At 50.3% G+C, this 57671-nt stretch carries 55 protein-coding genes and 1 tRNA gene (1 of these 56 running past the window's edge); 13 read left to right on the top strand and 43 right to left on the bottom strand.

What is annotated here, in order from left to right; genetic code table 11:
• The 14 genes from B5D23_RS06915 to B5D23_RS06850 all read right to left on the bottom strand — a co-directional run.
• Positions 1-294, bottom strand: the 5' end (the start) of a protein-coding gene (locus tag B5D23_RS06915) for an outer membrane protein assembly factor BamD (RefSeq protein ID WP_078684932.1). 435 nt of this gene lie to the left of the window's left edge; 294 of the gene's 729 nt are visible here — the first part of the coding sequence; the start codon lies at positions 292-294; its stop codon lies off the left edge, out of view.
• A 200-nt stretch (positions 295-494) separates the two neighbouring features.
• Entirely contained in the window at positions 495-815 is a 321-nt protein-coding gene (trxA, locus tag B5D23_RS06910) for a thioredoxin (protein ID WP_078684690.1), read from the bottom strand.
• Between the two features lie 192 nt (positions 816-1007).
• Positions 1008-2096 carry a tRNA (adenosine(37)-N6)-threonylcarbamoyltransferase complex transferase subunit TsaD gene (tsaD, locus tag B5D23_RS06905; RefSeq protein WP_233814821.1) on the bottom strand — a complete coding sequence of 363 codons (1089 nt, stop codon included), beginning with the start codon at positions 2094-2096 and terminating at the stop codon, positions 1008-1010.
• A gap of 2 nt (positions 2097-2098) precedes the next feature.
• A complete protein-coding gene (fbp, locus tag B5D23_RS06900; protein WP_078684689.1) occupies positions 2099-3124 on the bottom strand; it encodes a class 1 fructose-bisphosphatase in 1026 nt (341 codons plus the stop codon).
• 216 nt (positions 3125-3340) lie between these two features.
• Positions 3341-4030 carry a hypothetical protein gene (locus B5D23_RS06895; RefSeq protein WP_144012577.1) on the bottom strand — a complete coding sequence of 230 codons (690 nt, stop codon included), beginning with the start codon at positions 4028-4030 and terminating at the stop codon, positions 3341-3343.
• Between the two features lie 252 nt (positions 4031-4282).
• Complete coding sequence (locus tag B5D23_RS06890) at positions 4283-5215, bottom strand: tetratricopeptide repeat protein (RefSeq protein ID WP_078684687.1); 933 nt, start codon at positions 5213-5215, stop codon at positions 4283-4285.
• Complete coding sequence (locus B5D23_RS06885; RefSeq protein ID WP_144012576.1) at positions 5199-5528, bottom strand: FtsB family cell division protein; 330 nt, start codon at positions 5526-5528, stop codon at positions 5199-5201. Before B5D23_RS06885 ends, B5D23_RS06890 begins: the two co-directional genes overlap by 17 nt.
• Positions 5529-5539: 11 nt before the next feature.
• Entirely contained in the window at positions 5540-5815 is a 276-nt protein-coding gene (locus B5D23_RS06880; RefSeq protein WP_200803639.1) for a hypothetical protein, read from the bottom strand.
• A 178-nt stretch (positions 5816-5993) separates the two neighbouring features.
• Positions 5994-7169: a type IV pilus twitching motility protein PilT gene (locus B5D23_RS06875; RefSeq protein WP_078684686.1), complete on the bottom strand. Its 1176-nt coding sequence runs from the start codon at positions 7167-7169 to the stop codon at positions 5994-5996.
• The gene (locus B5D23_RS06870) at positions 7169-8236 is read right to left on the bottom strand and encodes a type IV pilus twitching motility protein PilT (protein WP_078684685.1); all 1068 of its coding nucleotides are present in this window, start codon (positions 8234-8236) and stop codon (positions 7169-7171) included. The genes B5D23_RS06875 and B5D23_RS06870 overlap by 1 nt, the downstream gene beginning before the upstream one ends.
• Positions 8237-8274: 38 nt before the next feature.
• Entirely contained in the window at positions 8275-8841 is a 567-nt protein-coding gene (pgsA, locus tag B5D23_RS06865; protein ID WP_078684684.1) for a CDP-diacylglycerol--glycerol-3-phosphate 3-phosphatidyltransferase, read from the bottom strand.
• A 336-nt stretch (positions 8842-9177) separates the two neighbouring features.
• The gene (locus B5D23_RS06860; protein WP_078684683.1) at positions 9178-10074 is read right to left on the bottom strand and encodes an Mrp/NBP35 family ATP-binding protein; all 897 of its coding nucleotides are present in this window, start codon (positions 10072-10074) and stop codon (positions 9178-9180) included.
• A gap of 152 nt (positions 10075-10226) precedes the next feature.
• Positions 10227-11192 (bottom strand): DUF368 domain-containing protein, encoded by a 966-nt coding sequence (locus tag B5D23_RS06855; protein WP_078684682.1) that lies wholly within the window; start codon positions 11190-11192, stop codon positions 10227-10229.
• A 29-nt stretch (positions 11193-11221) separates the two neighbouring features.
• On the bottom strand, positions 11222-11863 hold the full coding sequence (locus tag B5D23_RS06850; RefSeq protein ID WP_078684681.1) for a protein-L-isoaspartate(D-aspartate) O-methyltransferase: 642 nt from the start codon (positions 11861-11863) through the stop codon (positions 11222-11224).
• Positions 11864-12052: 189 nt separating this feature from the next.
• Between B5D23_RS06850 and B5D23_RS06845 the strand changes: the two genes are divergently transcribed.
• A complete protein-coding gene (locus B5D23_RS06845) occupies positions 12053-12493 on the top strand; it encodes a CBS domain-containing protein (RefSeq protein WP_078684680.1) in 441 nt (146 codons plus the stop codon).
• A gap of 75 nt (positions 12494-12568) precedes the next feature.
• Here the strand turns inward: B5D23_RS06845 and B5D23_RS06840 are convergent, their stop codons facing one another.
• From B5D23_RS06840 to B5D23_RS06825, 4 genes are all read right to left on the bottom strand, one after another.
• On the bottom strand, positions 12569-12835 hold the full coding sequence (locus B5D23_RS06840) for a HypC/HybG/HupF family hydrogenase formation chaperone (protein ID WP_078684679.1): 267 nt from the start codon (positions 12833-12835) through the stop codon (positions 12569-12571).
• Positions 12813-13358: a HyaD/HybD family hydrogenase maturation endopeptidase gene (locus B5D23_RS06835; protein WP_078684678.1), complete on the bottom strand. Its 546-nt coding sequence runs from the start codon at positions 13356-13358 to the stop codon at positions 12813-12815. The genes B5D23_RS06840 and B5D23_RS06835 overlap by 23 nt, the downstream gene beginning before the upstream one ends.
• A gap of 92 nt (positions 13359-13450) precedes the next feature.
• Positions 13451-15169 (bottom strand): nickel-dependent hydrogenase large subunit, encoded by a 1719-nt coding sequence (locus B5D23_RS06830; protein ID WP_078684677.1) that lies wholly within the window; start codon positions 15167-15169, stop codon positions 13451-13453.
• Positions 15170-15236: 67 nt separating this feature from the next.
• Positions 15237-16190, bottom strand: a complete 954-nt coding sequence (locus B5D23_RS06825; RefSeq protein ID WP_078684676.1) for a hydrogenase small subunit — start codon at positions 16188-16190, stop codon at positions 15237-15239.
• 550 nt (positions 16191-16740) lie between these two features.
• On the opposite strand from B5D23_RS06825, the gene B5D23_RS06820 reads away from it, so the two are divergent.
• A complete protein-coding gene (locus B5D23_RS06820) occupies positions 16741-18069 on the top strand; it encodes a M23 family metallopeptidase (RefSeq protein WP_200803638.1) in 1329 nt (442 codons plus the stop codon).
• Positions 18070-18258: 189 nt separating this feature from the next.
• A complete protein-coding gene (locus B5D23_RS15035; protein WP_159445944.1) occupies positions 18259-18426 on the top strand; it encodes a hypothetical protein in 168 nt (55 codons plus the stop codon).
• 108 nt (positions 18427-18534) lie between these two features.
• Here B5D23_RS15035 and ung read toward each other — a convergent pair whose 3' ends face one another.
• From ung to B5D23_RS06795, 4 genes are all read right to left on the bottom strand, one after another.
• Positions 18535-19200, bottom strand: coding sequence for a uracil-DNA glycosylase (gene ung, locus B5D23_RS06810; RefSeq protein WP_078684674.1), 666 nt, complete (start codon positions 19198-19200; stop codon positions 18535-18537).
• A gap of 87 nt (positions 19201-19287) precedes the next feature.
• Positions 19288-22884, bottom strand: coding sequence for a PEP/pyruvate-binding domain-containing protein (locus B5D23_RS06805; protein WP_078684673.1), 3597 nt, complete (start codon positions 22882-22884; stop codon positions 19288-19290).
• A gap of 217 nt (positions 22885-23101) precedes the next feature.
• Complete coding sequence (locus B5D23_RS06800; protein ID WP_078684672.1) at positions 23102-26806, bottom strand: pyruvate carboxylase; 3705 nt, start codon at positions 26804-26806, stop codon at positions 23102-23104.
• A 62-nt stretch (positions 26807-26868) separates the two neighbouring features.
• Positions 26869-27756, bottom strand: coding sequence for a biotin--[acetyl-CoA-carboxylase] ligase (locus tag B5D23_RS06795; RefSeq protein ID WP_078684671.1), 888 nt, complete (start codon positions 27754-27756; stop codon positions 26869-26871).
• Between the two features lie 79 nt (positions 27757-27835).
• Between B5D23_RS06795 and B5D23_RS06790 the strand changes: the two genes are divergently transcribed.
• A complete protein-coding gene (locus B5D23_RS06790) occupies positions 27836-29047 on the top strand; it encodes a tRNA nucleotidyltransferase/poly(A) polymerase-related protein (protein ID WP_078684670.1) in 1212 nt (403 codons plus the stop codon).
• A gap of 428 nt (positions 29048-29475) precedes the next feature.
• Here B5D23_RS06790 and B5D23_RS06785 read toward each other — a convergent pair whose 3' ends face one another.
• Positions 29476-31140 (bottom strand): glycosyltransferase family 4 protein, encoded by a 1665-nt coding sequence (locus B5D23_RS06785; RefSeq protein ID WP_159445943.1) that lies wholly within the window; start codon positions 31138-31140, stop codon positions 29476-29478.
• Positions 31141-31339: 199 nt separating this feature from the next.
• On the opposite strand from B5D23_RS06785, the gene B5D23_RS06780 reads away from it, so the two are divergent.
• From B5D23_RS06780 to B5D23_RS06765, 4 genes are all read left to right on the top strand, one after another.
• Positions 31340-32842: a sensor domain-containing diguanylate cyclase gene (locus B5D23_RS06780; protein ID WP_159445942.1), complete on the top strand. Its 1503-nt coding sequence runs from the start codon at positions 31340-31342 to the stop codon at positions 32840-32842.
• A gap of 189 nt (positions 32843-33031) precedes the next feature.
• Positions 33032-33718 (top strand): queuosine precursor transporter, encoded by a 687-nt coding sequence (locus tag B5D23_RS06775; RefSeq protein WP_078684927.1) that lies wholly within the window; start codon positions 33032-33034, stop codon positions 33716-33718.
• Positions 33719-33803: 85 nt separating this feature from the next.
• On the top strand, positions 33804-34697 hold the full coding sequence (locus B5D23_RS06770) for an NAD(P)/FAD-dependent oxidoreductase (RefSeq protein ID WP_078684926.1): 894 nt from the start codon (positions 33804-33806) through the stop codon (positions 34695-34697).
• An 89-nt stretch (positions 34698-34786) separates the two neighbouring features.
• Positions 34787-34862 (top strand) — tRNA-Ile (locus B5D23_RS06765).
• A 149-nt stretch (positions 34863-35011) separates the two neighbouring features.
• Here B5D23_RS06765 and B5D23_RS06760 read toward each other — a convergent pair.
• Positions 35012-35572: a hypothetical protein gene (locus B5D23_RS06760; RefSeq protein WP_078684667.1), complete on the bottom strand. Its 561-nt coding sequence runs from the start codon at positions 35570-35572 to the stop codon at positions 35012-35014.
• 112 nt (positions 35573-35684) lie between these two features.
• On the opposite strand from B5D23_RS06760, the gene B5D23_RS06755 reads away from it, so the two are divergent.
• Positions 35685-38681, top strand: a complete 2997-nt coding sequence (locus B5D23_RS06755; protein WP_078684666.1) for an Eco57I restriction-modification methylase domain-containing protein — start codon at positions 35685-35687, stop codon at positions 38679-38681.
• Here B5D23_RS06755 and B5D23_RS06750 read toward each other — a convergent pair.
• Both B5D23_RS06750 and B5D23_RS15135 read right to left on the bottom strand, forming a co-directional pair.
• The gene (locus tag B5D23_RS06750; protein ID WP_078684665.1) at positions 38678-40303 is read right to left on the bottom strand and encodes an N-6 DNA methylase; all 1626 of its coding nucleotides are present in this window, start codon (positions 40301-40303) and stop codon (positions 38678-38680) included. The genes B5D23_RS06755 and B5D23_RS06750 overlap by 4 nt on opposite strands.
• Positions 40300-40467 (bottom strand): hypothetical protein, encoded by a 168-nt coding sequence (locus B5D23_RS15135; RefSeq protein WP_200803637.1) that lies wholly within the window; start codon positions 40465-40467, stop codon positions 40300-40302. Before B5D23_RS15135 ends, B5D23_RS06750 begins: the two co-directional genes overlap by 4 nt.
• Positions 40468-40600: 133 nt before the next feature.
• Between B5D23_RS15135 and B5D23_RS06745 the strand changes: the two genes are divergently transcribed.
• Complete coding sequence (locus B5D23_RS06745) at positions 40601-40840, top strand: type II toxin-antitoxin system Phd/YefM family antitoxin (protein WP_078684664.1); 240 nt, start codon at positions 40601-40603, stop codon at positions 40838-40840.
• On the opposite strand, the gene B5D23_RS06740 is transcribed toward B5D23_RS06745, so the two are convergent.
• Positions 40804-41679, bottom strand: coding sequence for a GIY-YIG nuclease family protein (locus B5D23_RS06740; protein WP_234985070.1), 876 nt, complete (start codon positions 41677-41679; stop codon positions 40804-40806). The genes B5D23_RS06745 and B5D23_RS06740 overlap by 37 nt on opposite strands.
• A 192-nt stretch (positions 41680-41871) precedes the next feature.
• Between B5D23_RS06740 and B5D23_RS06735 the strand changes: the two genes are divergently transcribed.
• The 3 genes from B5D23_RS06735 (at position 41872) to B5D23_RS06725 (ending at position 46448) form a co-directional block, all read left to right on the top strand.
• Positions 41872-44424: an ATP-binding protein gene (locus B5D23_RS06735; protein ID WP_078684663.1), complete on the top strand. Its 2553-nt coding sequence runs from the start codon at positions 41872-41874 to the stop codon at positions 44422-44424.
• 94 nt (positions 44425-44518) lie between these two features.
• Complete coding sequence (locus B5D23_RS06730; RefSeq protein WP_078684662.1) at positions 44519-45094, top strand: hypothetical protein; 576 nt, start codon at positions 44519-44521, stop codon at positions 45092-45094.
• A complete protein-coding gene (locus B5D23_RS06725) occupies positions 45075-46448 on the top strand; it encodes a hypothetical protein (RefSeq protein WP_078684661.1) in 1374 nt (457 codons plus the stop codon). Before B5D23_RS06730 ends, B5D23_RS06725 begins: the two co-directional genes overlap by 20 nt.
• Positions 46449-46453: 5 nt before the next feature.
• On the opposite strand, the gene B5D23_RS06720 is transcribed toward B5D23_RS06725, so the two are convergent.
• The 16 genes from B5D23_RS06720 to B5D23_RS06645 all read right to left on the bottom strand — a co-directional run bounded on the left by B5D23_RS06720 (position 46454) and on the right by B5D23_RS06645 (position 57531).
• Positions 46454-47440 (bottom strand): contractile injection system protein, VgrG/Pvc8 family, encoded by a 987-nt coding sequence (locus tag B5D23_RS06720; RefSeq protein WP_078684660.1) that lies wholly within the window; start codon positions 47438-47440, stop codon positions 46454-46456.
• A complete protein-coding gene (locus B5D23_RS06715; RefSeq protein ID WP_078684659.1) occupies positions 47431-47634 on the bottom strand; it encodes a tail protein X in 204 nt (67 codons plus the stop codon). The genes B5D23_RS06720 and B5D23_RS06715 overlap by 10 nt, the downstream gene beginning before the upstream one ends.
• Complete coding sequence (locus B5D23_RS06710) at positions 47634-48008, bottom strand: phage tail protein (RefSeq protein WP_200803636.1); 375 nt, start codon at positions 48006-48008, stop codon at positions 47634-47636. The genes B5D23_RS06715 and B5D23_RS06710 overlap by 1 nt, the downstream gene beginning before the upstream one ends.
• On the bottom strand, positions 48005-49918 hold the full coding sequence (locus B5D23_RS06705; RefSeq protein ID WP_078684658.1) for a phage tail tape measure protein: 1914 nt from the start codon (positions 49916-49918) through the stop codon (positions 48005-48007). The genes B5D23_RS06710 and B5D23_RS06705 overlap by 4 nt, the downstream gene beginning before the upstream one ends.
• 118 nt (positions 49919-50036) lie before the next feature.
• Positions 50037-50279 carry a phage tail assembly protein gene (locus B5D23_RS06700; RefSeq protein WP_078684657.1) on the bottom strand — a complete coding sequence of 81 codons (243 nt, stop codon included), beginning with the start codon at positions 50277-50279 and terminating at the stop codon, positions 50037-50039.
• 2 nt (positions 50280-50281) lie between these two features.
• Positions 50282-50788, bottom strand: a complete 507-nt coding sequence (locus B5D23_RS06695; RefSeq protein ID WP_078684656.1) for a phage major tail tube protein — start codon at positions 50786-50788, stop codon at positions 50282-50284.
• The gene (locus B5D23_RS06690; RefSeq protein WP_078684655.1) at positions 50788-51999 is read right to left on the bottom strand and encodes a phage tail sheath C-terminal domain-containing protein; all 1212 of its coding nucleotides are present in this window, start codon (positions 51997-51999) and stop codon (positions 50788-50790) included. Before B5D23_RS06690 ends, B5D23_RS06695 begins: the two co-directional genes overlap by 1 nt.
• Positions 52000-52004: 5 nt before the next feature.
• Complete coding sequence (locus tag B5D23_RS06685; protein WP_078684654.1) at positions 52005-52400, bottom strand: tail fiber assembly protein; 396 nt, start codon at positions 52398-52400, stop codon at positions 52005-52007.
• The gene (locus tag B5D23_RS06680) at positions 52400-53650 is read right to left on the bottom strand and encodes a phage tail protein (RefSeq protein WP_078684653.1); all 1251 of its coding nucleotides are present in this window, start codon (positions 53648-53650) and stop codon (positions 52400-52402) included. The genes B5D23_RS06685 and B5D23_RS06680 overlap by 1 nt, the downstream gene beginning before the upstream one ends.
• A 7-nt stretch (positions 53651-53657) precedes the next feature.
• Complete coding sequence (locus B5D23_RS06675; protein WP_078684652.1) at positions 53658-54278, bottom strand: phage tail protein I; 621 nt, start codon at positions 54276-54278, stop codon at positions 53658-53660.
• Complete coding sequence (locus B5D23_RS06670) at positions 54271-55158, bottom strand: baseplate assembly protein (RefSeq protein WP_078684651.1); 888 nt, start codon at positions 55156-55158, stop codon at positions 54271-54273. The genes B5D23_RS06675 and B5D23_RS06670 overlap by 8 nt, the downstream gene beginning before the upstream one ends.
• Positions 55155-55490 carry a GPW/gp25 family protein gene (locus B5D23_RS06665; RefSeq protein ID WP_078684650.1) on the bottom strand — a complete coding sequence of 112 codons (336 nt, stop codon included), beginning with the start codon at positions 55488-55490 and terminating at the stop codon, positions 55155-55157. Before B5D23_RS06665 ends, B5D23_RS06670 begins: the two co-directional genes overlap by 4 nt.
• Positions 55487-56149, bottom strand: coding sequence for a phage baseplate assembly protein V (locus tag B5D23_RS06660; RefSeq protein WP_078684649.1), 663 nt, complete (start codon positions 56147-56149; stop codon positions 55487-55489). Before B5D23_RS06660 ends, B5D23_RS06665 begins: the two co-directional genes overlap by 4 nt.
• The gene (locus tag B5D23_RS06655) at positions 56124-56651 is read right to left on the bottom strand and encodes a hypothetical protein (RefSeq protein WP_078684648.1); all 528 of its coding nucleotides are present in this window, start codon (positions 56649-56651) and stop codon (positions 56124-56126) included. Before B5D23_RS06655 ends, B5D23_RS06660 begins: the two co-directional genes overlap by 26 nt.
• Positions 56648-57172 (bottom strand): hypothetical protein, encoded by a 525-nt coding sequence (locus B5D23_RS06650; protein WP_078684647.1) that lies wholly within the window; start codon positions 57170-57172, stop codon positions 56648-56650. Before B5D23_RS06650 ends, B5D23_RS06655 begins: the two co-directional genes overlap by 4 nt.
• Positions 57169-57531: a head-tail joining protein gene (locus B5D23_RS06645; RefSeq protein WP_078684646.1), complete on the bottom strand. Its 363-nt coding sequence runs from the start codon at positions 57529-57531 to the stop codon at positions 57169-57171. The genes B5D23_RS06650 and B5D23_RS06645 overlap by 4 nt, the downstream gene beginning before the upstream one ends.
• Between the last annotated feature and the right edge of the window lie 140 nt (positions 57532-57671).

Raw genomic sequence — 57671 nt, 5'->3', positions numbered from 1 at the left:
AAATTCCATGTATGCGTCTGCTGCCTGCTCATACTTCTCATCCATAAAGAAGGCATCGCCAAGAGCCAGCTCAGCAGATGGAGTGTATGGGCTAAACGGATAGCGATCCTTGAGCTTCGTAAAGAACCCAACGGCATCACTGTAATTCTTATCCGTCATAGACTCTTTGCCAGACTCAAACAGCTCCTGCGCCGTATCCTCCGGAGGAGTAATCATATACGAGTCGAGGAAACCGCAGCCAGTCAGCATCACAATCAAAGATACAGCCGCCACGATGCGAAATGCTTTTTTCATAACCCTGTTCCGAATTTTCGGTGAATCTTCTGGGATGCGCGCAGCATCCAGCTGGAAAAACGGGAGTTTGCCATGCCGGGCACGTGCCGACATCCTTGGGAAGATCTACCGGAGCTTAGGCTCCGGGGTCAAGTCCTGCGTCAAGAAGGAAGGAAAAAAAGGCAGACAAGAATCTGTCTGCCCTCAAAAAATTGTCTCTCTTAGCCAAGCTTAGAGGTGATCATTTCTTTGATGCTGCTCTTGGAAACAGCGCCAGTGACCTGCTCCAAAACTTCGCCGTCCTTGAAAAGAATCAGGGTCGGAATAGCACGGATACCGTACTTGCTCGGAGTTGCCTGATTTTCGTCAACGTTCATCTTCAGAACCTTCAGCTGACCAGAAAACTCTTCTGCGAGTTCGTCAACAACAGGACCCATTGCGCGGCAAGGACCGCACCAAGGTGCCCAAAAGTCGATCAAAACAGGCAGATCAGAGCGCAGTACTTCGGTTTCAAAGCTTCCGTCAGAAACTTGTGCAGACATTATGGTTCTCCTTAGCGTTACAAGGTGAATTTCTTTTCATTCAACATACACAGCGCAGGCCAGAATCAAAGCGTGGGCTGAGCACATGAAAAAATGCCGTCCTCCTCTCTTCACGAGAGTATGAGCATCAACAGTAAGTATGGGGTGAAATCCTGTCAAGAATTCCCGTTTCCATACCGGGCAAAGCCCGTCTTAATCCTGAATGTAATCCCACGGAATTGCACGACCTCTTGGGATCGCCTCAAGGTTGAGATCATGGCGCAAACCAGCCTCAGCAAGGCGCTCTCCAAGCACGGCGATCATTGCGCCGTTGTCAGTGCAGAGGTTCAGTGGTGGTAAAACACAATGAAGTTTGTGTGCTTTTGCAACTTCGATCATGGTCTGACGGATAACGCTGTTTGCGGCAACGCCACCAGCCACGACCAGAGAACGAATTCCCTCGTCTTTGACCTGCATCAGCGCACGATCAACCTTAATCCGAAGTGCATCCGCCACAGCCCAGTTAAATGACGCGCAGGCATGGGCAAACTCATCGAGAATCCCCGCTTCCTTCAAAAGATCCTGCACATTTTCGCCCGGGCCAGGCATTTTGGGCAGCCGCAAATGCGGATGAGCATCCACAAAGTTCACAACGGCAGTTTTGAGTCCGCTAAAGCTAAAATCAAGATTGTCGTTGTTCACATAGGGCCGGGGGAACATCTTTTTATCTGGTTCAGACAACTGTCCCAGAATATCAATATACTTTCCACCGGGGTATGGGAAATTGAAACTTTTTGCTGCCTTGTCAAAGGCTTCGCCAGCGGCATCATCCAGCGTCCGGCCAAGCACCTGAAAATCAAGAGGGGTCCGAATGCAGTAGGTTTGCGTATGCCCGCCAGAAACCAGCAGGCCAAGAGCCGGATACTGAATGTCTTCGGCAAGCGCCGGGGCTGTCAGATGTGCCCACAGGTGGTTCACACCAACCAGCCGCGCACCAGTCGCAAGGGCAAGGCCTTTGGCAAAAGACATCCCCACCAGCAAACTTCCCAACAAGCCCGGACCGCGGGCAATCGCAATGTTTTGCACATCTGCGAGCGCTACGCCAGCCTCATTCAGCAACTCGTCCAAAAGCGGAGACAGCACCCGCAGGTGCTCACGAGAAGCCAGCTCCGGAACAACCCCACCAAAAAGCGCATGCGCATCAATCTGGGTGGCAATGCGTTCTGCAATCAGCTTCCCGCCATCCACCAGCGCCAGCGCTGTTTCATCGCAGGATGTTTCAATTCCAAGGGTCAGGCTCACTGCTACTTCTGACCCTCTTCATGATGTTCGTAAATGTCTTTCACAATCTGCACATCTTCTGGAGATCCAATGAAAAGCGGCACACGCTGGTGCAGCTCTGTTGGGAAATAATCCAGAATACGGTTCGTGCCGTCCGTTGCCATACCACCAGCCTGCTCAACGAGCATAGCCATAGGTGCAGCTTCGCAAAGCAGACGGAGCTTGCCCTGACGCTTGCCGTTCTCAAAAACGCGCGGCGGGTACATGAAAATGCCACCGTACAGCAGGTTTCTGTGGAAATCAGCAACGAGAGAACCAATGTAACGGGAGGAATACGGCTTGCCTTCGGCGTTCTGATGGCTCTTGAAGTAGGAAAGCACGTCCTTGGTCGCGGTATCCCACGAGTTCCAGTATGCCTCGTTCACAGAGTAAATTTTGCCCTTCTTGGGAATCTGCATGTTCTCATGAGAGAGCAGGAATTCACCAACGCTGGGGTCCAGAGTAAAGCCGTGAACACCATCACCAGTGGTATAAACCATCATCGTGGAAGAACCATAGATGAAGTAGCCACTGCACACCTGATTTTCGCACTTCTGAAGCACGTCAGAAAGGCAAGGGGCATCGCCACGCTTTTCTTTGGGACGACGGTAGATGGAGAAAATGGTGCCAATGGAAACATTGACATCAATGTTGGAAGAGCCGTCAAGCGGATCAAAAATCAGGATGTAATCACCCTGCGGGAATTCACCCTCAACCGGAATAATATCGCCATTTTCTTCTGATGCCATGGCGCACAGCACGCCAGCACGACGCATACGGTGAATCAGAACGTTGTTCGCAAATTCATCAAGCTTGCGGACTTTTTCGCCCTGAACGTTGGTTTCACCGGTGAAGCCCAAGACATCAACAAGACCAGCCTTGGTAACTTCTCTGGAAATAATTTTTGCAGAAAGGATCAGTTCTGTCAGCAGGCTTGTAAACTGGCCTGTTGCCATTGGGGACTGTTTCTGACGCAAAAGCAGATGCTCGGTGACTGTAATCTGGCTCATGAAATCTCTCCTGCTGGAGTCATAAAAAGAATAAAATTATAAAAAGATGATCTCTGGCGATTATACTTTTTTTCTAGCGTAGAGCAAAACGTCGAGAGAAAACAGGGGTATTGCAAAAAGTGAAGGCCGGACAGCCTGACTGCGTCCGACCTCTACTCTTTTGTTTTACATATCGGGGCGTTCTGCAACATTTTGCAGAACAGACACGTCCAGAAACTACTCTCCAGACGCCGCTTCTACAGCGTAAAGAATATGCGCACCGGCAATACGACGAACGAGCCACAGGACTTCCTGTCCCTCAATATCCATCGTTCCAGACACATCTTCTTTCAAAATATTTTCCCAGTCCTGCGCGAGAAGCTGCTGCGTCAGGCCCTTGTTCGCTCCAGCCCACAGCACCTGTGCAGGCGTAAAGACCATAAGATTCTGGGGTTCTGGACAAAAATCAAGGAGCTTGCGCAGGTCAAAATGGATAGCAAGCAGGCCAACCGGATCGTTTCCTCGGAAAAGAGGCGTCGCAACATAGACTTCCGGTCCAAGCGGAGTTTCATCCACATAGGCCCGCAGGGTGCGGGAACGGTATTCTTCCGGCTCTTCAGCCAGAAGCGGCTTAATGTTGATAGGCTTCATGCCAGCGTCAGGACGCTGCATAACAAGATTGCCCTCAAGGTCGCAAGCCAGCACACCGCTAATCCAGGGATAAGTGGAAAAAAGACCTTCAATCCATTTTTCTGAAGGCACTGTGTCCTGCCGATTCAGATGGATGGTGAGTTTTTCCAGGTTCTTGTCTACCGGGCTAAACAGCACCGAAAGTTTTTCTTCATCAGTGGAATAATCTTGTTTTTCAAGGTCAATCGTCGGATCGACATTAATATATTCCTTGTACACGCGCTTGGAAGTTTTCAAGGAATCCTTCCACGTTGAGCAACCCTGCATACAAAGAGTGGCTGCAAGAACGGCACAGACGAGCGCTGATCTTTTTTTCAAAACAAACCCCTTATAAAAATAAGTCGTGAGGCCGAGGCCCCCGTTGTCGTCAGCAAGGTGTGACAGAAGACAGGCATTAGGGCAAGTCCGAACTTTTCCTGTCATTTACACAACAAGGCCCTGCTCCCCAGAACAGCGGCCTTGCCTTCGCTTGCAAAACGGTAAGAGAAACTACTTTTCGGCCCGAGCCTCAAGCCTGTCTGCAAGAGCCTCAAGAGTACTCACAAGCTGCTGCTTGCCGGGCATCTCTGCCCCCTCTGGAACATCTTCTATTTCGGGAACCACAGGCATATCCGGCTCTGGTTCTGTCTCTTTTTTTGGGGGAGTCTTTCCGTGCTTTGTTTCGATGGCCTCAATCTGCACTGCCAGCTCATCAGCCTCAGCAGAGCCTTGTGGTGCGGCTTCATACAGTTCACGGAAAATTTCCAGTGCACCCCGGTAGTCATCCTGCTGCAAAAGCAGCTCGGCCATGGTGCGGGTACGCGTTGTCAACGGGGCTTCTTCAACAAAAGCGCCGTCATCGCCACGCTCTTCGACGGGAGCTGATTCTGCTGGCGCAAAGGACGGAACAGTCTCCGAGCTTTGAGACTCAAGCTCTGCCATGGCAGCAGCCGCATCCTGAATCAGGTCCGCAGCACCGACTTTCTTGGGCGTTACGGTTTCTGGCTCTTTGTAAGACGGAGCAACTTGTGCCTGAGGTGCCCCAAGCAGAGAAGAAAGCCCCTGCTCCAGCACCCGCTGCCACGACATATCAACGCCAGACAGTCTTGCGGCAATATACTGAAGCGCCAGGGCTACATCCTGCTGCTCTGAGGCACAGCCCTGCGCCCAAACCGTCCAAAAAGACGGGTAACGGGACAAAATATTTGTAACAGCACAGACTTCCTGCTGTGCTTCGTCATGAAGCCCAAGCTGTGCCAGCACGTCCACCAGCAGCATTCGGGCTTCGAAAGTATTGGGATTTTTTTCTAAACCACTGCGCAGGGTTTTTGCAGCTTCTTCAAGCTGACCGTTTTGTTTATACAGCTCTGCCAGCGGCAAAAAGACTCGAGATGCGGGGTCCAGTTCAAGGACTTCCTGAAACCATTTAATCTTGGCCTGCATGTGGTGCAGCTCCTGTATGCTGATCTGCTACGTCTTCACTGGGGCCGGAAAAAACATACACAATCTCATCGTGCCCCAGATAGTTCATTCGCTTGCGGATTATGTCCATGAGATAATCACGGTTCGACTTGAGAAGGCGAATTTCGTGCGACAGGTCCTCTGCCTGCACTTTTGTCTGATCCAATTCCTGCTGCATTCGAGCAGAATCTTTTCGCAACTCAAGATAGCCAAAGACGCCCTGATCGCTCATCACAAGGCGAAACATCAAAAAAAGATTCAAGAGAACGAGAAAAATAAGGAAAATCCGCTTCACAACGCTCCATTCTACTGCACAAGTTTCGGACGGTCCTGCGAGGTCGAAGCGAGCTGCAGCGGAGCGCGCAGCTCTTCCAGAAAATTCGATGTGGCGCGCTCTATGCGCCGGACATCTTCTTCCTCAACATGAACCTGATCTATGCGTTTCATAAACGCCTTGAGCTGGCTGAATTCGTCAAGCAACACGTGCCCAAGCTGCAGGCGTTCTAGGTCCTGCTCCAGCTCAACGATTGTTTCCAGACAGTTTAAGAGTCTGGTCTGGAGGACTGCATTCTTGGAATCCATGATTTTCCATCTGGTTGAAGTCCGCGTCTCATTCATGCCCACCCTAGCGTCTTTCATAGCCCCGAATTGCCCCCGGAGGCAACTCTGTCACGTAGGCATCGCCCGGTTCATATAGGAATTCCACACGTTATGAAAGAAAAAAACGACTTCTGCTCAGAACTCGTGGACGTTCTCTCGCCTAAAACGCGCTCCACTCATAATCATCGTCGAGTGTAAGCCCCTTGAGGGAAGATGTCGATTTGCCGCTTTTGGCTCTCCAACGGTCCAACTCTTGCCGAACGGCAGTGACATCCGTAGCGTTTTCAAAAACGCTCTCTTCTGTCAACAGCCCTTTTGCGTGCAAAAACAGGACACTCTGATCCATCGAGCACATTCCCTGAGATCCAGACTCCGTCAAAATTTTACGAAAAACACCGTCGCGTAACTCTCCCTGCAAGATTGCCTCGCGGATTCGCAAGCTCGACCGCAAGACTTCGACAGCAGGAACAAGGCCGCCACCTTTTTTTGCGCACAAACGCTGCGAAACAACCGCAGCCAAACTTTGGGCAAGTCGCTGCCGCACAAAAGATTCTTCACCCGAGGGGAACATACCAAGTATGCGGTTCAGTGTCTGCCCGGCATCTGTCGTATGCAGGGTTGCAAAAACAAGCAGCCCAGCCTCAGCCGCCTGGAGGGTGATCCCAAGACTTTCCCGGTCCCGAATCTCACCCACCATAAGAACCTGAGGCGACTGCCGCAGAGCTGAACGCAGCCCCTCGGCAAAACCTGAAAAATCACGTCCAAGCTCCCGCTGACTCATCACCGCCCGCTTCTGTGGATAAATGTACTCCACAGGGTCCTCAAGCGTAATAATGTGCACAGCGCGCTCTGAATTAATCTTCTCCAGCAGCACGGCAAGACTGGTTGATTTCCCGTTTCCGGCAGCTCCAGTCACAAGAACCAGCCCTCGACGAAGTGCCGCAAGGCGCGTCACAATATCCGGAAGCAGCAGGTCTTTTGCACTTGGAACCTGTGCTGGCAAACGCCGAAGGACAACACAGGGGTATCCCATCTGTCGAAAGATATTGGCCCGAAAACGAATCTCTCCACAAGAAAACGAAAAATCACAGGCTCCGTGCGTCGTATACGCCTGCAACGCAGTTCCCCGCCCTTTCATCAGCCCCATGGCAAAGGCTTCGCAGCTCTTGGGCGTCAGCGGGGACATGCCTTCAGTAATCATGCCTTCACATGCCGCATCTTCAAACACCTTGTCCTGCATCACCTGCACTGGCCGCCCCACTGTCAGCACAATGTCAGACGCTGTGGGATGAGCCTCTACCACACGCGACAAAAACGCTTCACATGATTCAGCCATCAGGAACTCCTCTCCGCAAGCTGAGCGCGAAACCGGGAAGAATTCTCTGCAAAAACAATGGCATCTTCTGCTCGAATCACCCCACGCTCCACAAGGTCCAGCATCGCATCATCAAGAGTCTGCATACCCAAACTCCTGCCTGTCTCAATCACGGACTGAAGCTGAAAAGTTTTGTTTTCCCGGATAAGATTCCGCACAGCAGGAACCCCAAGCAAAATTTCTAGTGCAGCAACCCGGCCCGAGCCATCCTTACGCTTGAACAGCGTCTGCGAAACAATGGCTCGCAGGGTCTCTGCAAGGCTTGAACGAATCTGTGCCTGCTGCTCCCCTGGAAAGACTTCAATAATCCGGTCGACAGTCTTTGCTGCGGATTGGGTATGCAGGGTGGAAAGCACAAGGTGCCCTGTTTCAGCAGCTTCAAGAGCGAGTTGAATTGTCTCCTTGTCGCGCATTTCTCCGACCAGAATCACATCAGGATCTTCTCGGAGCGCGCCACGAAGCGCAGCCTGAAAATTCAGGGTATCCCGGCCAAGCTCGCGCTGATTAATGAGCGACTGCTTGGGGCTATGCACAAATTCAATGGGATCTTCGATAGTCAGGATATGACGTGAAAGGGTCTCATTGCAGTGGTCCACCATCGCCGCAAGGGTCGACGACTTTCCGCTTCCAGTCGGGCCTGTGACCAGTACCAGTCCCTTTGGGAGCACACTGAGATTTTTCAAAAGAGAGGGAAGCCCCAGCTCATCAATGTTTTTCACTGAGATTGGGACTTCCCGAAACACTGCAGCAATGCCTCTGGCCTGCTGAAAAAAATTCACACGGTACCGGGCAAGTCCCGGCGCCTCATACGCAAAGTCAAGATCACCATTTTCTTCAAACAGTTTGACTTTTTCTTCTGGGGCCAGCTCAAACAGCATGGTCCTCAGCTCTTCGTGCTCAAGGACCTTGAACTTGACCCGCTGCAATTCACCATGCAGGCGAATAACGGGCTGACTTCCACTGGAGAGATGCAGGTCAGATGCCCCCATCTCGTGCATCATGCCAAGAAATGCGTCAATCTGAGCCATAATACCTTCCTTTGGATACCCGCTTTCACCTGCGCGAGCTATGCAGCATCAGCTCCCTGATGTTCTGACCAGTGGGAATAAAATTTACGCAAATAATTCCCGCCGGAGAACAGCGTCATAGCCAGAGCCAGGTACAGGAAAATCATACCGAGCTGGCGTGGGTCAAAGCCAAACCACGGAAAATGGAGAAGCAAAGGACAGAGAGCAAAAATCTGGATAACCGTCTTGAGCTTACCAAAACGGTCCGCAGCAAGCACCAGCCCCATATCAGAAGCAATAGCGCGAAGTCCTGTCACGGTGGTTTCACGGGCAATAATCAGAATGGTCACCCAAGCCGGGGCCCATCCCAACTCTACCAGCATAATCAGCACGGAACCAACAAGAATCTTGTCTGCAAGCGGGTCCAGAAACTTGCCGAAATTGGTCACCATTCCCATTCTGCGAGCCACCAGCCCATCAAAAAGGTCTGTCAGCGAAGCAATAATAAACAGTAGCATCGCAATAAGGCAGGTCACTTTTGTGGGAAAATACAGAAGCAGGATAATAACCGGAACAGCAAGAATACGTCCCAGAGTCAGTTTGTTGGCAAGATTGAGCTTTTTCATCAGGATCAGCCGCCCTTCTTCGATTCTTAAGGTTGGGCCTGTCGTCATGGCACAGCATGATTCATGACGGGCCAACCGCCCACGGTGGCGGTTCTGTTGCACACACTATCCAGGCAGCCGCGCTGCCTGTCTGTTTCCGAAAAGCTCGGTCCAATCAGAAACAGCACAGTTAATATTCCATAAAAAGAACGGGGAGAAAAGGAAGACCTTCTCTCCCCGTCATCTTCATGTCGAAGCCACTCACAGCATTCTGCTGCGCTGAAAAAGGTGACGCATTCCTCGGGAGCGGTCAACTCCGTAAAATGCCCGCTTCCAGCACAAGCCTTTTGCAAACCCTTAGGTGTGAATGGTCGAAATAGCCTCAAGGCTATTTTCAGCGGCTTCGCTGATCTCTTTGGCGATGCGCAGCAGTGCATCCTTGGCAGGAGAATCCTCGTCAAGGTAAACCACAGGCTTGCCCATATCACTGGAGACAACCGTTGTCGGGTCCAGCGGGATGGCACCAAGGAAAGGCAGGGCGTACTTCTCTGCCAAAAGTTCACCACCGCCCTTCTTGAACAGCGGGATTTCCTTATGGCAATGAGGACAAATAAGGCCACTCATATTTTCCACTACACCCAGCACATTGGCATGAGCATACTGGAGGAAATTTACAGCCTTACGTACGTCAGCAAGTGACAGCTCCTGAGGAGTCGTCACGACAACACACAGCGCATCCGGAATAGTCTTCAGGACGGTCATGTGCTCGTCACCGGTTCCCGGAGGCGAATCAATCAGCAGGAAATCAAGCTCGCCCCACGTCACGTCAGAAATGAACTGACGGATGGCATTGGTCTTCATGGGACCACGCCAGAGCACAGCCTGATCGGTGTCTTTCAGGAGGGAATCCATAGACACCACGTAAAGGTTTTCATTGTATTTCTTGGGCTGAATCAGGCCACCGCGAGAATCGCCGTCCAGCTGACCCTTGAGGCCAAGGAGACGCGGGACGCTCGGTCCATGAATATCAACATCAAGGATGCCGACCTTGTAGCCAAGTTTAGCCAATGCAGCAGCGGTATTTACGCAGACAGAGCTTTTGCCCACGCCACCCTTGCCGCTCATGATAAAGAGCTTGTACTTGATTTTCTCCAATGTGCTGGAGATCATCTGATCCTGAATGATCTGCTTGGCGTTGGGTTTTTTCTCCCCACCACCACCAGACGAGCAGGAACTACATCCAGATTCACTCATTCGTCTCGCCTCTTTCAGTGTTAGACGTCATTCTTCAAGCTGGTCTTCCAGCTCCCAGTAGCGCAAAAAGTGCACTGGACGATATGGACAATAAGTCTTTCCAGCCGGTTGACCAGACCGGGAGGAGAAATTTTTCACAAAAAATCAGTGTGTCAGGCGTTTTTTTGCCCTTTTCTGGAAACATAGTCCAGCAGAAGGACAAGGGCAAACCCGAGTGCCATAAGCCCCACGGCGTACATGACCTGCGTATCAAACTGATCCGGCAGGACATTTGTGTCCCGCAACACCCGCAGCTTGCCATTCACCATTTTGCTTTCCAGCACTTCTTTCCACGGCCAGACTTTTCGCGACGCACCAATCATAAAGCCCGTCAGACATGCAATGGTCTGCGAATGGTAGCGCGACAAAAAAACATGCAGCAATCGCGAAAACGCAGCAATACCGACCACACAGCCACAAGCAAATGTTGCCAGGACAAGCAGGTTGCCCCCATCAAAGGGATTACGCAAGGCACCGGTTATATACTCGTATTTCCCCAGTATCAAAAGGAGAAATGCACCGCTAATTCCTGGCAAGATCATCGCACATATGGCGATCATTCCACACAGGACAATAAACCACCAGCTTTCTGGAGTAGAGACCGGCAGCATCCCAACAAGGAACCAACTTGCAATCGCCCCCAGAACAAGGCTGCTCAGGGCCGCAGCATTCCACTTCTCTACCCCACGGCTCACAAGCAGGACAGAGCCAGCAATCAGCCCCAAGAATAGGGACCACGTGAGCACAGGTGCATTCTTCATAAGGGAGTTCATCAAGCCTGCCATGCTCACAAGCGCACAGCCAAGGCCTATAAACAGCGGAATCAAAAAACGAAAATGAATTTCCTGAACGCTTGCGTGAAGACGTCCATGCAAAAACGCAGAAATAGCCTTTGCATTCACAGAACGAATCGCTTCGATCAATTGCTCATAGATGCCCGTAATAAAGGCAACGGTTCCGCCAGAAACGCCCGGAACGATGTCCGCCGCGCCCATGCAGAAGCCTTTTGCAGCAAGCAAAAGAGCCTCAGAACGGGTTCGGGGTCCAGGACCAGATAACACTGATTGTAAAAATGACATGATGCTCCCAGTCTGTGCTCGGTTACACATTACCAGCCATGAGAGCCAACGAGGTCAACAAAGGCAACATTCCCATAGTTTTCCTCAGAAAGCGTGCCATTCTGACGCTGCACCATAATCAGCTCCTGCGTGCGTTTTGCACCGCCAACAGGAATCAGCAAAACACCGGGGTCTCCAAGCTGCGCCAAAAGAGGTGCAGGGATTTCCGGCCCTCCTGCCGTGACAATAATTCTGTCAAATGGTGCGCGCTCCGGCCAGCCCAAAGTGCCGTCATCAAGCTTGAGGTGAATGCGTGCATAGCCCATATCCTGCAGACGTCGACGTGCGATCTCATGCAGTTCTGGTATGCGCTCTACAGTATAGACCTCTGCCCCAAGCTCTGCGAGGACCGCAGCCTGATAGCCAGACCCTGTTCCGATCTCCAGAACCCGCATCCCCGGGCGGACATCGAGCAGGTCCGTCATCAGTGCAACCGTGTACGGCTGCGAAAGCGTCTGCTTATACCCAATCGGCACAGGATGATCCTGATATGCCTGAGCCTGAAGCGCCTCATCAACAAAGAGGTGACGCTTGATCTTGAGCATCGCGTTAAGCACTGCTGTATTTCTAATTCCTCGCGCTGCAATCTGGGTGCGGACCATTCGCTCCCTATTTCGCCGCAAATCAACCATTACCGTGCCTTCCTTCTTTGCCCAAGCTCCTCATATAACGGGCCATCCCGTAAAAAAACTCTTGGCGACATGGGATGAAAAACAAATTTCTGGAATCAAGTCAACAGACTCGCGGCTCTTTAGCTCGTGGCTTGACAGCATTTCACTCTCAGCCGACTATTCTATAACATGTAACAAAGGAGAGTGGATATGCTCGCTGTAAAAGATCTGATGACAAAAGATGTCTTTACGCTCCGGGAACTGGATACACTTCGGACAGCCCGCTCCATGATGTCTCTGGCCCGTATTCGCCATATTCCTATTGTCTCCGAGAATATGGACTTTAAGGGACTCGTCACACACCGCGACATTCTGGATGCAACACTTTCGCGCTTTGCGGATGTGGACAAAGAAACACAGGATGAGCTGGACCTCGGAATTCCCATCCGTGAACTTATGCGCACGGATGTGCATGTTGTATCCCCTGAGGCTCCCCTGCATGATGCCATCGAAACTCTGCTGACGCACAAATACGGATGCCTGCCAGTTCTGGACAAGGGTAAACTCGTCGGCATCATTACCGAAGCAGACTTTCTTAAACTCACCCTGCGGCTTATGGACACATTAAGCGCACAGGGCATTGAAATTTAGTTCCATCTCAGATTTATTCGCCCAAAACAAAAAGGCCCTCCTCGCAATGAGAAGGGCCTTTCTTTGTATACAGGACTACAGGTCAAACGCGGTGTTTCCAACCGGGCGAACCCCGGCCAGCTCACTCATTTCGTTCAACAGGTCAAGGGTCTTGCGGGCTTCTTCCTGCTCGACCGTACTAATGGCAAAACCAGCGTGCACTAGCACGTAATCGCCAATCGCAGGTTTATCCTTGAGCAGCAAAAGCGAACACTTCACAAAGGTCTGCGAATCTCCAACCTGAACATTTGCCAGATCGTCGTCCAAAAGTTCTGTCACCTTACACGGTGTGGCCAGACACATACTCTTTTTCCCCCTCAGTTGAAGCTGGGACAGGCGTCCAGCTTCCGCCAGCAGCCTGAATCTCTTTCAGCGTCATATCGATCATTTCAGGAATCTTGTCCAGCAGAACCTGGCTGATCTCCAGTGACGGGTCCGTCTGATACACCTTCGGTTCGATGCCAACAATCACCGCCGAAGGACGTTTTCCAGTAATGAGTTCCACGCAACACAGGGTTTCGAGCAGGTCCATGTCGTGGAACGAGTTCTTGAATGCAAGAGAAAGTTTCAGGTCATCGCCATGAAGACGGTACAGCGTCCCAGGCTCGTGACCGTTAATCACGGCATCCACAACGATGACATAGTCAGATTCTGAAATAGGGTCTGTCAAAACCAAACCACGGGTTCCCCCGTCTATCAGCTCGACATTGTCGGAAAAGACAAACTGCTCTTCCAGCTTTTCCAGAACACGTACACCAATTCCCTCGTCCCGGAGTAAAATATTACCGCATCCCAGAACAAGGATTTTCTTTACTGTATCTGTCACGCAAACTCCAGTCCGTTGAAAAAACAAAGAACCCGGCCCAATACGATGGGCCGGGTTTATTTATAATCGATTCAGCAATTATGTCTACAGATTTAGCAAACCTTAAACTTGTAGACTTCGTTGCTCTTCGGATCGATGACATGCACGCCACAGGCAATACAGGGGTCATAGGAGTGGACTGTACGCAGGATTTCAACAGGGCGCTTAGGATCAGCAACAGGAGTGCCGATAAGGGCTTCTTCTGTGGGTCCAAGCGTACCGTCATCACGGCGCGGTCCGAGATTCCAGGTGGAAGGAACAACCAGCTGGAAGTTCTTGATCTTGCCACCTTCGATTTCGATCCAGTGAGACAGCGTACCGCGAGGAGCGTTAACAAAGCCCACGCCGTATGCCTTGTCGGGCATTTCAAACGGAGCAATGATTTCGGCCTTGCCGCTGGCAACGTTCTTCTCAACAGTGGTGATCCACTTGAGCATTTCGTCGCCAACAACCTTGGTTTCGATGCAGCGAGCTGCGGTACGGCCAAGGGTGGAGAACAGTGCTTCGGGGCCAACACCAAGATGGCTCAGCAGCTGATTCACGAGTTTCACTGTCGGCTCATGGTTCTTGCCATAGGCAACGAGAACCTGTGCGAGCGGGCCAACTTCTGTAGACTTGCCGTCGTACTCAGGAGCTTTCATCCAGCTGTACTTACGGGTGTCTTCAGAAGTCATGTGGTCCATGTCAGTGTACATGGGCTTGGTTTCGCCCTTCCAAGGATGCTTGGGATCGCCGTCTTCGTACCAGCCGTACTTGACGCCCTCTTCGATGTACTTGCCATCAAATTCTTCAACCTTGGAGATGTCGCGATTGTAAATCACGCCAGAAGGCATAAAGCGGGTGCTCGGATCGCCTTCGTTGGTCGGGAATTCACCACAGGACATAAAGTGCGTGGTGCGGCCAATGGCGCCCCAGTCCAGATAGTACGGAGCAACAGCCTTGATATCCGGCCAGTAGGTATCGTTCACGAAGGTCATGGTCTCCTGATACAGGGCCTTGAACTTCTTGAGATTTTCCTTCTTGAGGATATCGTAGCAGGTGATGCCGCCTTCATAGAGGCTCTGGGTGTGCGGGTTCTTGCCACCGATCATAGCCATCATACGAGCGGGCAGAAGCTGGAGCTTCAGGGCCTGCAGGTAGTGATGCGTCGCAAGCAGGTTCAGCTCGGGCGGAAGCTTGTATGCCGGATGTGGCTCCAGGAAGTACGCATTGGAGAAGATACCGAGCTGGCCGGAACCAACAAACTTCTTCAGACGAGCCTGGGTTTCTTCCAGTTCCTTCACCGTGTGCTTGCGATGGCCAAGGCCAGCACCGTTTGCGAGGTCAGCAGACTTTTTGGGGTCAGCAGACAGAGCGCTTACGACGTCAACCCAGTCAAGGGCATGGAGGTGATAGAAATGCACGATATGGTCATGCATAAACTGAGCGCCGAGCAGCATGTTACGCAGCATAACGCCAGTTTCAGGGATTTTTTTGTCAACGCCAATGGCATTTTCGACACAGCGTGTCGAAGCCAGCGCGTGGGTATGTGTACAGACACCACAGGAGCGCTGAGTAAAGTGCTTGGCATCGCGAGGGTCACGGCCCTGAAGGATGAGTTCGAGACCGCGGAAAAGCTGAGAGCTAGACCATGCGTTCTTGACGCGGCCGTTCTCGACTTCAACCTCAATGCGGAGGTGTCCTTCAATTCTGTTAATAGGATCGATAACGACCTTACCTGAGTAATCTCCAACAGGAGTTACAGGGGCCGCCTTTGGTTTACAACTTGCCATAGTTCCTCCTCATGATCACAAGAGTCTTAAATTTAACCGGAAAGCGCTAACCAGTGGCACGCAGCCACTAGCCTTCTTCATAGAAGGGGCTCATTTCATCCCAGAAGTCTGGCTCAGAGCATCCGATGCAGGGATGGCCAGCCTGAATGGGGAAGCTCACCTGGTTAAACAGAACCTTCGGGCAGTTGTTGTATGTGTCGGGGCCTTTGCAACCCAGTTCATACAGGCAATACCCCTTCTTTGCCTCTTCGGAATCAAAGGAAGGCGCAAAAAGACCTTCTTCAAAGTATTTCAGACGCGGGCAGTTTTCATGCACGGTTTCACCGTAGAACAGGGTCGGACGACCGTATTCATCAAGTTCCGGCATACCCTTGGTCAGGTAGTACACGACCGTACCGATGAAGCTCATCGGGTTCGGCGGACAGCCAGGAACGTTGATCATTGGAGCGCCACCAAGCGCTTCACTACAGCCCTTTGCACCAGTCGGGTTTGGTGCAGCTTTCTGAACACCACCATAAGCAGAGCAGCTACCAATGCAGATAGTAGCCTTTGCCTTGGGGTATACGTCTTCAAGAATGGACAGCATGGTTTTGCCGCCAACCTTGCCGTAAATGCCGCCGTCCTTGGTCGGAACAGCACCCTCGAGAACCAGCACAAACTGCCCTTCTTTTTCCTTCACAGTCTTGTGCAAGACTTCTTCAATGGCCTCACCGGCACACTGCATAAGGGTCTCATGGTAGTCGAGCGACAGAACGTCAAAGATGACCGTTGCGATGTCCGGTTCAGTGCTGCGGAGCACAGACTCGGAGCAACCGGTGCACTCTGCGAAATGCAACCAGACCACGGTGGGTCTTTCTTTCGCCGTCAGAGCTTCGGCCACCTTCGTGGGAGTGAAGGTCGCATCGGCTGCCATTGCAGCAGATACAGCGGCGCAGAATTTCATGAAGTCACGGCGTGAGATGCCCTTTTCTTTCAAGGCTGCCATCACGTCATGCTTACCGCTACCAATCGAAAACTTCATAGCACACCTCCATAGTTGCATGACCAGAGAGAACATTGCGCCGGACAAGACACACTGTTTCGCCGTTCAAGCAGGTTATTCACCGACACTGCGTGAGTGGAGTAATATTGCTGATGAAAGACCACAAATACAGCTTTGCGTCAATGGAAATAGCCAATATTTTCGAGTAACTCTCTGTCTCTTGGTAAATTTTATAAGATCTTTTAAATTGTATGCGCCTCTGTATCACCTTTTAAAAAATCTTATGCATCATACTCACAGCTTTACTCTAATCCCGTATATGCTCGTATCACAGTTATGCAGTATGTTTTTCGCCATCTCATCACCTTTCGCAGAGGCTTGACTGTTTAACCATTCAACCCCATAGTCCTCTCAACTCTGCGCAGTGTGCGCAAAGCCACATTCCCCTGCCCTCGCCCCGCGTTGCGCAGCCAAGAAATCTTGTGACATGACTTGGCACCAGACGACTAACCAGTTATCCTGCTAAGAGTATCTTCATCGACAATCCCAGATGAAATTCTGGTAAACCCCTCAAACGAGTTTTGGTGGTATGAAAAAATTTCTTATTTACACGCTCATTCTTATTGTCCTTGCCGCTGCGGCCTTTGGCTTCGTAGCCTATTTTAAGGACACAGATGCCCCCAAGCTGGCCCTCACCCCAGACAAAGGATACATCGGCACCGAAGCACCCTTTGTTCTCGAAGTGCAGGACCCCATTACCGGCATCAAAGAAATTTCCGTCGTCGCAAGCCAGGGCGACAAGAGCATCTCTCTCCTCTCCGTCACAAGCTTTGCCGACCCGCTGCACTCCAGCCTCGAGTTCGACCTCAGCAAGTCCGGCTTCAAAAACGGTTCGCTGACTATCTCTGTGACAGCCACCGACCGTTCCATTTACAACATGGGCAAGGGGAATACCTCCATCAAGCAGTGGAAGTTTGACCTCGACACAGAAAAACCCCGCATCCTCGTTCTCTCCCGCCAGCACAACATCGCCCGCGGTGGAACAACAGCCATTACATACACAGTTAACGAGCCTGTCTCCAAAAGTGGCATTCAGGTCAAAGGCCACTTTTTCCCCGGCTATCAGCAGCCAAGTGGTGCCTATCTGTGTTTCTTTGCTTACCCGCAGGACCTCACGGAAGAGGAGTTCCAGCCAGCTCTCATCGCGACCGACAAGGCCGGTAACTCCAGCCGTGGATCTTTTTATTACCACACGATTAACAAAAAATTCCGCCACGATGTCATCAATCTGCCAGACCGTTTTCTCAATGCGAAAATGCCGCAGTTTGAAGATGACTTCCCGGATGCCAAGACCCAGCTTGAGCGTTACCTGCTCGTCAACCGCGAGCTTCGCGTTAAGAACCGCGCCCGCATGCGTGTACTCGGACAGCAGACGTTACACACTCCGCAGTGGGCTGGACGCTTTCTCCGGCTCCCCAACGCTGCAAACCGTGCCCGTTTTGGCGACCGTCGCATTTACCGCTATCACGACAAGGACGTCGACCATCAGACCCATCTCGGCATTGACCTTGCCTCCATCAGGAATGCCAAGGTCCCCGCTGCCAACTCAGGCAAGATTGTCTTTACTGGCTTCTTTGGCATTTATGGCGACACTGTCATTATTGACCATGGTTGTGGCTTAATGACGCTCTATGCCCATCTGAGCCAGATTGGCGTCAACACTGGCGACACTGTGAACCGTGGCGACATCATCGCCCGCACAGGTGCGACTGGCCTCGCTGGTGGCGACCATCTTCACTTTGGCGTCTTTGTCGGTGGCATTCCCGTCGACCCCATTGAGTGGTGGGACGCCCGATGGATCAAGAACAACATTCAGACAAAACTCGACCTCGCCAAGTCGGGAAAGGCTGCTGATTAGCAGCGCTTGGGTGGGTGGGGTACGAGACTCCGTCTCGTGCTCTGCAAGGGGCGCTGCCCCTTGACTCCGCCCAAGGACGAGGCCCTTGGGAATCCCGATTTCGCCCGAAATAAAAGGGGCCGGATGAGTGAAAGCCTTTGGCTTTCCCCTTCATCCGGCCCCTTTTTTTCGGCCAAATTAACTGGGTGTGTGTTCTTTTTCTTTGCGCTCCAGTCCTTTCTTTCTGAACGCAAGCGTTCAGAAAGAAAATGGTGGCAACTCGCAGAAAAGAAAGACGCTCTCGACGTTATTTTCATCAAGTTTGAATTCCATTCACGCGAAGCGTGGATGGAATTCAAACTCGCTGAGGATACGTAAGGGAATCATTCCCTTACGCGGGGGTTTGGGGGCTGGCCCCCAATTTCCCCCACCCTCCCATCCAGCACTCACGTGCTGGGGCAGCCCCCCAATTTTCTCTCACCAATCCTACCACTCGATAGCAGTTTTACTGTGCGAAATGAGATAGTCATTAGCGAGGGCGAAATGATTGCAGCCAAAGAAGCCACGATACGCAGAGAGTGGAGAGGGATGCGCAGCCTCAAGAACGCAGTGAGCGCGGCGGTCAATGTTCTCTCCGCGCTTGCGGGCGTCGCCACCCCAAAGGAGAAAGACAAGATGCTCCCTCTGGAGAGCCAAAGCCTGCACAATCGCAGCAGTCAGCTCAAGCCAGCCAAGACGGGAATGCGAGGCGGCCTTGCCTTCTTCAACGGTTAGAGAGGCATTCAGAAGCAATACCCCCTGCTCCACCCAGCGGGATAAATCAGTTGAATGCTCCCGATTCTGATGAGGATACAGTGTTGCATCTATTTCCTTAAAGATATTGCGAAGCGACGGCGGAAGCTTGGTTCCTTCTGGCACAGAAAAGCTCAGGCCATGCGCCTGACCGGGGCGATGATACGGGTCCTGCCCAAGAAGGACGACTTTAACATCCTGAAAAGCAAGCTTCTCAAGCGCGGCGAACTCCATTCCTCTTGGGGGAAAAATGCTCTTGGTACGCCGCATCGCAGTGACCTTGTCGATCAACTCAAGATGATAGCCCTCTGCCATAAGTGGAACGTGCTGAACCCATGATTCTAAATGTGTCGTGCTCATAACTCTACTGTACGTAAAAAAGCCTCCTGAACCCAATGGGAACAGGAGGCTTTGTTTATTTTCTATGCTGCAAGAAGAGCATGCGCGCTAGGCAATGCCAAGGGCTTTGCGCTGCTTTGCAAGAGCTTCTTCCTGTTCCTTGAAGGAAGCGAAACCAGCCTGATGCAGAGCATCAGAAACAGTGTCTTCCCAGTTCCAGCTTGCGTAGATCACAGGCTTGTGGAAGGTGGCGCGGAAGTGCTCCATCTCCTGGCGGTAGAACTGTTCTTTCTCTTCGTCGAGGTTTTCGCGCAGCTGCTGTGCAAAGCGAGCCAGCTCACCCTCGTACCATTCAAGGAAGTCCTCAGGAGTTTTGTACTTCTTGAGGATGTGACCGTAATTCTCGGTCTTGAGCAACTCAATAAGGCGCTCAAGGTGACGAGCTTTCACCCACTTGCCGAGACCGGAAAGCGGAATGTTCAGGGCCTCAACGGCAGCCATGTCGTGCTTGGTCTGCTCGTAGGTGTCCGGAACAACGGAAGCGGCGGTGATACCAGCAATTGCGACGAGGCCACGGAGGATTTCGCTGTTGGAAACGCCCTGACCGCAGAAGCCGACTTTCTTGGCAAACTTCTGACCGGTGAAGATGGTCGCGAGGATTGCCCAGACAACTGCCGGATCTTCTTCGTCGTAGATGTGCTGGAGTCGAGCGTTGTCTCGGTCAGTAGCCAGCACAAGCTGAGTCATGTCGTTGGAGCCGATGGAGAAGCCATCGAATTCCTGAATGAACTGCTTGGCGAGAATGGCGTTGGCCGGAATCTCGGACATGAGGATGATCTTAAGACCATTCTCACCGCTCTTCAGCTTGTGAACCTGCTCAAGGTAACGCTTCATGCTGCGAGCTTCTTCCAGTGTGCGCACGAAGGGCAGCATCAGCTGGAGGTTCTTGCCGCCAAAGACGCCACGAGCAAGCTTGAATGCCTCGATTTCCCAGTCATGGATGTTTCTGGAAACACCACGATAACCGATCATCGGATTGGATTCATATGTTTCGAAGAGGCTGCCACCGATAAGGTTGCGGTACTCGTTCGACTTGTAGTCAGTGGTACGGTAGACAATGTCCTTTCCGTAGAATGCCATGGCAAAGAGAGCCAGGTTCTGGGACAGAGTCTGCGTGTAGTGCTCGCGACCATTGCGATAACCGCGAGACTTGATGATTTCTGCAATGCGTTCGGGCAGAGTGCGGATTTCTTCGATCTCTTTGGAGAGACCAACCTGACGGGAAACCTCGTCACGCATCTCGCTGATGCGGTTCAGCACGTCTGCAATGTACTCATCGCCTTCGACCAGAGCGACGTGTGCGTCGATCTTGGCCTGAAGCTCAGCACGGCGCTTCTGGATGTGCGGCTCGTTACCGGTGAGCATTTCCATTGCTTCGGCCCAGCCCATGATAACAGCCACGTGATCAGAAAGATGACGGGATGTTTTGAGCACGTCGAGACGATGGGTAGCCAGCTCAAGATGGTGATCAAGCTGCTTGTCCAGCTCACGCATGTGACGGTGAATAGCCAGAACCTCATCAGTGCCACCGGGAGTGCTTTCACGATCAGTCAGAGTCTTGAGCTGATCTGCGATGCCAGTCACGTGACCGACATACTCGCGGAGCTTGAGGTCGAGGGTACGAACGCCAGTAGCAAGCTGTTCCTGAACGCGCTTGGTCAGCTCCTGGTCCAGCTCTTCGAGCTTCTTGGAGACGAGCTTGTGCAACAGACCGGTGTCGTATGCTTCCAGAGCCATCGGGTGGATAGCGATATTGCCGAGCATGAACTCAGCACGAAGCAGCCCGACTTCGAAGCCCGGCACATTGCGCAGACGGGACAGGAACAAAGACTGACCAACGTCAGCGAGGATAAGACCAACCTTGGTCTTGGTCTTGGGCAGCTTTGCAGTATCAATGACACCACCAACCTCAATAAGAGGCAGCTTACCGCGGTAGACCTTGCCACGGGAACCGTCAACAGTCACTTCCTGACCATCAAGGTTGCGGAGGATCTCAGCACGCTGAATGCCGATAACAGCAGGAATGCCAAGCTCGCGAGAGGTAATAGCAGCGTGAGAGGTGTCACCACCCACGTCAGCGAGAATACCAGAAGCGATACGCATGCCAGGAACCATGTCCGGGTCAGTACGCTCTGCAGCGAGGATGTCACCCTTGTTGATCTTGTTGAGTTCCAGAGCGGAACGCAGGAAGCGAACAACACCCTGGCCAGCACCGCGGGAAGCACCGTTGCCTTCAACGATAACTTCAGCACGGGTCAGAGCCTTGGGGTCGACTTCGAGACGGCGCATAAAGATGGTCGTCGGGTGGGTAGCAAATTCTTCGTTCCAGCGGGTCTCAGGACGAGCCTGAACAAACCACAGACGATCAGAAGCATCGATACAGAACTCTGTATCCATGATCATGCCGCCATAGGCCTTGCTGATGGCGCGAACGCCACGAGCAACTTCTTCTGCCTGAGCGAGAGACAGTGACCACTGGAAGGTGTTGAACTCATCAACCTTGACGAGCTTGGTACCACCCTCGGGGGCGTAGACAATTTTCTTGTCCTTGCAGCCCATGAAGCGGATGACAACTTCTGCGCTGTCGTCACGCTTAAAGACATAAAACTTGTCGGGAGTTACCATGCCGCCAACAACAGCCTCACCAAGGCCGTAGCTTGCGTCGATGGAAACGAGATCCTTGTTATCAGTACCACGGCAGCCTGTAGCAGTATCAGCGGAGAAAGCCGTACCAGAAATTTCTGGACGGATCATGCGCATGATACAGACAGACAGAGAGGTGTTCTCAATAGCCCACTCCTCTTTGGCAGTCGCTGCAATGGCGTCGTTGCCAGTGCGCTCAGCTTCGGAGATGGCGTCGAGAATTGCCTCACGGCGATACGTCATGCTTCGGAGGTTGTAAGCGGATGCACAATCCCAATGGTAGGCTTCGGCGCAGTTCACCTCACCCACGATATTCAGATATGTGTCCTGAAGGCCTGCAAAGGCTTTTTTGCGGCTGTCTTCGCCTGCGGCAGAAGAACGAACTGCAACAGGGACATCCTCAAGGCCGGCTTCGCCACAAATGGCGTTGTAGGCAGAACGAACTTCGTTCTCAACTACAGCCGGTAGCGGTACGGAAAGGATAGCGGTCTGCACGAGGACAGAACGCTTGCGGAGCTGGTCAATACCTTCGGGGGAAGTTGCAAAACCATCAACGACGTTGTTGACGAAAGAGCGAAGTCTAACGCCCTTTTCCTGGTCCTGAATTCCACGAATTTTCAAAGCGACACGGCGAACAAATTTCTGAAGATATTCAGTGTCCTTGTTCACTTCTTCGCTATTCCAGTCGATGCGCTTATACTCCTCGTCAACAGTCGTTCTCACCAGAGCTGCGTCGACTTTGGTCTCGTCGAGGAGCTTGTGGAACGCGATGGAGGAGATAGCCCTAAACTGGGGGGCTCTAATACCTTCGACCTGACTGATAAGAGCGGTATTGTAGTTCTTGCCACCTACAATAATTTCCGCCTCTTCACCGATGGTAACGATATCCGCACCACACAGCACGATTTTCTTTTTGAGTTCGTCCACTTTTGATGCTTTTTGTTTAGCGGGTTTGGCGTTCGTTTTCTCAGCGTCAGCTACCTTCTGCTGTCCTTTGGCCATTCTCTCCTCCTATGAGAGCGGATCGGAAAACTTACATTGCTTTAGTCAACACGGTATCCGTGCTGGATGCAGCTCTAGGAAAATATCTTGGTCTTGGTCAAGACAATTTTCCCTCCAAGAGAGTCATATGCGCGATTATATTACGCTCCTGCAGCGAGCCTCGTCAACATAAGGTCCCGAGGAAAAGGCCGGGCCAATGACTTGGCCCGGATTGATATTACTGGAGTTTTTGTCCACAGGCAGGACAAAAAACAAAGTCATCCTTAAGGATAATGTGTCGACATGTTGGGCAGGTATGCGGAATTGGCCCAAGTTCGACCAAAAGCTCCCCTCCGCGTACGGGAACCATTTTTCGGTCGTGCTGGAAGTCAGCAAACTTGAGTACGCGCTTGACGACACCCTTCATGGGCGACAGCACCGCTTTTTCCTGCTTCATGATCGAGATATTGAACAGTTCCTCGCCCTGCTCCACAATGTCGCCGGGCTTCACATACATAATCCAGAGGTCACCATTGGACGGGGCGCCAATCTGCATTGCGTTGTCAGGATCTGCTTTTTCAAAATCATCACGGACTGTGCCCTTGGCCTCAGCAACCTTGATCTCGGTGCTAAAGAACTCAGAATCAAGAGAGTACCGAACAATAGATACACCCTGATCGTCAGGCTCAGACATGTGCAGAATTGTCATGCAATGCGGCTTCCTGTTCGTATCTTCGAACATCAGCTCACGGCCAACTTCGAGGCCTTCGAACCACACATCCAGCGGCACCCTGTTGCAATCACCAAAGGTCTCAGCAAACTCAATGGTCTTGAGGGCATCACCGGGATGGTTCAGATACATAACAAATTCTTCTTCGGACGGCTCGCGGCGCAGGCGGCTTGCCAGCTCCTGACGCTCAGCATCAAGATCAATCTCTGCCAGAGTTTCAAGCGGAGAATTCTCACTGCGATTTTCAAGAGCACACACATAGTCAGAACCAAACGCACTCTCGTAAACCCAGTTCGGCGGGAACCCAAGAGGCATTCTGCCAAACTTACCCATCAGCAAGTCACGGAATGCGTCATTGGAATCTCGGTACAGGGCAAGACGAGCCGTTTTCATAGCTTCCGGCATCTCGTTTTCTGGTGTGTTTACCACAAATTCCAGAACATCGAGCAGCTCCTGAACTTCTCGTTCACCACCACGCTTGTACGCTCCTGTCACAGCGAGGAATGCAGTATTCCACGTAATCTGAGAACCGGGAGTCACATCGTGGTAACGGACAATCTTTCTGGTTCCTGCAAGGAACTTCAGCATGTAGGGCAACAGGTGAATATAGCCCTGCTTCATGGCGCCTTCCTGGGACGAGGACGTTGCACCACCCGGCATACCGTGCTCGACCACATCATAATCCACACCCTGGAAATATGGTGCGGTATAGCGGTCATAATACGGCATGATCTGCTTCAGCATAAAGTTGCAGGAACGAATCATATCCTTATTCAAATTGGTCTTCAGGCCCAGCTCATCCTCAAGGTACGCTGCGGTGGAGAGAACTTCACCCTGCCCATACCAGCGAACACTCGCACCAAGCGCCGTATCAACGATATGCGCCCCTGCTTCTGCTGCGGCTCCCACAGCCGGAACAAACAAGCCATCTGTGTAGTGACGGTGGTAATGAAGCACCAGATCGGGATGTGCCTTACGGATAGCACCCACCAGTTTCCGCATAAAGCGGGGCGGACACACACCTGCCATATCTTTCAGACCAAGAATAATCATCTTCTCTGCCTGCTTACTGCTCACTCCTGCAACCTGTCGGACCAGTCCAAGAATCTCTTCGACCGCACCGAGGTAGTGCTCAACAGTGAAGCCCTTTGCATAAGAAAGGGATAAAGCAGGTTCAAAAATGTTGGACTCAGAAGAAAGAGCAACCTCTGCAAAAGGTCGCATGTTTTCAACATGATTCAGGAAATCAAAACAGCGGATAACGTCATAGTGCTGGTTAATGAGTTCGCCAGTACGACGCATGAGATTACGCGGCTGCGGCTTGTATCCAAGCACATTGGTCGAGCGGATAAGAATCTGCTTGAGTGACTTGGGAGCAAACTGATTCCACCGTTCTGCTTCTGTGAACGGATACGTCATGTTTGCCAGCATAGCGACATGGAAATGCGCCCCACCGCCATTCTCCAGCGAAAAGAACCCACAGTTATCCAAGTATGGTCCAATCAACTCGTCTTCTGCAAGGCGAAAACGGTTGCCAGTATTGGACTGGGTCTGGTCGCGAGTCGTGGTATCCGTGAAATGGACGTAGTCGCTATCACGCAGGAAATCCAAGACAGCCTTACGATCGCCACGCGGATACGGCGATTCGAATTCTGCAACATCACTGGACGGACGAACAGGAGTAAATCCGCCAATGCGCTTGTCTTTCTTGCCTCGGTATTCTCCGAGCTGCACATATGGGTTAAAGCCCTTGGCAGAAATTTCTGCAATCAGGCGGGACAGGCGATGAGCCTCACCTTCCTGATAGCGATAATTCATCAGCTCAGGATTCTTTGCGATAAAGTTGGTGTCATACACACCATCTCGGAACTGGCGATTTTTGATAATCTCAAAATGGAACGGCAAGGTCGTCTTCACGCCACCAATGCGGTACTCGCGAAGGGCACGCTCCATAACACGAAGCGTCTTTTTCCATGACTTGCCATATGCAACCAGCAAACTGGCTGCGGAGTCGTACTGTGAAGGAAATTCGTAGCCTGCGCACACACAGGAGTCGATTCGTACACCAGGGCCACCAGGAGACACGTATCGAGTAATCAGCCCGGAGTTTGGTGCAAAATTATTCTGGGGATCTTCGCAGTTAACGCGAACCTGCATAGCATGGTTCAGCGGACGAGTTGACTCCTCGGAAAAACGAAGGCGAGCGCCAAAAGCAATAGCAATCTGCTCCTCAACCAAATCGACACCGTAGCGGCATTCAGTAATGCCATGCTCTACCTGAAGTCGGGTATTGGCTTCGATGAGGTACGGTGTACCCTGCGCATCGACAAGGAACTCAACCGTTGCGAGAGAATGGTAGTCTGCGCCCAAAACGAGACGGCGGGCGTACTCCTTCAGGCGGGATCGCAGCTCTTCGGTCATTCCCGGCCATGGAGACGGCGTGATTTCAATCAGCTTCTGGTGGTTACGCTGAACGGTACAGTCGCGCTCATCAAAAGCAAAGGCATTGCCGTATTTATCGGAAAGGACCTGAATTTCGATGTGGCGAACGCTCGTCAGCAGGCGCTCAACATAGAGGCGAGGATTGCCAAAGGAGGCCTGAGCCATTGCAGAAGCCTTGGAAAAAGCATCTTCAAGCTGTTCTTTCTTGTAGACTTCATAGATGCCACGGCCACCGCCGCCACCCTCTGCCTTAAGCATAATCGGGTAGCCAATTTCTTTGGCGACTTCGCGGGCTTCGGGAATGCTCACTGCCGCATCAGAACCAGGAACGACAGGTACGCCAAGCTTTTTGGCAAGCTCTCGCACCTGAACCTTATTGCCCAGAATGCGCATCGGCTCAGAATTCGGGCCAAGAAATTCAATTCCAGCCTTGCGACACTTTTCAGGGAAGGTGTCATCCTCTGCGGCAAAGCCCCAGCCGGGATGAATGGCAATGATGCCTTTTGCTTTCGCTTTTCGGATGATGGTATCAATATCGAGATACGCGCGCGGATTATCCCCAAGCAGGAGAAGTTCCTGAACACCCGACGAGGCGGGAGAGGTCTTGTCCTGCTCTGTTGCTGTCATGACGGGGATTGCGCCGTACATCTCTCGGATAGAACGGGCAATTCGACGGGCTGGGATACCACGGTTTGCGACAAGAATACGCTTGCCTCGGACTTTTTCCAGAACCTCTGCGAAGGAGGTTTCTCGCGTGTTCTTCCCTGACAAGGCTTTTACTCCCTATGCGTAACGTTTGCTCCGCAGAACGCGGTAGCTTTGAGACTTGGCGGTTAGGCCGGAGATATGCTTCCAGTATAGAGGACATGCCTCTTTCCGGAGCGAAGAAGAATAAGTCCCCCATCCTCGGCAAGCCCAAGCACTGTGGCTCGATACTCGCCGTTCGAATCGTGGACGAGAACTTCCTGTTCCATATATGCCATATTTTGCGAGGCATACTCCAGAAAATTGCGAACTTCTGGGGAGCAGAACGTGGACTTGTACCAGCATTCAGCACGATTCACAAGTTGCAACCAAACGCTAAGAGGGCCCGGCACACCGTCATATTTTTGCAATGACAAGGCTTTTGGGGACCAGCTTTCACGAATTTCTGCATCTTCTGGAGCCGAAACAAGGTTAATGCCAATTCCAGCATACACCTTTTCCCCTCGCTCCTCGATGAGAATGCCACCAATCTTCTTACCATACACAAGAAGATCGTTCGGCCACTTTACCTGCACCGGAATTCCATACTCTTTGAAGGTCTCTGCACACAAAACTCCAAGTACCAAAGGCAATACTGCATCCCATTCTGGAGCAAAACGAGGCAGATACCATGCTGCATAAATATTCCCAACCGGAGAAACCCAGTGTCGGCGGAGTTGCCCCCGGCCAGAACGTTGGCTCACAGCAAGAACAGCCCCCCACTCCGGGAGCCTTCCCTGTTCCGCAAAGGATTTCACAAGGTCTAAACTGGAATTGCATTGTGCAGACACAATGACAGGAGCACCCTCCTGCGCTTTTGCATACCACACTCCGTGTGAATCGCTCTTCCACGGAGCAAATTTTTCACAATCAGTTTTCCATACAGGATGTATAGCAGAGAGTTCTTCTAAGGTAAGCTTCTCAATATCTTTTTCCTGCTCACCTTCATACAGAAAGATTTCCGGGCAGTTGCTCATAAAAGATACCTACTGCCTTCATACCCCAACGGTCAACACTGAACTGGCATCATTTTTTAAAAAATGCTAAAGAAAATCTATGAAAATCTGTCTCGTTGGTGGAGCAGTCCGTGACATACTCATGGGCCACAATGCTTATGACTTAGATTATCTCGTTCTCGGAGCTGGACCAGAAGAGTTCCTCCGAGCCTATCCAGACGCCGTACAAGTAGGGAAAAATTTCCCTGTTTTCATCCTGAATCATTCAGAATATGCCTTCCCCCGGCGCCCGATCTCACACTGCTGCTCCGTAAACCCCTCTGCTCAAATTCAGGCCGAACTTATGGCTGATCTCGAATCTCGCGATCTGACCATTAATGCGCTCGCCATCCCTCTTCCAAACTATCCACGTTTACCAACTTCGAGCACAGCCTTCACCATGGCCACAGGTCACCCCCGTGGTATCGAAGATCTCCGGCTCGGAATTCTGCGTCCCTGCTCGGCGCACTGCTTCCTCGAAGACCCGCTTCGAGTCTTTCGCGCCGCCCGCTTTGCTGCGCAATTCCCTAATTTCCACGTTCACGAGGAACTCCGCGCTGCTATAGCAGAAGTCTGTGCCAAGGATCTTATTAAGGACATTCAGCCCGAACGCATCGGCCTTGAAATTCGCAAGGTCTTTCGGACTGACGTTCCCAGCCGCTTTTTCGATCTGATTATTAGCGCGAACTGCATGAGTCCATGGTTTCAGGAATTTGAGGAAAGTGCCTGCGCCAGTGCGAGTACCCCGTCCGTCTATGGCGCGGCCTACGCCCTCACCGCTCTTCGGGAATATTTGCGGAATGCACCCCTCGACCCAAAAGAAGAGGAGCTTCTCGGCTGGATGGCCTTTGTTCACGCCATTGGCAAAACAGAAAAAGACTCGGCCCAGCGGACGCTTTGCCCAGACGGCATTGCGGACAACACCCATGCCGCCAAGCTTGCCCACTCTCTTGGTTCGCGCCTGCGCCTCCCCTCGCGGTTCATCAAGGCTGGCGAATTATGGGCAAACTGCCGTGGCGCACTTTTGAGCTATTCGTCCCTTTCTCCAGAACAAAAAGTGCATCTTTTGCGCAAAACGCACACCTCACAGCTGACTCGCGAAGTCTTCACTCTTGTTCTCGCCTTATCCGGGAACGACCTTCGCACGCAGGCTGAGCTGGACCTCGCACGCATTCAGTCTGTGCATCTTCCGCCCGAAGAGCAGAACCTCGGCCCTGAATCTGGACAACGGCTCCTTGCCCGGCAAATTGCATCGCTACAGCACGACGCATAGAAACGTTTTATTTTTTCTGTTGGGACGCTGTCCCAAGCCTTGCAAGGGGCGCTGCCCCTTGACCCCGCCCAAGGACGAGGCCCTTGGGAATCCCGCTTTCGCTCAAAAAATACGGCTGAATGGGATGAAAGCTTCGCTTTCCTCTCCATTCAGCCGTATTTTTTAAGCTAGGGGAATTTCCTCAACGCGTGTTCTTCTGCCTTTTTCCGCCGCACTTATTTTCTTTCTGAACGCAAGCGTTCAGAAAGAAAATGGTGGCAACTCGCAGAAGAGAAAGAGCTTCTTTACGCCATTCTCACCCAAGTTTGAATTTCATTCACGCGAAGCGTGGATGGAATTCAAACTCGATGAGGATACGTAAGGGAATCATTCCCTTACGCGGGGTCCGGGGCTGGCCCCGGTTCTCTCCCCTCCCACCCATCCAGCCCTCACGGGCTGGGGCTGGCCCCCAACTCCTCCCTCCCAACTACTCTTTCGATAAATCCATGCTTGTATGCCCATAACACGAGAGACTCGGCACTGCCGGAAGTAAGAGCCAACGCAGAGGCAAGGCGCGAACAAAGAGCGCTGTACATAAGGGGCTTGCGAACAAAAAAGAGGAGCCGCTTGAGACGATCTTCTGTGATGAAAGATTCAAGAGCTGCATATACGGTAAAATTTTCTTTGCCGCGATAAAGCGCCTCCCCAACAAACGTCCACCGGAAAAAATCATCCGGAGCACAGTCCTGCGTGGTGTAGTCGGCAAAGATACGAGCATATGGAAGCATGTATGGATGCTGAAAAGCGGGTGAATCCTGTACAGGACGCTGCCATAAAGAATCCCATAACAGACAATGCTGCTGAATGACCTGCTGCCACGAAAAATTGGCTTCCACCCGCTGCCGCGCAGCACGCCCCATGCGCTGACACAGCTCAGGAGAACGCAAAAGGGAACTCAACGCAAACGCAAGCGCTTCAACGTCAACAACGGTCCGCTGCGCCATCATAAGATGCGACTCAGAGTCACCGAGAAGGGGGGCCATAACATCAATGTCCTCAGTGTAGGCGGGACCAGCAGTCGGCACCAAAAGCCCTGTCACTCCATCCTCAACAAGATCGCGATACCCATTATATGCAGAGGCAATCACGGGCTTTCCCATCGCACCAGCCTCAAGAAGCGTCAGCCCAAACGTCTCCTGAACATTATCCACAGGAGACAGAAAAATATCCGCAGCCCAAAACAGCTCCTTCTTCCGCTGATCTGAGGGACTGTCCTCAAGACGCCACCGAACACCCAATGCCTTGGCAAAAGAAGCAAGTATCGTCGCGAAACGGGCATCTCCATCATTCCAGCCTGCGACACACAAAGTCAGACATGAGAGGTCTTCCCCCTGCTGCCGCATACGCTGTAATGCCCGAAATACGGGTAAAATATCCATCTTGGAATAATGTGATAAACGGGCAAAAATCAGCACCATCTTCTGCCCTTCTGCAAGTCCACAACTCTCCCTCGCTCCCTGCTGCTCTTTAAGAGAGGCAGGCCGATACGCTTCCGTGTCCACACCAAGAGGGATGCGCTCAACAGCGGGACGAGGTCCTTCATAGGAAAAACTTCGCGCCAGTTCGTCATAAAAACGATTCATGACTCCAATCGCAGTGCGGGATGTCGCAACCACACAGTCACGAGCCGTGGTTCCTTCCCAAAGATGCGATGAAAACGAACTCATAAAACGCTGATAACTCAAAGAATGCGTCGGACCCGTGATGGGAAAAATCTGCCGGGAATACCTATTACGGACCGCAGCAAGAAAGGCGGGCGAATCCACACAGTCCGAGAGATGAAAACAATGATATGGAACATCTGCGAGTTGCTGAGGCAAAGCCATACGAGGGAAAAACCGAAGCTTTGCAGAGATGGAATCCGGGAATAATTCTGCAATTATTCTCTGAACATGCTCACGGTCCTGCTTTCGAGACAAAAAGAAATGATACTGGTCAAAAGGGTCAGCCTGAAGAAGCGCCTGCAAAAAATTTGCATTCGCGACACTGCGGCCCATGATGCCACCGGATTCAAAAAAGGGGTCAAGACTTGCCCAAATGCGAGAAGATTCCATGTGCCCGTTCTTTCTTTGAGGATGTAAATGTAACAGGAAAAAAGTTCCCTTTTCCCACGCAGGAAGCATTTTGCAACATTTAGGCCCAAAGTTCTATGCATCCAAGATGCAAGATTTTTCTTCTTTCCTCCCAAAGCCTCCTTTTTTGGCTCTCTTTTTGCAATTTCAAACACGAGATATCATTTATGGGGAGATTCTTATGCAAGAAAAACAGCCAAAATTGCTTTTGGGCCTGGGCCTCAATGACTTTGACCGCAAGACTATCGAGGGGGCGGTAGGTCATGATTTTGCCCTGAAAAACGTCAAGCCCGAACACCTGAGCACAGATCAGGAGCTGCCTTCACCAGAGGCTTCGTTTGTTACATGGATTCCGGTCGAGATTTGGGACAAGCTCACAGAGACACAACGAAAAAAAATTATGCACTGGGAAACCGTGCAAAAGATACTGCTTCTGGGAAACTCCGCACGCTCGCATCCGCACCCAGAGCAATACCTCGAAATGGGCTTCCTCGCCGTCCTGAGCACGCCACTCAAGGCTCCGGCAATTCGCCAAGCATTAGAAAAGGCTCGGGAAGTCAAAGATATTTATGAAGACATTCTGCGCATGACACAGGAAATTTCGCTCGATCGAGAAGTGCTGGCGCGCAAAAATGCGTACCTCGAATTCCTGAACAGAGTCATGAGCCACGCGGCAGAAAGCCTGAATCCGGCAACTATCATTACTCAGGCATGGCAGGATCTGAATACACTTTTCGATGTCAGCGCGGCACAGTGCATTTTCTGGCACCCTAACGGGGACAGGATGGATGCCGAGCTGTTCCTAGCCCTGCATGAAAACAATCAGGTTCAGGAAGAATGGACAGAACTTCTCCTCCAGGCGGCGAGAGAAAAGACAGGGACGCGAATCCGAAGCTATCAGCTCTCGCTTATGCTGGGACCTGAGGCAGGAAAACCTATAGACGTCGACCCCAAACCTCTGTCTCCATCTGCGGGTTATGTTTCGCTCCTGCCGCTCAAAGCAGGTGGTAGCGCTTTTGGCTGCCTTGCCCTGCTCACTCCAGAGTTACTCAGACTCGGCAAAGAACAGCGAGACGTTCTACACTCTGCGGTGAATCACATAGCGCTGGCACTCAAAAATGCGTTGTTATTTCGGGAAGTCAAAATCCGGGCAGATCACGATGGTCTAACACGCATCTACAATCGTCAATATTTTGACAGACGACTCACAGAAGAACTTGAAAGAGTCCACAGATACGATCAAGACCTTTCTATCCTTTTAATGGATATAGACCATTTCAAGAATACGAATGACAGCTATGGACACCAAGCTGGGGACAAGGTTTTAAAGAAAATTGGCGCTCTGCTTTTGGATGGATTGCGCTCAACAGACTTCCCCTCACGATATGGAGGAGAGGAATTTGCGATTCTTTTACCGCACACCAACAAGGATCAGGCATGGAAACTTGCGGAACGAATCCGCCAGCAGATTGAAGCGCTGTATTTCCGTCAACAGGGAGCATGCTTCTCTGTGACTGTCAGCATTGGTGTTGCGCATCTGGACCCTCAGAATAGTCCTAAAAACATGGATCTGCTCTTTGAAGCTGACCAGGCGCTGTATCTTGCCAAAGCAATGGGGCGCAATATGGTTTGCGGCAGTGATTCCATGCCCAAAAATCAGACGATTCGTCAGGCAATTTCTTAAACGCACAAATCTCTCCACAAAATGATTATACGCACCCGGCCTTTTGGCTGGGTGCTTTTTTGTTTCTTGACAGGGGGACCAGAGCTTGACCACACTATAATTTGGGATTATTTCTCCCATCACTTTCCGACCACTGGGGTCGGGAAGGAGGCCGCCCTCCTTCTAAATCTAACTCCGGAGATGTTCTTCATGTCCAACGAATTGCTTTGGGTGCTGTTCGCCCTTTTTGACCTGACAATGGTCATCGTCATGTTCCGGTTCTTTGGCCGGGTTGGCCTTTTTGGCCTGATTGTTTTTAACCTTATTGTCTGTAATCTTCAGGTTATCAAAACAGTTGAACTGTTTGGCCTGACGACCACGCTTGGCAACATTTTGTACGCCAGCGTGTATCTCTCTACAGACATTCTCAGCGAATTTTACGGCAAGAAAGAGGCTCAGCGAGGCGTCCTGCTTGGTTTTGTCGCCCTGTTACTCATGACAGTGTACATGCAGCTCGCGCTCCAGTTTACGCCGACCGCCGAAGATTTCGCCCAGCCACATCTTGAAGCCATTTTTGGGTTCATGCCTCGTCTCACACTGGCAAGTATGGCCGCCTACCTGATGTCACAAAGTTATGATGTCTGGGCGTTCCATGCCATCCGCAAGCGCACAGGTTCCAAGTTCCTTTGGCTCCGAAACAACATGAGCACACTGGTAAGCCAGCTTCTGGACTCAGCCGTGTTCTGCTGTATTGCGTTTTGGGGCGTCTTTGAGACCCCGGTTTTCCTCGAAATTCTTCTCACCACGTACCTGTTCAAAGCAGTTGTAGCAGCTTTGGATACGCCGTTTATTTATTTTGCCCGCAGGGTTGAGCCACTGGTGCATCGAGTTGCCTAAGACAGCTTGACAGTGGACCGACATGGGATACTCTAGGGAGACTCTTCCACAGCAACCTTGAGAGGTTACCATGCTCCTGCGCAAAATGAACAACGTCGATCTTTTGATTGTAGGCCAAGGGCCAGCCGGTTTGACAGCTGCCACCTACGCAGCACGAACCGGCATCTCAACGACGGTCGTTGGCCTGCTTCCAAAGATTGATGGTGAATATGGCATAGACAACTATTTTGGTTTTGATGAGACCATTCAAGGTTCGGAACTCATGGCCCGCGGGCGGCAGCAGGCCATGCGTTTCGGCGCTGAACTCATCACCGAGCGCGTTCTTTCCATCCACCACGGAGATGACGGCAGTTTTGAGGTCCTGACAGAACACAGTGCCTACGAAACAAGGGCACTTATTCTCGCTGCGGGAGTCTCCCGCATTCGTCCCGGCATAGACAATTTTGAAGCATATGATGGGAAAGGAATTTCCTACTGCGTGAGTTGCGATGGTTTTTTCTATAGGGGGAAGCCCGTGCTTGTCCTCGGAGAAGGAAATTACGCAGCGAACCAGGCGCTTGAGCTGAAAAATTATACGTCTGATGTTACGATATGCTCCCAAGGCAAAGCATTTTCAATATCAGAGTCGTTCCTCGCAAAGCTGGAAGAAGCAAATATTCCACTCCTTGAGGATAAAGTTGTCCACCTTTCTGGCACACCGGCACTGGAAAATGTTCAGCTCAAAAGCGGGAAAACACTTGCAAAAGACGGGCTGTTCATTGCTATGGGCGAGGCTTCGGCAAGTGACTTTGCCTGGACACTGGGACTTGAGCGAAACGGTCCACATATCAAGGCAGACGCCATGCAACACACCAATGTTCAAGGGGTCTTCGCAGCCGGAGATTGCGTCGGACGCTTCGCGCAAATAGCTGTTGCCGTCGGCGAAGGAGCTGTCGCGGCACGCGAGGCGATGTCCTATCTGAAAAAGGACAAAAGCTAAGCAAAAAGAAAAACAAAGAATCTGTATGATTCTCTTGACATAGTTCAAATGTCGGGGCTATTAACGATGCCCCGATCACAGATCGGATCGGGCCAGTAGCTCAGTTGGCAGAGCCCCCGGCTCATAACCGGATGGTCGTAGGTTCGAATCCTACCTGGCCCACCATTGACCGCAAAGGGTCCGCAAAATTGACAAGAATTTTGCGGACCCTTTTTGCTACCATCTCGCTAATTTTGTGTTTTTGGCTTCAACAAAACACTTATCCCGCAGGGGCTAAAACAGGTCCTGTCCCCTACCCCGCACCCTACTTTTCGTTATTTTCCAATCAATTTCTGACATGCCTCTTCATAAAAATCCAAGATCCATTGCTCATCTATAGAACACAAACTTTTTAGGCTATATTTTTCACGCAAATCATTTGCAAGTGTTAGGGCCTCTTTTCCCCTTGTTATATGCGCATCCCAACTCTTTTTTTGAACCTTGTCATCAGAGTCAAATGGCATCGAATCCATTTCAGCTACAACTTTACAATCTAATATTTCTACTTCACTGACCTTTTTCTTGTTCACAATCCCTAAAACACGACTAACCAGAGAACTGTCTAGCGAAGGCCAATTAATGTCCAACTGATCAAAACTGAGTATAGGTAATACGCAATGTTTTTCCCCTACCTCCCCACCAGAGATTCGCCATGATTCAATCTCTTGAGCAGCTACCGCACATTCAAAAAAATAGCGTTCCAAAATAACCGCGAGTCTAGCCGCAGCATATTTGCCCTCTTTTTTAGATATATACATATTATAACAATTATTCATAACGGTTGAACAAACACCAGAAAATAGCCCTGTCCCCAAAACTAACCATACATTCGACATCAGTGCACACCTCCACGAGCGTCCATGACCAAGCTTGCAAAAGCATCTAAAATATCACATTGAACATACGTCGTTACCAATATTCTTACTTACAAATTACTTCGGAGCTTCCATGTCTATTTCATCATTAGTCACTAAATTCCAAAAAAATATTCAACACTATAAATCTTCGACATATAACGAAGCTCAATTACGTGTTGATTTTATTGACCCATTTTTCGAACTTTTAGGATGGGATATCAAAAATGAAACTCACCAGCCCTCCAGCCAACGAGAAGTTTTAGTAGAGGAACCCCTTAAATACGCTTCAAGCCATATAAAAAAACCAGACTATACCTTCCGATTCTATTCGGATCGCAAATTTTTTGTTGAAGCAAAAAAGCCAGCTATAGATATCCTCACGAGCAGGACTCCTGCTTTCCAGATCCGAAGTTATGGTTATACAGCGCAGCTGGGGATTTCTATTTTAACTAATTTTGAATACTTGGTCATATATGACACATCATTTTTACCAACAGTAAACGACGACCCAACCCATTCTAGACTCAAAGTCTATCGTTATACTGACTATGAAAAAATTTTTGATTTTCTATACGACAAACTCAGTAGAGAATGTGTTTATTCTGGTCAATTTGATAACAAATGGAATTCTCCAAAAGCTAATATTCAAAAAAATAGAATAGATAATGCATTTGTAAATCAAATAAACAAATGGCGATTAAAAATTGGACAACACTGCATCGACAAACAGATCGATCTTGGTATGGAAGAATTGAATGACCTTGTGCAAAAATACATTAATTGCTTTCTTTTCCTTAGAGTTTGTGAAGATAGGTCAATTGAACCTCATGGTTCTCTTAAATCAGCATCAAAAAATAAACGCAAAAAAAGTTTACTTGAAAAAATCACATACTCTAACAAAAAATATAATTCAGGACTTTTTGAATTAGATTTTCAAGAAGAAATTATAGGAAATGACCATAAAACCATTTCTTGCATCATTGATGAATTATATTTTCCAAACAATATATACTCATTCTCTATTCTCCCTTCTGATATTTTAGGCAATGTATATGAAATTTTCTTGGGAAAAGAACTTAAAATAGAAGAAAACAGATTAAAACTTGAAGACAAACCAGAACACAAAGACAGAGATGTAGTAACAACACCAACATTTATAATAAATAAAATTTTAGAAAAAACGATTTCGCCATTATGCAAAGACAAAACAGATGAAGAAATCTTATCCCTTAGAATATGCGACATTTCTTGTGGATCTGGAGCATTTCTTCTAGAAACGTTCCAGCTTCTCCAAGATAAACTTGTAGAATATTATATCTCCAAAAATGATTTTACACAGATTGAAGAAATCTCTCGAAAAATATATAAGCTCAAATTTAACCTAAAACGGAAGTTACTCACCTCTTGTATTTATGGAACAGACAAAGACCTTAATGCAGTCACAGCCTGCAAATTTGGGCTATTACTAAAACTACTAGAAGATGAGCACCTCCCCTTAGAAGATAACCCTATTCTTCCAGACCTAACCAACAACATTACATACGGAAACGCTCTTATTGAAAACGCCCCTCAAGGAGCTTCTACAGACGACATATACAAAATTAATCCATATGAATTTAAAACGAGCCCATATGACGCCATAGTTGGCAATCCCCCTTACCAAACTGTAGAACGAATAAAACAATTCACTCCAAGTGAAGGTCCTCTATACATTTCTCAATACAAAACAGCTTACAAACAATACGACAAATATTATCTTTTTATTGAAAGAGCCCTTTCTTTACTAAAGCCAAACGGACGCCTTGGATATATAATCCCATCAAAATTCCAATTTGTTGGAGCTGCTAAAAAACTCCGAAAAATGCTAGCTGCGAGCCACGTAATCACAGAAATTGTGGACTTCAATTCCAACCAAATTTTTCCAAACAGGACAACATATACATGCCTTTTCATGGCACAAAAGGCGGAACACGAAACGTTATTATACACCAACATATCCAACCTGCAGACTTGGCGTACTACACCGTCTCGCTATACTAGCAGCACCGTGCCTCAAGCCAAACTTTCGGCTAGCCCTTGGATTCTCGATCCACAAAAAATTCAGCTAATTAGCCAATTAAACACCAGAGGAATCCCTCTAAAAAAAATACTGGGAGAAAAATCCATCACAAATGGAATTCAAACCAGTGCAAACAAATTATACATTCACAAGATATATAAATTAGACGATAAATTTATATATTTTAAGTTTCGAGGAAAGCTATACAGAATTGAAAAGGACGTAACAAAGCCCTATTTTCAACGTCCAGACAAAAAAGAAAACAACAGTTTTCACTCTTATAAACTTTTCACCCCAAATTCTTTTGTTATTTATCCATACCAAAAAAAAGAGAACAAAATTGAGCTCATTCCTCTTGATGAAATAGAGAGAGATTACCCTTACCTTTACTCCTTTTTACAACTTATAAAAATTGAACTCTCCTCCCCTAAACGGGACATAAAACCTGAACCCGAAACGGATCAAGAATGGTACAAATATGGACGCCACCAGAGCCTTTCTATACTTGACACCGATATCAAAATTATTGTCGGCATCCTTTCACAGGGCTATAAATATGCAATTGACACCTCCAAAACATTTATTAGCTCAGGGGGAACAGCTGGATATTGCGCAATCAATCCTAACAACTCTGGATATTCTCCATACTATATCCAAGCCTTTTTGAACTCAAAATACTTAGAATTTTTTGCGGCTGCATTTGGAGAAATATTTCGTGGTGGATACATAGCGAGGGGAACAAAGGTTCTAAAATCTATGCCTGTTGTGCCTATTGATTTTACACAAAAACAAGAAAAAAAGGCCCACGACCATATCGTGAACCTTCAAAAAAAAATCATTACATTATTTCAGCAAGCGTATACAACGGCTAACCACCGCATCAAAATCCAAAACAAACGGCAAATTCGACATAAAGAGAACGAACTCTCCCAGCACATTGGCCAGCTATATGGACTTTCTTCAGAAGAACAAGCTCTTTTCCCGGAAATAAATGAACTTTATGACGCTCTAAAACAAGATGTGGACTAAACCCGACATCTCCTTTCTTGAAGCTTTTTCCAAATCAAAATCAGCCGATTAATTTCACTTTCAGAAAAACCCAGAGGGTGGAAGATTTTCTTAGCTTGAGAAATCAACACATCTTCCATTCGCTGGGTCTTAACTTCCTTATCCAAACGTTGAAGATCAACATCATAAAGCAAACCGTATGGCACTACCAATTTTCTAATCTCTGATGGGACAAGCTCTAGCACTCCACCTCCGTAGGATCTCCCCTCAAGTTCAGCATAAATTGCTGTTAACGGATTAAGAAAACTATAAACCAATCTTTTGGGGTCATCAGTCTTGGGGTGGACTCGGTATACGGTATCAGTTGTAAGAGCATTTAACTCATTTAAAATGAGTCTTGGAGCAAAGTGTGCACGCTTAAACATACCTATCGGCGCACTATGTACGGAAGGGACCTTATACCAAGGGTCTCTAATCCTGCACTTAAATCTCTTATGAAGCTCTTCTTGTTCACCTTGCTTAATATAATCCTGCACAGAAGATGGAAATTCTTCAATCTTTTTATCGAAATATAAAAAATTAGAAGCAATTCCATTTTCTTTATTCTCTTGATGTTGCAGCTCATCATACACCACCCCGGGACAATGCTGACTCCGTCCAAACATCGGCAGACTATACTTTGACAATGAATAGTCAGAAACGACATCATCTGACACCAAAAAGAACTTATTCGCGCCTGTTACAACGCCAACTTCAACCTTTGCAAGATCCTCAAAGGAATAAACATCTGGGTGGGTTTGAAACTTATCTAACAACTCCAATTCATCAGGGGCCAAAATAGCCTTGGTCCACTTTCCTCTAACGGTCTCTCCATTAATAGGCTGTGCAGCTCTAAACAATTCATCTGGATTTGAGTCCAAAAAAGCATCTCCTTCTACACGAAGCAAAGATACTCCTTGTGTTTTATTAGCCTCCCTTTCTTTTTTTTGCGCAAGTAAAATCACCGCTCCCTGCAATGTTTCAGTAAACCAAATTTCCTTTGGGTCCAACACTACAATCTTGTCGCAGGTCTTAGCCAAATAAGACCTTACAGCTTGAGCATGCTTCACATTTATTATTTCTGCAGGAATTATCATCCCCAAACGTCCTCCAGGAATCAGCAGAGAAACACTGGCCACGACAAAGGGAACCCACGCATTAGTATGCTTAGTAAATTTCAATCCCAGTTTTGCATAAATATCTTTTGTAAGCTCTTGAAATCTTTTTTCTAAAAATTGATATCTAATAAATGGCGGATTTCCTAACACTCCATCAAAACAAGCGGATTCCTTCTTGATTTTTTCAATTGCCCATTCTAGAAAATCACCTCGTCGAATTACTGCGTTCCTAAACAAAAATTCCGTTATTTTTTTATCAGCCTTATCAGCCTCATCTTCATTCAACTCACAGCCCCAAACTGAAATATCCTTATTATGAGAGATATTATTTAAGGCTTCAAAAAAATGCCCATCACCACAGCTCGGCTCCATAATTGTTTTAGGAGCAGCTGCCAAAACCCACTTAGTAATAAATTCTGCCAGATGTAGAGGAGTATAGTAACCACCTCTCAACTTCTGAGTGGTTTGATCCTTCTTAAAATTCATTCAGATCTCTTATCTTTTTCATGGGGTTCAAGCACGTACCCTTCAGCCTGCTCTACAAACCACTGCTTTAAATTTTTACCTTCTAGCGCAAGCTTAGCGTATATCTTTTTTTTCAAGCAGGGATCAACTTCAATTACAATTCTTCCAGAACTTCCTTTGGCCATCAGACACCTCATATACATATACAACCGAATGTTATGTATGTAACATATGTAACATGCAGCCACGTTGCAAGAAAAAGCTTATACTTAAATTTATCTATTTTTTCTGTTCAATTTCAAATATCGAGAGAGCTTCATGCATCCAAAATTTTCTATAGCAGACGCAAAAAAAGACCTTGCCGCAATCATGGACAAGGTCAGCTCGGGAAGCCGTGTAGTTCTCCGCCAAGAGAATGGCAAAGATGTTGTGCTGCTTTCTGTGGAAGAATTTGAGAGCTTGAATGAAACGCTTTACTTTTTGCAATCCCCTGCGAATGCACAGCGACTTCGAGAAAGCATTCAGTCATTGACCGAAGCCGAGGCCACGGCTTCCTGAAGCTCTTTCAGCGTCTTTCCTTCTTTATTCCGCCAACTTGTGCGTCCATTGGAGTTCCTTCCTAAGACAATGCTGCTCGCCGTACTGGGAGACGAAAAAAGATAATCGTCTGCAAAAACATACAGATCTCCCTTTCTTACCATTACGCCTTTCTTACTTAGCTCATCCCTCAGCTTAGCAAAACTTTCAGGATACGAAGGGACAGTTTTCAGCACAGCCTCAGACCCTGCCAAAACAATAAACCCTTTGTTAGACTCGCAGCCTTTCACCTTTATTCCTTTGGATTCGATATATAGAAGCTTACTGACGGTGCATGGTCTCCTGGGTGGCTGTTCAAATATCGACAACCCTACCAAAGGGAAAATGCTCAACATATCGTCAAGGAAGCAATCCATGTCAGCCGTATCAGCCTCGGAAAGCGAAGGCTTTGTAGGCTCTGCGCAATTAGTCAAATTACAGCGCTTTGCTTTTGCTGCCAACTCAATCAAACGGCTTTCAAGAAATTTTACATGGGCTTTATTGAGGCTATTGTCTTTCGTGACAAAAAAGATGCCCCACGTCCAAAAATCCTTTTTGGCAAAATGGGACGTCAATCGGGCGTCTACAGACTCCCCTTCTCCAATATAGACTTGTGGCAAAGAGCTTGTATCATCCTGACCGACAAGAACGTAAACCCCTGTCCTTTGAAATTCCTTCCTCTTCTTATGATCTTCCTCAAAGCCTGCACGAGCAAAAACAATCCCCTCACCCGTCCAATTTGATTTTTCAATAATCCGCAGCCCGTCCGGATCCCCAACAGGCAAAAACATTTTAATTGAATATGGCTTAGGCTTCGGCACTGTCTCACTCCAGATTAGAATTTTTAAATTTAACTAATACACACCTTAATTTTTATTCTACAATTAACACTTCCTCTTGGCCCCGACCTCCGGAACAGTTTGACAACTAATCAGACTAAATATAATCCTATATTTTATTATATAACGGTTGATATTACCACTTCATTGCCAAAACAAAAAAGAGATTCCCATATGAAAAGACTCGAAGAATACATACAAAATCAGTTCAAAGATATACAGGCAGAGATAAACGAAATTAATTCAAAAGTTGAAGATGCAATATTCACCATTTTAAAGACACAACAAAAAGACCAGTGGCCCTACCTTGCTGCTCACGAAAAAACTCTAGAACCCCCGGAAAATTACTCATTCAGCACCAATGCCATGATACTCTGTATGTTGCATCTTGCAGATAACAAAGTTTGTCATGAACAATTATATCCAAGGGTGTCAATTACAACAAACTTTACTGAATCTAGCAAAAAAAAAAGGCGAACTGCCTTATGTAAGTTGTTCAAAGAAATTGTGGCCCTGAACCAAGATAACTCAAATAAAAAATTTGTTACAAAATCTAACACTTACGGTGATAACGATCCATCTTCGTTACTATGGATTTCTAATCTTATAGGGATCTATAATGATGCCGAGGACAAATCCTCCATTAATATAAATCCATCAGACATCAAAAATATCGAAGATACAATCTTTAAAATAACTGATGATACTCTACAAGAAAAAATCCTTTCAACCTCAGCAAATTTTCAACTTTTAAATATAGAAAGATATAAACAGTCAACTAACGCTTTTGTTGTTTTAAAAATTTTTCTGCTTGCTAAAGCATTATATGAAAAAAAACCCTCTAAAGTAAAAAACTTCCCTCAGGCTCGCCCCGTCTTTTTCTCTTTTTTTGAACAGAGACTCCACCAGCAGCTTTCATACAATAGCATTCCCGATAGCCGATTTGATCCTGCTGAACTCGTTTTTTGTCTTGAAGGAATTTCTCTCTTTAATGAATTCAAACCAAACGACGAAACTTTCGAAAGAGCCCTAGAGGTAATCGGACAACATCAATCAACTGCTCCATATTGGCGACCAATCAATCCAATTTATGCGACTCAACAGGGTCAAATTCTTCTTCCTCTAAGTATCGAGGTAGCTAACTCTTTACTCAGGACATGCCTCTCCCTTGACAAAAGTCGAGACACTCCAATGTTTTTTTCAAACCACTTACCTTTATTCCAACGATACTACCGCTGGCTTAAAGCCCAACTTAGAAAAATAACTATTTTTGATTCAAATAAAAAATTTGATTTATGGGGATGGGAGTCCGAGCATGTAGGAAATCCTCACGAAATCCACTTGTGGCAAACAAGCGAAATAGCGACCTACCTTATGCTATATAATAGCGCCCTTCAGCTCCATATAGGTTCCGAAACTTTAAACCGAGCCAATCTGCTTGTAGAAAAAGCAAACGAAGACAACAAAGATAAAATCGATGAGTTGATTGACCCTTTTCCCAGAGATTACATTAATCAAAAATATCCAATCTACTCTATTATAAGAGACAATTTTATAAAACCACGGGCTGACCCTCAGTCATATGATCCTACCGCACCCTGTTCATTTTTACTTTATGGCCCTCCTGGAACAGGTAAAACTTTTTTGACAAAATGTATCGCCGACAAGCTAAATTGGAGACACATAACCGTAACACCCAGCGACTTTCTTGCAGGAGGTTCAGGAGAAGTTGAGGCTCGAGCCAAGGCAATCTTCCAATGTTTGGAACAACAACAAGAAGTTGTAATACTTTTTGATGAAATTGATCACTTCCTGCTAGATAGAGAATCAGATGAATATCACAACCAAACTGGTATTTTTCAATTCATGACCCCAGGGATGCTCCCAAAGCTCCAACGACTTCGCGACAAAGCAGAAAAAAATAATTTTATTTTTGTCATTGCGACCAACTATGAAGAAAGAATCGACCCTGCAATTAAGCGTCTGGGACGAATTGACGAAAAATTACCATTGCTTCCGCCATGCAATAAAGTCAGGCAAACGATTATTGAAAATATAATCTTTGGTGATAAACGAAAATTATCCGAAAAAGAAAAGCAGGATTGGGTTGAACAAAATATTAAAAAGCTTGCAGGCTTATTCCCCCCAAAAAAGCATTGGCTTGAACAGAATAGTAAAGAGCTTGCAGACTTATCCCTCCCCAAAAGGCAGGAGTGGATTAAAGATAATACTGAAGGACTTACAGACTTATCCCCCCAAAAAAAGAAAACTTGGATTAAACAAAACATCAAAGGAATTGAAGACTTGTCCTTCTCCAAAAAGAAAAAATGGATTAAAGATAATATTCAAGAACTTGCAGACTTAACCCCCCTTTATACTTATAAAGAACTTAGCAACTTTTTAAAAAATAGCGAACACAAACAAACGTTTGATAAACCGGAAAGTATATACAAAACAAAGCTCACTCAATATATTCCAAGATTTTTTACACAACAAAAAACACTCAAACAACTTGAACAAACTCCTTACAAAGAACTTGTTCCACTTCTCTTTCTTGCTTGTGAACAAGAAAAAACTCTCAGATATCTTAGGACCTTTTTAGGAGAGCACCTCTTCAAGAAACCAGGGGCTGATATATTAAAATTAGAACTTTTAGAGAATCTCAAGCGTTACCCCCAAATCGACCCGAAAACAACGCTCACCAAGACTTTGGAGGGAATTGATTAACTAGCAAAAGGTTATATTTTCGTTTATTCTTTAAGACATGTGAATATTTAATTTTTATAAATATTCACATGTTTAATTAAAGGAGATAAAATTTTTGCCCTCAAAAAAAAATAGAAACAAATTTAGCCCGCTTTTGAGCATTCTTGCTTCTGTAATCCCCCACAAAGCAATTTATATAAGCACTCCAATAACCAGCGGAAAGCGTCTGATTAAATATCTTCAACATTTTGAAAAAGATGGCATATCTAATGACAACTACTTGCATTTTCTTAAACATGAAGTAATTGAACCTAATTGCAGGGCGGGGCGAGAATTTGCTCAAAAAGTTAGAAGCAAGACCTCGCTTCCAGCCATTGAACCAACTTGTTTTTTTCAAAAAGAGTGGACTCAAAAGGATTACCTTTTATTTTGGGAACTTGTCATACAACACTATGCTCAAGAGGTTTGGTTTAACGAAGGCTGGCAATTTAGCAATGGGTGTACCTATGAATTCTACATTGCCCTTCGAGAACAGTTACCTGCGAAAGATCACTCCGGAAAAATCATTAGTCGTAAAAAAGCATCTATGTTACTCTCAGAGAGCATAGAAGAACTAAAACGGCACAACAGAGACCCAACCCCCATACAAAAAATATTCAATCAAATAAGACATGACTCAACTCTTCTATAAAGACCAAGTTCTTGATACATTAGCCCAACGAGTTAATGTTGCACAATTTTTAAGTTTTTCACCGAACTTAGAGCCTCGATATAGTCGTATTTTTGGTTTTGCAGCAAACCATCATTTTCCTTCCATTAAAGACAACATTCTGGCCTTACTTAAGGCATCACCAGAGAACTCTCTTAACATTCGTTCTTTTGCTCCTGACTCCCCTCAAGGCAACGAGTTCATATATGGATTAACTGATATAAATGAAATACTCCTAAACTTGAACCGATTAGCCCAAAAAGGGCTCTACACCATCGTTAACGAAACAATTGACGTTAACGATGGTGGAGTTTCTGGAGTGTTACAAAATAGTCGCGTTGAATTTGCCCCCGGAGTAATACCCCGTTTTGTTGAAAACCCTTCCGTAGATCCTGTTCCGACATATCCCAAAGAAATTGCGGAGCGACTGTTACAAACTGTATATGGTTTTCTCCCTTCTCTTAACTACCCCCCCTCTGAACGAGTAGAGTTCAGTATCCATCCCAAACGACGGGGTTGGAAAAATGAACACACTATCATATGGGAAATTCAATCTACAAAAAAAGATAATATTTCATATTCTGTCACATGGCCAAATGCGTTTAGCAGATTAATAGGTGACAAAGCATATGGTCTACTCATTGCGTCAACCCTTCATGATTTTGTTCCAAGAACAACATGTTTTTCACGTAACCCAAAGCTTGGACTATTCACATTTGGGACTCCTACAGGTTCTGAACAATTATGGATCAGAACCTGTCCAGCGGTACAAGACCCCGGAAAATTTACAACACAGCGAGGTTGGACAGACCCCTTCAATCTTATGAATAATGACGACCCCACAGGTCAAGCAATCCCTTCTTGCTTAGCTCAAGAAGAGGTCACCGCTGTATATTCTGGAGCACTAGTCAATACGACTAGTGGTGCCCCCTTAATTGAAGGGGTCCGCGGGTTTGGTGACAATTTTATGCTTGGGACTCAAAGTCCTTCTAAAATTCCTACCGCTATTAAAAAGAATGTTTTGAGTGTATTCTCAAAATTATCTTCGAAAATTACAGTGAGCCGTTTTGAATGGGTGTACGATGGAAATCGTGTTTGGATTGTCCAACTACACACAGGAGCTCCTGTAAGCTCGGATAAAATCATATATCCGGGGACACCCAGCACTTTTATTTCTTTTGATGTTCATGATGGCTTAGAAAAACTTAGGAAAGTCGTTCTCCAAGCTCAAAAGACACAGCAAGGAATAAATCTTCAAGGAAATGTCGGCATGAGTAGCCATATGGCTGACATTTTACGAAAAGCCCAAATTCCTTCAAAAATAATTCCCCAATAGTCTTTTTACATTGTCTCTCCCATCACCACATAGCCCTGCCTCGTGAGGCTGTGCGTGACCTTGGAGAGACTCCACGTCCCGCTCACGCCGGGACGGAAGCCCATAAGGTTCAGTTTCACCTCAGCGCGGAGCTTCGGATCACCGGGCAGCGTTACAGACAAGGTTCTTTTGCCGCGTTGAAAGGCGTCGAGTTTTGCCTCGGCAGCCTTTCGCGCGGCTTCTTTATTCGGGAAGCTATGCCGGATTCGAAACTCCGGGCTTCCCTCACCTACGCTTTCTAGCACGTCCTGCGCCGTCTCCACATCTCGCCAGCCTGCGCTCACCTTGCGGAAATTCACCCGTTCCGTGATGTTCACGCGCCAGCTTGTGACGTCCTGCGGCGTGACTTTAATCTCTGGCAGCGCCCGGCCTGAGGCTGTTTTCCCCTCGCCTCGCTTTACAAACACAAGACTCCCGCCATTGGCCTTTGCCACCGCCCCCACGCTGTCCGCCACGCGCGTGAGCAGGTTCATGTCGCTTTCCGCAATCTGATCCAAGTGCGGCAGCGCAAGGCTTTTCAGGTCCTTTCCGATTGCAGGCTCAAGCCCGTGCTTTGCGGCCACGGTCTCCACCAGTTCCCGCAGCTCGCCCGGAACCCATGAACGCGTTTTCTGATCTTGGAGCTGACTATACGCCCGACTTTGTTCAAACGGCGCTCCTGACGCCTTGAGCACCATTTTTTCTGGCGGCCCGGAGAGCGTCACGCCGTCCACGACATACAGCCCCATAAACTCCACCTGCTCGCCATAGCCCAGCCACACGCGCAGCTCTGCCCCGGTTCTCGGCAACCGGATCTGCGGCGCGGAGTCGTCCAGCTCCACGGTCAAACTGTCTGCCTGCATCCCGGCCTCATCGGTCAGACTCAGCGAAATCAGCCGCTCTCGAATCACGGCCGTAATGTCATCCCCGTCCGCCACAATGCGGAACGCGGGCGCGTACTTTTCTAATCCCACAGGCTCACCCCTTCGCTTGGTTCTGGGTCTGGAAGCTCTGGCAGCTCAATCAAAACGCCCGCCTCAAAAACAGGGCCGCACTCCGAAAGCCGTGGGTTGGCTTCAAGAACCTTCTCCACAACTCCCGCAGTGCGGCCATAAAAATCAAAACACACCGCATCGAGCATATCGCCCGCCTTTGTTCGATATTGCATCAGGTCTCCCCGTAATACCTCAGCTTCAAGGTGAACTCCGTTTTGCGCGCCACGCCGTCGGCAAAGAACACGCTGCCGGTCTCGCCCACGGACAAAATCACCCATAGCCCGTGGATTTTTCCGGTACCATCTACAAAAAGTAATGGTTTACCCTGCGCGGCTTCCTGCCGCATTTTCTCGGCCTGTGCCGGACCTCCTGAGAAAACCACGCCTGTAAGCGTAATCGAGTCCTCGCCCACACCTACAAATTGTAATGCAGCCTCGCGTCCCATTCGCTCCTGCGCGGCCCACGCGTAGGCCGTACTGCGCTCAAAACTCTGATACGCGGCACTATTCACCGAAAAAGCATAGTCGCCTATTTTCATCATAATCATGCGTAATCGTAGAGCGCCCGATTCTGGGCATCCCTTTGCAGGGCTTGAAATTTCTCCAGTACCTTGTCGGCAATGGCTTCCGGGTCCTGCCCCGGCGCAGCGTGAACCGTAATCCCGCCCACATCCACCTGCACGCTCTGGCTTTTCGACGCGGTCTGCATGGGCAAAGGTGCCGTTGCAGCCTGTGCAGAGGGCGAGCTTGCCCGCGTCACGGGAGCTACTGAAAAGCCTTGTCCCATCGGCTTTGGAGCGCTTTGCATGGCCGCGCCCGGAACCGCCTTTTTCGGCTCCTCCTCATCATCGCCAAAGCCAAAAAAGGTTTTCACAGCGCCCCAGACGCCGCCCGTGGAGAACGCTTTTTTCAGCCTGTCCCAGACGGAAACAAGCCGCCAGACGCCAGCACAGAGCGCCGCTACGCCGCCAATAATCCAGCCGAGAGGCGTGCTCATCATAGCAAAGCCCACGGCCTTAATTCCGGCAATGAGTCCAGGAATCGCTGCCGACGCCAAGGGCGCAATTGCCTGCCCTGCGGCAAAAAGTGACTGCCCAAATGAGAACAGGCCTACGGCGGTTTTTGCCGTAAGTGCCACGCCCACAGCAATGGCTAAGTTCTCAAAGCCGCCAAAGATCGACGCCAGCCCGTTCATGGCGCTCCCAACGAAACTTATGACCTTGAACAAGCCCCGGCCAAAGGACAAAATCACAGGCACAGCGCGCTCGACGCTCTGCCCCAGCTTCACAAATTCGTCGCGATTTTCCCGCACCCAGTCCGCGAGTTTTGGTCCCCATTTTTCCACGATTGGAGCCAGCGCCCCGCCAATCAGCCCGAAAACTTCCTGCGTGGTCGACGAAACCACCGTAGAGAAGCGCCCGAAAGCCACGTTGTATTTCTTCGCGCCCTCGCGCCCTTCATCAGACAGGACATTCAGCTGCTTTTGCTGGTCGAGCAGTTCTCCCACGCCTTGCTTTCGGCTTCTCAGGTAGCCAAAGAATTTGTTCGCCTCACCGCCCATCAGAATATCGGCGGCTGATACGGCCTGCGCGTGATCGTCGAGCTTTTGAATGGCTTCTGCCACGCGCTCAAATTGCTGTTCTGGCTTGAGTCCCTGAAGCTCTTCAAAGCTGAGTCCAAGAATCTGCAAAGATTCGGTCACTGGCGTAATTTCACCAAGCCCGGCCGACTCGCCGAGCTTATTGTTCAGCTCTTCAAAAAGATCGCCCACCGTATCCGCATCAAACCCGGCTTCTTTCGCCAAGCCGCCCCACGCGGCCAAGCCATTGGCTGAAACGCCCAGAGCCTGCGCCAGCGCGCTTTGTTCCGAGGTAAGCTTGTTTGTCATGGTCACGGCGGTGCCTACGACGCCGACGCCCGCGCCAACGGCAGTGCCAAGGCGTCCAACCTGACCGGCTACGTTGCGAAAGCTTCCGCCAATATCCGCGTCCAGTACGCCTTTCATGGCTTTGAGCTTGCGCTCTGCCTTGGCGACCTCCTGCCCCATGCGGTCAAATTCGCCCTCAAGATCACGCGTGTTCACACCCGCGCGCCTGAGCTGGCGGCTTAACGTGGAAAGCTCGTTTTTCTGCGAATGATAGGCTTTTGACGTGCGCTTCGCCTTCCGCTGAGCGCGCTCAAATTCCCGCGTCAGTTTCTTGGACGGCTTGGCCGTGGCCGCAAGTTCAGCCTCCAGCCGCGAAAGGTCCTTTGCGGCGTTTTTCATGTCCCGACGGGCCTGCGCGAGGCCCTTCATGTCAAAGCCCGCAAACCGGTGCAGCTTTTCCTGCTGCCCTTTGATAGTCCGGTAGGCCTCGCTCACGTGCGACAGATCGCCGCGAACGGTCGCCGAGGCAGCCCGAAACGAGCTGCCAACGACCGCGTTAAACTTAACGACTGAGGAAAGATTTTTCTTCATTGAGGAACTGCTTTTGCCCACGCCACAAGCTCGGAGCACTCAAGCGCGAGGAATTCGGAAAGGGTCCAGCCCGTGAGCGAAGCAAGCTGCATCACCAGCTCACGGGCAGCGTCTGCGCCTAGGAAAAAAAACCGGAAAACGCGTCCTGCACCTTCTTAAAATCCGGGAGCGTCATGTCATAAAAAACTTCCGGCGGGACCTCACAAAGCGAGGCGAACATGCGCACCTCTTTTTCACCGTCAGAGCCTTTGAATTTGTCCGCGTTCAGCGAGTCCCGGACACGCGGCTCGCGCATGGTTAACGCCTCGTAAACAACGCCCTTTGCCGTGACGGCCTCGCTCAGAGTAATTTCAACGCTCATTCTTAAATTCCCATTGCGGCACGGGCTTTTTCAAGCTGGTCCACACCGTTTACAATTCGTTTCATATTCAGGACATCTACCTCATGCAGGACCTTTCCGCCCTGCTCGCGTTTGTAATAATTCAGCCCCAGCGTGTACGTGTTTTTCGCCAGCTCACCGGACTTCCACGCGCTTGACTCAATCTTGATCACCGTGCCGCGCATTTGCAGGGTCACGGCTTCGCTTGAGCCATCCAAACTTTTCAGCTCGCCGCGAGCCGTCATCTGAATCCCGTTATTTTCAATGACGCCAAAGGCTGCGAGCAAATCCGCGTCCTGCATAGGCATCACAAAAGACGCCTCCAGCTTCTCCATGCCCATGTCAATCGGGATTGACGTATCCATGCCGCCCGCGCGGAAATCCTCAGTTGTGAGCGAGAGCGCCGGGGGCTGGAGTTCCTCGCATTCTCCGGCGTATCCGCGCCCGTCCACGAACAGCGCAAAATTCTTTAAAAGCTTGCTGGCCGCCATTATTTCAGGACCTCCTCAAGGTAATCGTTCACCAAATGTGAACGAAACGTCACGTGCTCGGCCGGAGCCGGTGGCGTAAAATCAAAGTCGAAAAACACGTTGCCCTTAGCGATCTGGTCCTTGGTGTTCAGCTCCGGGTCAGCCCAGCACGAACCGCCTAGAACGGCCCCGATCGCCGTCAGGTGCCGAAGGTAGGCGTTCACGCTCTCGACCACGGCTTCCATGTAATTTTTGCTGATATTGCGATCCACGGCCCAAAGATGCGCCCGGAGAATGCTTTCGTTGATCATGTCCGCCGTGCGGCGCACAGACAGGAATGCCCACTTTTTGTCAGAGCAGGCCGTGCGATTGCCCCACAGCCGATAGCCCTCTTCATTGATAATCGTGGCGATATTCTTTTCATTCAGGAGATTCGCGCGGCAGTTGGTGCTGCCAAGGGCAAAGTCCACTCCGCGAGAAGTCCCGGCAATGCCGTAAATCTGCTGATTCGACGGAGACCACCAAAAGCCCTTGTCGTTGTCGATTCGGGCAATGAGTCCTGCCACGCGCGAGGACGGTGCTTCGTCCGCGTAGGCCCCGCCACGAAAGACTTTTACCCATGGGTCGACCATGTAAATGCGGGCGGTTCCGAAGTCAGAAATGGCCGCCTGCGCTTCGGCGTCGGTGGTGTTCGGGCCGTCCACAATCACCACGGCCCGGAGCTTGTCCGCGATGCCTTCCAGTTCCGCCACTACGGGGTTTTTCAGTTTTCCGCCGTCGCCGCTATCCGGGTCCGAGGCGCGCTGGTGCGTGTGCCCCGGAGCGATTAAAATGCGAGGGCTGAGTCCAAGGGCAGACTTTGCGCTAAGCAGCGCGTGAACGCCCGTATATTGGCCTGTGGTCGCGTCTGTTCCGCCAACCATATTGGTCTGCGTGGCTGCGTCGGTATCGCCTTCCTCGACGCGGATCACGACCACGGCCGCGCCGGTCTGGTCAAAAATTCCATCAATGGCCGCCGGAAGCGTGCCTTCGCCGTTGCCGGTTGTGTCGAGCTTCGCGGCTTCGGTTCTGTTGCCTGCAATGAGCACTGGCGTATTCACGGGAAAAGCGCTGGCGTCAGCGTCTGGAGCTGTTCCTACCAGTCCAATAACAGAGCTTTTCACGGTCTGAATTGGACGGGGTCCAGAGTCCAGCTCCACGACCTCCACGCCGTGCAAAAACTGTTCGGGCATATCGTTTATTCCTCGCTTGCTGCGGGTGTTTCTGGTTTTTGGGGCCACGGTATCGCGGGGTCAGACACGCCGCCCCACGGGAAGCCAGGAAGCGACGGCAAATCTCGCAGGGCTTGGCGATACGCGAGCCACGCCTGTTCCGAGCCATCGCTTTCATGTGGGTAGTCAGGAAGCGCCTGAGGATCGCAGGCCCGGAGCCGGGCGTCACGCTCGCGGCGAACATCCCCGGCCAAGTCATCAACGCCCGGCTCAAAACGCTGGGGGACAATCTGGCCGCTCTCGCCTATGCGATCACCCACGCGACACGAGCCGTCACAGCTCGCCCAGCGAAGCGGAAGCGCCACAGGGAAAGCATTTTCTTCAATCTGTATGACTTCATTTTCCCAGATCAGGGCGTGCATCAAACAAACTCCCGAATAATAACAAGGCCATCGCCACCGTTTCCGCCGGTGCCGTCAATGGCTGAATTGTCCACGTTTGCGCCACCTCCGCCACCGCCAAGGGTGCCGGGTTCGCCGTCCTTTGTGCTATTTCCATTCGACAGAGAAAGCCCGCCGCCAGCGTAAAAACTGGGGGCACCAATCCCGGACGCGTTGTGCAGCGCGCCCATGACGGCCGTTCCGCCGCCTGCGCTGCCGGTCGCATTCACATCGCCGCCAACGCCGTGACCACCGCGCCCGCCGTCCGGGTGCATGTCGCTTCCTTCAAAATTCGTATCCATTCCAAATCCGCCACGGCCTCCGGTTGCGCTCACGAAAGAGCCGAAAGAGCTTGTGCCGCCGGGGTTGCTGGCGCGAACGGCTGCCTGCCCCACGCCTCCAGCACCCACCGTGTACGTTTCATCAGCACCAAGCCGCGAGGCCATAATCACAGCTTTGGCCCAGCCCCCAGCGCCTCCGCCAGAACCGCAGGACGCAAAACTCCCGCCTTTGGCTCCACCGCCTGCGCCGCCTCCACCCAAGACTTCCACCTCAATAAATTTCAAATGAGCGGGCTTCACGTAATGATATTCACCGGGAGTCGCCTTCACCGTTGTCGAAAGGTGCCGCGCTCCGGCTTCCTGCCATTCCAAGCCATCGCGGCCCTGAATGAGCAAATCGCCCCGGCTGCCGCCATCGGGCAGTGTGTCGTGCGGATCGCTTTTGTCCTGAATGTGATTCGTCATCACATCGCGAAGGGTTCCGACCTCCAGTTCAACGAACTTTCGGCTCGCAAGTACCACCGTAGGGTCAATTTTGAGCTGCACAGGGGCACGCTCTCCCACTTCGAGCGTCAGACGAATCCGAAGCTCTGCGGCCGAGCCTTCGGCGAGCTGGGGCTTGTATGTTTCTGGAAGGTTGCCGATGCCAAAAAGATCACCGTCAGCATCCAGAAAACCCGCTTCCCGCAGGGTCCAGCCGCCAGTATCTGGCGGGATTACCAGCTCAGCCACAAGGTAGGCTGGATTCTCCTCATCCTGCCGAAGCGCGTTGAGCTGCGCTCGATAGACCTCATGAACAAGGGATGTTCGCGAAGCATCGGGCGTCACGGCGGAGCCATTCCCATCACCCACGACCATATGGGTGAGCGAGATTTGCCGCCCAAGGCTCAAGGCATTGGCAAGCTTGGCGCGGCCAATGTCAGTCAAAATAACAAAGTAATTCTGGGGCATTCATTCCTCATCGCGGTTGGACAGTAATGCTTAAATATTCAGTTATGGCACAGGCTGCGGAGAGATTCGTGCTTTGCTGAACCTCGTGGGTCATCCACGGAAGCACGGTGAGTTCTTCGCCACTCTGGAAGGCACCGCCTACAGAGCACCCGCCCTGCACGCTTTCCGTCACCTGAAAGCCCGTGAGGTGCGAGCGCGTATTTTTCGCCTTGAGCACCACGCGCGTAAGCATGGCGTACAAATCCGGCGAAACGCCCCTATCATCCACCTCGATATCAATGGTGAAGGTGAAGCGCTCTGTTTTTGGCCGTTCCTGCCACCATTCGCGGATTCTCACCCGGTAGCCAAGCGCCCGGACAGCGCGATCAACCGCGCCGCGCGTGCCCTTGTGCTTGTGAATCCAGATCGCATTTCTCACGGCTGCCCGCTTTTGCGCCTCGCTCCACGAGCTTTCCCACGCATCCACGGAAAGCGCCCATGCAAGCCACGGCAAAAATTCCACCGGACAATCATCCGGATTATAGAGCCGGGCAATGGGCACCGGGATTCGGTCAATGCGGGTTGTGGCCTCAGAAAAAGCCCGTTCTGCGGGCGTTGCGTTGGGTGGAAGCAAATGCAGATTAGCCACGCTGCACGCTCACATTTTGCGCAGTACAGAGTGCGGCCTGACTCGCAGTGCAGGCGACATCCGCCGCCGGGCTAGTGAGTTCCACACGCGCCACGCCTTCCACCTGCAAGGCTGCGTAAATCTTCGAAAGCGGCATACCTGCACCCAGCACATGTGCCTGCGCCACGGCGCTTTTCAGGGCTTCACGTGCTGCGCTTTCGACCTCTTCGGCACTCGGCCCGGGACGAACATGCAGCACCGCGTCAACGCTGTAGCTCACAAGCTCCGCAGGCTTCACAATGACCTGATCTGTGAGGGGTCGAGTCTCGCGGGCATTGAGCGCGGAGTTCACGGTTTTCACCAGCTCCGGGCTTGGCGTTCCATCCCCGTCACTGGCGAGAATATGCACGAGCACCTCGCCGGGCTTTGGGCTGCTTACAGCCGCGTCCCGAACGCCACTCACGGCGATCGCATGAAAGATATACGCGCCATCAGGTCCGGCCGTGCTAAAGCCCTCCGGAGCAAGCTGCACACGCCTGCGAAAATTCGCATCATCCTCTAAAAGCACTGGTATAGGCGGATATGCATCAGGGTCGCCGGGATCTTCGATTTTTCGCTGCATGGGAACCAAGGCCGCGAGCTGGTCCAGATCAGAGCCGGTCGCATAGGCCAGAAGAACCTGCCGCGCGGCATCGTTCACGCGCTGGCGCAGCAAAAGTTCACGGTATGTGAACACCTCAATGAGCTTGAAAAGCGGGTCAGACTCCACGAGGGCCGTGTGTTTTGGGTTTTTCGCTTGGTACTCGGCCAAAATTTCGCTTTGTATCTGCTCGGCGCTCAGCTCCTCCAGAACAGCAGGCGCTGGGAGCTGCGAGAGATCAATGTCTGAAAATCCGCTCATCCGAGTATTCCGTCCATGTGAATGGGCTTGCCGTCTGGCAGGTACACGCCTGTAAGTTCAAGCACGATGCGCCCGGAACCGGAGCGGTCCACCTGCACTTTCTCCAGCCGAAAGCGAGGCTCCCATTTGGCGAGAGCCTCGGCCGTTGCTGCATAAAATTCTATCTGCGTTTCATGATTGAGCGGCGCGTCCACAAGGCGCGGAAGGCGTGAGCCGTAGTCCCTGCGCAGGACTCGCGAGCCGAGCGGCGTGGTCAAAATATCGCGGATGGACTGGCGCAAATGCGCCCGTCCGGAAAGACTTTTCCCGTTTTCTGCATTCACGCCCATCATGACGGTGCCCCGGTGTTTCCGCCGTGTGGGCAAGGGTGCGTGTGCCCGTTCAGCGAAACACGCGAAGTCACGTCATCCTCGGAGTGAATTTCCCCGGTTGTGCGCAGACTGCCGCGAAATTCCGCATTGCCGCCACCAGATCCGCCGCCCTGCGTGAGCGGGCCGTTCAAAAAGATCACCCCGTTCAGCGTGATGCTTGGGGCTGTGAGTTCCACCTTTGTTCCTGCCGTGCCCGTGATATTCTTCCCGGCATTGGCCGAAATATCGCCAGAAGCAACAAGCTCAGCGTCTCCGGGAATGTTTGCACGCAGGCGATGCGCTTTGCGGTCGTATTCAATTACGGCACCGTCGGAATATTCGCGCCGGTCAAGGTCTTTTGAGGATGCCGGTGCGGGGTGCACCTGCTGGAAGATGCTTCCAAGTACAACGCCCTGCGAAGTATCCCCGGACACAGACAAAACAAGGACCTGCTCGCCCGGCTCCAAGGCCCACCACGAGCGATCATTCCCGGCCCGGAGCGTGAGCCACGGGAGCCAGTCCGTCACCGCTTCGCCCATGCGCACCCGCACGCGGGCGCGGGCATAATCCGCCGCCTCAACCGTCCCAAAACGAATGAGACCGGCAAGCCTGCGCTCAAGCTCCGAGATCTGGAAGCTCATCTTTCACCTCGAAATATTTGTCCTCATGCGCGGCCCCAATAAGCGGCGCATAGGATGCAAAAACCTTTTCTGGCGGTGCGCCCTCGTCGCTCCACATGGATTCGCCAAGGTACAGCATCTGCTCAAACTCCACCCGCCAGCTCTTGGCGTGCTCAAAGCTTGGCTCAAATTCATTTGGTTCCGCAGACACAAAAGCTGCTTCTGGCGCGCCACACACAAGGCTTTTCCCGTCGATCATGTGCGCTACATGCGCAGCCAAAGTGCGAAGCTTCAGAGCCTGATTTGTGGCGGTGTTGCCAAGCACCAGAAAAATCTCCCAGCGACAGACAAGGGGAAGCCGCCCCGTGGCATCCAGCCCGGAATAATCGGCCCGCATTTCCGCCAGATTTACAATTGCGGCGGGCGTTTTGAGCTTTGTCGCGTGACCGTAATCGCACACGTCCTGCATGCCAGGTATCGCTTTCAGCTCCGCCACAAGCGCGGCGTGCAAATCTTCAATCATGAGCGGCCTTCCTTCACTTTTTCCCAGCGCAGCTCCTGCCGAAAGAAATGCAAAAATTTCCGCTCTGCTTCGGCATAAATCTCTGTTTGCAGCACGCGTTCAATGTCCTTGGAAATATCCTCGTACTGCACGGAAATCGGCAGGCGTGACCGGCCTTCTCGCTTAAAGACTGGTCCACGACGCCCCGGCAGCATAAACGCGTGTCGACGTTGCACAGGCCCGGCCGTGACGCCGCTTCGAGTCTGGCGCGGGTTCAGCGCCGAAAGCGGAATCGCGTTCCGCCCAACCCAGACGCGTGTGGACGCGGCAACCCTGTCCTCCGACATTTTGAGTCGGCCCTTCAAGGCTTTTCGCGGCATCCCCGTATCGCGGGAACTCTCCCGCAGGATTGCCGACCTCATCCAGCGCCCAAGTTTGGACACGGCCCGGCGGCTTGCGGCCTGAATCTGCTTTTCTGTTGCGGCAAATTCCAGCGCCAGCCGCTCACATTCGCGCTCTGGCCCGTCAAGAAAGAGCTTCATTCGTACACGCTCACACTGCCATCAGAGAGCAAAATGGAACTAATCCCCGTGCCGTCTGGCAAAACGCGCTCCACGGTAAAAGCCATCTCGCCGATCACGATGCTCGCACCGCGCGGAATACCCACGGCGTCGACACTTTTGCAGGTCAGGCGACAGTCCTCCATCTGGAGATCAAAGTCCGAGCTGCTCGAATTGCCGTGCATTTTGCCCACGAGTCCGAAAACCTCGTTTGGCTGGTCAAAATACGCCGGGAACGTCCACGAACTGCAATCAGGAAGCACGACTTCCGCCTGCACCGTGTCCAGCCCGAAAAGGAAGAAATCAAGGTCCTTGCCGAGGAAATTCAGATCATTCATCATTTGCCCACCTTTCGCCCGCGATCCCCGAACCACCACGCAACGCTCAGGCCCGCGAGGTAAAGGATCGTGCACACGATGCGCTTTTCAAGGTCCATCGCCAGCGAAATATCAAGGCGCTCCAGCCCTGCACGGGCGATTAC

The sequence above is a fragment of the Desulfobaculum bizertense DSM 18034 genome (genome assembly GCF_900167065.1).
GTDB lineage: Bacteria > Desulfobacterota > Desulfovibrionia > Desulfovibrionales > Desulfovibrionaceae > Desulfobaculum > Desulfobaculum bizertense.
The sequence above is the reverse complement of the archived record's forward strand: the minus strand, read 5'-3'. Positions and strand labels throughout refer to the sequence as shown.

Bases quoted from the DNA above. Each gene is read 5' to 3' on its own strand.
- B5D23_RS06690 (WP_078684655.1), bottom strand. From the start codon at position 51,999: ATGCCCGAACAGTTTTTGCACGGCGTGGAGGTCGTGGAGCTGGACTCT.
- B5D23_RS06825 (WP_078684676.1), bottom strand. From the start codon at position 16,190: ATGAAGTTTTCGATTGGTAGCGGTAAGCATGACGTGATGGCAGCCTTG.
- B5D23_RS06695 (WP_078684656.1), bottom strand. From the start codon at position 50,788: ATGGCGGCCAGCAAGCTTTTAAAGAATTTTGCGCTGTTCGTGGACGGG.
- B5D23_RS06735 (WP_078684663.1), top strand. From the start codon at position 41,872: ATGAAAAGACTCGAAGAATACATACAAAATCAGTTCAAAGATATACAG.
- B5D23_RS06685 (WP_078684654.1), bottom strand. From the start codon at position 52,400: ATGCACGCCCTGATCTGGGAAAATGAAGTCATACAGATTGAAGAAAAT.
- B5D23_RS06775 (WP_078684927.1), top strand. From the start codon at position 33,032: ATGTCCAACGAATTGCTTTGGGTGCTGTTCGCCCTTTTTGACCTGACA.
- B5D23_RS15135 (WP_200803637.1), bottom strand. From the start codon at position 40,467: ATGGCCAAAGGAAGTTCTGGAAGAATTGTAATTGAAGTTGATCCCTGC.
- B5D23_RS06850 (WP_078684681.1), bottom strand. From the start codon at position 11,863: ATGGTTGATTTGCGGCGAAATAGGGAGCGAATGGTCCGCACCCAGATT.
- B5D23_RS06770 (WP_078684926.1), top strand. From the start codon at position 33,804: ATGAACAACGTCGATCTTTTGATTGTAGGCCAAGGGCCAGCCGGTTTG.
- fbp (WP_078684689.1), bottom strand. From the start codon at position 3,124: ATGAGCCAGATTACAGTCACCGAGCATCTGCTTTTGCGTCAGAAACAG.
- B5D23_RS06880 (WP_200803639.1), bottom strand. From the start codon at position 5,815: ATGGATTCCAAGAATGCAGTCCTCCAGACCAGACTCTTAAACTGTCTG.
- B5D23_RS06795 (WP_078684671.1), bottom strand. From the start codon at position 27,756: ATGAGCAACTGCCCGGAAATCTTTCTGTATGAAGGTGAGCAGGAAAAA.
- B5D23_RS06760 (WP_078684667.1), bottom strand. From the start codon at position 35,572: ATGTCGAATGTATGGTTAGTTTTGGGGACAGGGCTATTTTCTGGTGTT.
- B5D23_RS06820 (WP_200803638.1), top strand. From the start codon at position 16,741: ATGAAAAAATTTCTTATTTACACGCTCATTCTTATTGTCCTTGCCGCT.
- B5D23_RS06780 (WP_159445942.1), top strand. From the start codon at position 31,340: ATGCAAGAAAAACAGCCAAAATTGCTTTTGGGCCTGGGCCTCAATGAC.
- B5D23_RS06665 (WP_078684650.1), bottom strand. From the start codon at position 55,490: ATGATGGGCGTGAATGCAGAAAACGGGAAAAGTCTTTCCGGACGGGCG.
- B5D23_RS06670 (WP_078684651.1), bottom strand. From the start codon at position 55,158: ATGAGCGGATTTTCAGACATTGATCTCTCGCAGCTCCCAGCGCCTGCT.
- B5D23_RS06845 (WP_078684680.1), top strand. From the start codon at position 12,053: ATGCTCGCTGTAAAAGATCTGATGACAAAAGATGTCTTTACGCTCCGG.
- B5D23_RS06805 (WP_078684673.1), bottom strand. From the start codon at position 22,884: ATGGCCAAAGGACAGCAGAAGGTAGCTGACGCTGAGAAAACGAACGCC.
- B5D23_RS06650 (WP_078684647.1), bottom strand. From the start codon at position 57,172: ATGAAGCTCTTTCTTGACGGGCCAGAGCGCGAATGTGAGCGGCTGGCG.
- B5D23_RS06830 (WP_078684677.1), bottom strand. From the start codon at position 15,169: ATGGCAAGTTGTAAACCAAAGGCGGCCCCTGTAACTCCTGTTGGAGAT.
- B5D23_RS06840 (WP_078684679.1), bottom strand. From the start codon at position 12,835: ATGTGTCTGGCCACACCGTGTAAGGTGACAGAACTTTTGGACGACGAT.
- ung (WP_078684674.1), bottom strand. From the start codon at position 19,200: ATGAGCACGACACATTTAGAATCATGGGTTCAGCACGTTCCACTTATG.
- B5D23_RS06750 (WP_078684665.1), bottom strand. From the start codon at position 40,303: ATGAATTTTAAGAAGGATCAAACCACTCAGAAGTTGAGAGGTGGTTAC.
- B5D23_RS06700 (WP_078684657.1), bottom strand. From the start codon at position 50,279: ATGAGCGTTGAAATTACTCTGAGCGAGGCCGTCACGGCAAAGGGCGTT.
- trxA (WP_078684690.1), bottom strand. From the start codon at position 815: ATGTCTGCACAAGTTTCTGACGGAAGCTTTGAAACCGAAGTACTGCGC.
- B5D23_RS06680 (WP_078684653.1), bottom strand. From the start codon at position 53,650: ATGCCCCAGAATTACTTTGTTATTTTGACTGACATTGGCCGCGCCAAG.
- B5D23_RS06755 (WP_078684666.1), top strand. From the start codon at position 35,685: ATGTCTATTTCATCATTAGTCACTAAATTCCAAAAAAATATTCAACAC.
- B5D23_RS06745 (WP_078684664.1), top strand. From the start codon at position 40,601: ATGCATCCAAAATTTTCTATAGCAGACGCAAAAAAAGACCTTGCCGCA.
- pgsA (WP_078684684.1), bottom strand. From the start codon at position 8,841: ATGAAAAAGCTCAATCTTGCCAACAAACTGACTCTGGGACGTATTCTT.
- B5D23_RS06890 (WP_078684687.1), bottom strand. From the start codon at position 5,215: ATGCAGGCCAAGATTAAATGGTTTCAGGAAGTCCTTGAACTGGACCCC.
- B5D23_RS06660 (WP_078684649.1), bottom strand. From the start codon at position 56,149: ATGAGCTTCCAGATCTCGGAGCTTGAGCGCAGGCTTGCCGGTCTCATT.
- B5D23_RS06860 (WP_078684683.1), bottom strand. From the start codon at position 10,074: ATGAGTGAATCTGGATGTAGTTCCTGCTCGTCTGGTGGTGGTGGGGAG.
- B5D23_RS06725 (WP_078684661.1), top strand. From the start codon at position 45,075: ATGACTCAACTCTTCTATAAAGACCAAGTTCTTGATACATTAGCCCAA.
- B5D23_RS06855 (WP_078684682.1), bottom strand. From the start codon at position 11,192: ATGTCATTTTTACAATCAGTGTTATCTGGTCCTGGACCCCGAACCCGT.
- B5D23_RS06655 (WP_078684648.1), bottom strand. From the start codon at position 56,651: ATGATTGAAGATTTGCACGCCGCGCTTGTGGCGGAGCTGAAAGCGATA.
- B5D23_RS06870 (WP_078684685.1), bottom strand. From the start codon at position 8,236: ATGGCTCAGATTGACGCATTTCTTGGCATGATGCACGAGATGGGGGCA.
- B5D23_RS06785 (WP_159445943.1), bottom strand. From the start codon at position 31,140: ATGGAATCTTCTCGCATTTGGGCAAGTCTTGACCCCTTTTTTGAATCC.
- B5D23_RS06790 (WP_078684670.1), top strand. From the start codon at position 27,836: ATGAAAATCTGTCTCGTTGGTGGAGCAGTCCGTGACATACTCATGGGC.
- B5D23_RS06645 (WP_078684646.1), bottom strand. From the start codon at position 57,531: ATGATGAATGATCTGAATTTCCTCGGCAAGGACCTTGATTTCTTCCTT.
- B5D23_RS06710 (WP_200803636.1), bottom strand. From the start codon at position 48,008: ATGATTATGATGAAAATAGGCGACTATGCTTTTTCGGTGAATAGTGCC.
- B5D23_RS06705 (WP_078684658.1), bottom strand. From the start codon at position 49,918: ATGAAGAAAAATCTTTCCTCAGTCGTTAAGTTTAACGCGGTCGTTGGC.
- B5D23_RS06875 (WP_078684686.1), bottom strand. From the start codon at position 7,169: ATGGCTGAATCATGTGAAGCGTTTTTGTCGCGTGTGGTAGAGGCTCAT.
- B5D23_RS06715 (WP_078684659.1), bottom strand. From the start codon at position 47,634: ATGCAATATCGAACAAAGGCGGGCGATATGCTCGATGCGGTGTGTTTT.